39 protein-coding genes and 5 pseudogenes are annotated in these 57,671 nt (G+C 43.0%); 14 read left to right on the top strand and 30 right to left on the bottom strand.

The annotated features are described in order from the left end of the window. Positions 1–34: 34 nt before the first annotated feature. Together HWQ58_RS00220 and HWQ58_RS00215 are read right to left on the bottom strand one after the other, a co-directional pair. Positions 35–841, bottom strand: coding sequence for a pentapeptide repeat-containing protein (locus HWQ58_RS00220; RefSeq protein ID WP_292856421.1), 807 nt, complete (start codon positions 839–841; stop codon positions 35–37). A 10-nt stretch (positions 842–851) separates the two neighbouring features. Next, a complete protein-coding gene (locus HWQ58_RS00215) occupies positions 852–1,493 on the bottom strand; it encodes a hypothetical protein (protein ID WP_292856419.1) in 642 nt (213 codons plus the stop codon). A gap of 113 nt (positions 1,494–1,606) precedes the next feature. Between HWQ58_RS00215 and HWQ58_RS00210 the strand changes: the two genes are divergently transcribed. The 3 genes and pseudogenes from HWQ58_RS00210 to HWQ58_RS00200 all read left to right on the top strand — a co-directional run bounded on the left by HWQ58_RS00210 (position 1,607) and on the right by HWQ58_RS00200 (position 3,898). Further along, positions 1,607–1,828: a hypothetical protein gene (locus HWQ58_RS00210; RefSeq protein ID WP_292856417.1), complete on the top strand. Its 222-nt coding sequence runs from the start codon at positions 1,607–1,609 to the stop codon at positions 1,826–1,828. Between the two features lie 313 nt (positions 1,829–2,141). After that, positions 2,142–2,567: pseudogene (locus HWQ58_RS00205) on the top strand (nitrogenase component 1); the annotation flags it as partial. A 71-nt stretch (positions 2,568–2,638) separates the two neighbouring features. Continuing rightward, complete coding sequence (locus HWQ58_RS00200) at positions 2,639–3,898, top strand: glycoside hydrolase family 10 protein (RefSeq protein ID WP_292856429.1); 1,260 nt, start codon at positions 2,639–2,641, stop codon at positions 3,896–3,898. Between the two features lie 296 nt (positions 3,899–4,194). On the opposite strand, the pseudogene HWQ58_RS00195 reads toward HWQ58_RS00200, so the two are convergent. The 5 genes and pseudogenes from HWQ58_RS00195 to HWQ58_RS00175 form a co-directional block, all read right to left on the bottom strand. Next, positions 4,195–4,323 (bottom strand): annotated as a pseudogene (locus HWQ58_RS00195) (ParA family protein); the annotation flags it as partial. Positions 4,324–4,362: 39 nt separating this feature from the next. Continuing rightward, positions 4,363–6,294 carry a S9 family peptidase gene (locus tag HWQ58_RS00190; protein ID WP_292856415.1) on the bottom strand — a complete coding sequence of 644 codons (1,932 nt, stop codon included), beginning with the start codon at positions 6,292–6,294 and terminating at the stop codon, positions 4,363–4,365. A gap of 337 nt (positions 6,295–6,631) precedes the next feature. Next, positions 6,632–9,259, bottom strand: a complete 2,628-nt coding sequence (locus tag HWQ58_RS00185) for a TonB-dependent siderophore receptor (protein ID WP_292856413.1) — start codon at positions 9,257–9,259, stop codon at positions 6,632–6,634. A 98-nt stretch (positions 9,260–9,357) separates the two neighbouring features. Next, positions 9,358–10,362, bottom strand: a complete 1,005-nt coding sequence (locus HWQ58_RS00180) for an AraC family transcriptional regulator (protein ID WP_292856411.1) — start codon at positions 10,360–10,362, stop codon at positions 9,358–9,360. Positions 10,363–10,460: 98 nt separating this feature from the next. Further along, a complete protein-coding gene (locus HWQ58_RS00175) occupies positions 10,461–11,942 on the bottom strand; it encodes a site-2 protease family protein (protein ID WP_292856409.1) in 1,482 nt (493 codons plus the stop codon). A 270-nt stretch (positions 11,943–12,212) separates the two neighbouring features. Here HWQ58_RS00175 and HWQ58_RS00170 point away from each other — a divergent pair, with 270 nt between their 5' ends. From HWQ58_RS00170 to HWQ58_RS00155, 4 genes are read left to right on the top strand one after another with little or no spacing between them, the layout of a single operon-like run. Further along, positions 12,213–12,851 carry a sigma-70 family RNA polymerase sigma factor gene (locus HWQ58_RS00170; RefSeq protein WP_292856407.1) on the top strand — a complete coding sequence of 213 codons (639 nt, stop codon included), beginning with the start codon at positions 12,213–12,215 and terminating at the stop codon, positions 12,849–12,851. Between the two features lie 33 nt (positions 12,852–12,884). Beyond that, entirely contained in the window at positions 12,885–13,850 is a 966-nt protein-coding gene (locus HWQ58_RS00165; RefSeq protein WP_292856405.1) for a DUF1822 family protein, read from the top strand. A gap of 22 nt (positions 13,851–13,872) precedes the next feature. Beyond that, positions 13,873–16,251, top strand: a complete 2,379-nt coding sequence (locus HWQ58_RS00160; RefSeq protein ID WP_292856403.1) for a CHASE2 domain-containing protein — start codon at positions 13,873–13,875, stop codon at positions 16,249–16,251. A gap of 12 nt (positions 16,252–16,263) precedes the next feature. After that, a complete protein-coding gene (locus HWQ58_RS00155) occupies positions 16,264–17,037 on the top strand; it encodes a DUF928 domain-containing protein (RefSeq protein ID WP_292856401.1) in 774 nt (257 codons plus the stop codon). A 438-nt stretch (positions 17,038–17,475) separates the two neighbouring features. On the opposite strand, the gene HWQ58_RS00150 is transcribed toward HWQ58_RS00155, so the two are convergent. Then, positions 17,476–20,919, bottom strand: a complete 3,444-nt coding sequence (locus HWQ58_RS00150; protein ID WP_292856399.1) for a filamentous hemagglutinin N-terminal domain-containing protein — start codon at positions 20,917–20,919, stop codon at positions 17,476–17,478. A 118-nt stretch (positions 20,920–21,037) separates the two neighbouring features. Between HWQ58_RS00150 and HWQ58_RS00145 the strand changes: the two genes are divergently transcribed. Further along, positions 21,038–21,244, top strand: a complete 207-nt coding sequence (locus HWQ58_RS00145; protein WP_292856397.1) for a hypothetical protein — start codon at positions 21,038–21,040, stop codon at positions 21,242–21,244. 47 nt (positions 21,245–21,291) lie between these two features. Here the strand turns inward: HWQ58_RS00145 and HWQ58_RS00140 are convergent, their stop codons facing one another. Next, on the bottom strand, positions 21,292–25,152 hold the full coding sequence (locus tag HWQ58_RS00140; protein ID WP_292856396.1) for a filamentous hemagglutinin N-terminal domain-containing protein: 3,861 nt from the start codon (positions 25,150–25,152) through the stop codon (positions 21,292–21,294). Between the two features lie 228 nt (positions 25,153–25,380). Here HWQ58_RS00140 and HWQ58_RS00135 point away from each other — a divergent pair, with 228 nt between their 5' ends. Then, positions 25,381–25,707, top strand: a complete 327-nt coding sequence (locus tag HWQ58_RS00135) for a hypothetical protein (protein WP_366837081.1) — start codon at positions 25,381–25,383, stop codon at positions 25,705–25,707. A gap of 39 nt (positions 25,708–25,746) precedes the next feature. Here HWQ58_RS00135 and HWQ58_RS00130 read toward each other — a convergent pair whose 3' ends face one another. The 9 genes from HWQ58_RS00130 to HWQ58_RS00090 form a co-directional block, all read right to left on the bottom strand. Continuing rightward, a complete protein-coding gene (locus HWQ58_RS00130) occupies positions 25,747–27,573 on the bottom strand; it encodes a filamentous hemagglutinin N-terminal domain-containing protein (protein ID WP_292856393.1) in 1,827 nt (608 codons plus the stop codon). Positions 27,574–27,714: 141 nt separating this feature from the next. Then, complete coding sequence (locus HWQ58_RS00125; RefSeq protein ID WP_292856391.1) at positions 27,715–28,044, bottom strand: hypothetical protein; 330 nt, start codon at positions 28,042–28,044, stop codon at positions 27,715–27,717. Positions 28,045–28,085: 41 nt separating this feature from the next. Next, positions 28,086–30,581, bottom strand: a complete 2,496-nt coding sequence (locus HWQ58_RS00120; protein ID WP_292856389.1) for a CHAT domain-containing protein — start codon at positions 30,579–30,581, stop codon at positions 28,086–28,088. Between the two features lie 356 nt (positions 30,582–30,937). Beyond that, the gene (locus tag HWQ58_RS38265; RefSeq protein ID WP_366837072.1) at positions 30,938–31,522 is read right to left on the bottom strand and encodes a hypothetical protein; all 585 of its coding nucleotides are present in this window, start codon (positions 31,520–31,522) and stop codon (positions 30,938–30,940) included. Between the two features lie 235 nt (positions 31,523–31,757). After that, on the bottom strand, positions 31,758–33,140 hold the full coding sequence (locus tag HWQ58_RS00110) for an HlyD family efflux transporter periplasmic adaptor subunit (protein ID WP_292856387.1): 1,383 nt from the start codon (positions 33,138–33,140) through the stop codon (positions 31,758–31,760). A gap of 299 nt (positions 33,141–33,439) precedes the next feature. Continuing rightward, positions 33,440–34,780: a polysaccharide lyase family 7 protein gene (locus tag HWQ58_RS00105; RefSeq protein ID WP_292856385.1), complete on the bottom strand. Its 1,341-nt coding sequence runs from the start codon at positions 34,778–34,780 to the stop codon at positions 33,440–33,442. 179 nt (positions 34,781–34,959) lie between these two features. After that, a complete protein-coding gene (locus tag HWQ58_RS00100) occupies positions 34,960–37,179 on the bottom strand; it encodes a peptidase domain-containing ABC transporter (RefSeq protein WP_292856383.1) in 2,220 nt (739 codons plus the stop codon). A 278-nt stretch (positions 37,180–37,457) separates the two neighbouring features. After that, a complete protein-coding gene (locus HWQ58_RS00095; protein WP_292856381.1) occupies positions 37,458–37,769 on the bottom strand; it encodes a beta/gamma crystallin-related protein in 312 nt (103 codons plus the stop codon). A 434-nt stretch (positions 37,770–38,203) separates the two neighbouring features. Beyond that, positions 38,204–38,962, bottom strand: a complete 759-nt coding sequence (locus HWQ58_RS00090; RefSeq protein WP_292856379.1) for an AraC family transcriptional regulator — start codon at positions 38,960–38,962, stop codon at positions 38,204–38,206. Positions 38,963–39,132: 170 nt separating this feature from the next. On the opposite strand from HWQ58_RS00090, the gene HWQ58_RS00085 reads away from it, so the two are divergent. After that, positions 39,133–39,390: a hypothetical protein gene (locus tag HWQ58_RS00085; protein WP_366837068.1), complete on the top strand. Its 258-nt coding sequence runs from the start codon at positions 39,133–39,135 to the stop codon at positions 39,388–39,390. A 15-nt stretch (positions 39,391–39,405) separates the two neighbouring features. Here HWQ58_RS00085 and HWQ58_RS00080 read toward each other — a convergent pair whose 3' ends face one another. From HWQ58_RS00080 to HWQ58_RS00055, 6 genes and pseudogenes are all read right to left on the bottom strand, one after another. Next, on the bottom strand, positions 39,406–40,176 hold the full coding sequence (locus HWQ58_RS00080) for a lipoate--protein ligase family protein (protein ID WP_292856377.1): 771 nt from the start codon (positions 40,174–40,176) through the stop codon (positions 39,406–39,408). A gap of 317 nt (positions 40,177–40,493) precedes the next feature. Further along, positions 40,494–41,705 carry a bifunctional phosphopantothenoylcysteine decarboxylase/phosphopantothenate--cysteine ligase CoaBC gene (gene coaBC / locus HWQ58_RS00075; RefSeq protein WP_292856375.1) on the bottom strand — a complete coding sequence of 404 codons (1,212 nt, stop codon included), beginning with the start codon at positions 41,703–41,705 and terminating at the stop codon, positions 40,494–40,496. A 117-nt stretch (positions 41,706–41,822) separates the two neighbouring features. Continuing rightward, positions 41,823–42,035: a DUF2555 domain-containing protein gene (locus HWQ58_RS00070; protein ID WP_094351471.1), complete on the bottom strand. Its 213-nt coding sequence runs from the start codon at positions 42,033–42,035 to the stop codon at positions 41,823–41,825. A gap of 155 nt (positions 42,036–42,190) precedes the next feature. Beyond that, a complete protein-coding gene (locus HWQ58_RS00065; RefSeq protein WP_292856427.1) occupies positions 42,191–42,811 on the bottom strand; it encodes an alpha/beta hydrolase in 621 nt (206 codons plus the stop codon). Positions 42,812–42,930: 119 nt separating this feature from the next. After that, positions 42,931–43,680, bottom strand: a pseudogene (locus tag HWQ58_RS00060) (SDR family oxidoreductase). Positions 43,681–44,154: 474 nt separating this feature from the next. Next, entirely contained in the window at positions 44,155–44,406 is a 252-nt protein-coding gene (locus HWQ58_RS00055; RefSeq protein ID WP_292856373.1) for a hypothetical protein, read from the bottom strand. A 166-nt stretch (positions 44,407–44,572) separates the two neighbouring features. On the opposite strand from HWQ58_RS00055, the pseudogene HWQ58_RS00050 reads away from it, so the two are divergent. Further along, positions 44,573–45,856: pseudogene (locus HWQ58_RS00050) on the top strand (MFS transporter). Positions 45,857–45,903: 47 nt separating this feature from the next. Here HWQ58_RS00050 and HWQ58_RS00045 read toward each other — a convergent pair. Continuing rightward, positions 45,904–46,068, bottom strand: a pseudogene (locus HWQ58_RS00045) (Uma2 family endonuclease); the annotation flags it as partial. A gap of 2 nt (positions 46,069–46,070) precedes the next feature. Beyond that, a complete protein-coding gene (locus HWQ58_RS00040) occupies positions 46,071–47,810 on the bottom strand; it encodes a helicase-related protein (RefSeq protein ID WP_292856371.1) in 1,740 nt (579 codons plus the stop codon). A gap of 37 nt (positions 47,811–47,847) precedes the next feature. On the opposite strand from HWQ58_RS00040, the gene HWQ58_RS00035 reads away from it, so the two are divergent. Both HWQ58_RS00035 and HWQ58_RS00030 read left to right on the top strand, forming a co-directional pair. Further along, on the top strand, positions 47,848–48,357 hold the full coding sequence (locus tag HWQ58_RS00035) for a helix-turn-helix domain-containing protein (RefSeq protein WP_292856369.1): 510 nt from the start codon (positions 47,848–47,850) through the stop codon (positions 48,355–48,357). Then, complete coding sequence (locus HWQ58_RS00030) at positions 48,339–48,908, top strand: IS630 family transposase (RefSeq protein ID WP_366837079.1); 570 nt, start codon at positions 48,339–48,341, stop codon at positions 48,906–48,908. The genes HWQ58_RS00035 and HWQ58_RS00030 overlap by 19 nt, the downstream gene beginning before the upstream one ends. Here the strand turns inward: HWQ58_RS00030 and HWQ58_RS00025 are convergent. The 3 genes from HWQ58_RS00025 to HWQ58_RS00015 all read right to left on the bottom strand — a co-directional run bounded on the left by HWQ58_RS00025 (position 48,871) and on the right by HWQ58_RS00015 (position 55,404). Beyond that, positions 48,871–51,168: a DEAD/DEAH box helicase family protein gene (locus HWQ58_RS00025; protein ID WP_292856367.1), complete on the bottom strand. Its 2,298-nt coding sequence runs from the start codon at positions 51,166–51,168 to the stop codon at positions 48,871–48,873. The genes HWQ58_RS00030 and HWQ58_RS00025 overlap by 38 nt on opposite strands. Then, a complete protein-coding gene (locus HWQ58_RS00020; RefSeq protein WP_292856365.1) occupies positions 51,168–54,362 on the bottom strand; it encodes a hypothetical protein in 3,195 nt (1,064 codons plus the stop codon). The genes HWQ58_RS00025 and HWQ58_RS00020 overlap by 1 nt, the downstream gene beginning before the upstream one ends. Positions 54,363–54,828: 466 nt before the next feature. Beyond that, positions 54,829–55,404: a Uma2 family endonuclease gene (locus HWQ58_RS00015; RefSeq protein WP_292856363.1), complete on the bottom strand. Its 576-nt coding sequence runs from the start codon at positions 55,402–55,404 to the stop codon at positions 54,829–54,831. A gap of 84 nt (positions 55,405–55,488) precedes the next feature. Here HWQ58_RS00015 and HWQ58_RS00010 point away from each other — a divergent pair, with 84 nt between their 5' ends. Further along, a complete protein-coding gene (locus HWQ58_RS00010; protein ID WP_292856431.1) occupies positions 55,489–55,743 on the top strand; it encodes a hypothetical protein in 255 nt (84 codons plus the stop codon). 98 nt (positions 55,744–55,841) lie between these two features. Here HWQ58_RS00010 and HWQ58_RS00005 read toward each other — a convergent pair whose 3' ends face one another. Next, complete coding sequence (locus tag HWQ58_RS00005; protein WP_292856361.1) at positions 55,842–57,356, bottom strand: calcium-binding protein; 1,515 nt, start codon at positions 57,354–57,356, stop codon at positions 55,842–55,844. Positions 57,357–57,671 lie beyond the last annotated feature (315 nt).

Here is a 57,671-nt window from a genome sequence, read left to right as displayed (position 1 = left end):
AATGAATCTAAACGTCAATTTCTTTTTTTATAAACTAATCGTGTCTTGAAGCGTTAGGCATTATTGTTTCTTGAAGATTTACGCCGCTGAAGTTAGCTCCTTGAATGTCGGCTCCTCTAAGGTTAGTTCCTCTGAGATTTGCCCCTGCCAAATTCGCGTTTCTCAGGTTAGTCCAACTTAAATCAGCTTGACTCAAATCAGCTTCACTTAGGTTAGCCCGCAACAGGTATGCACCACTTAGGTGAGCCTTGGTCAGATTAGCTTTGTATAGGTCAGCTTTGTAAAGATAAGCCCCTAAAACTTCTGCTTCGTATAAACTCGCCTCGCTGAGATCGGCCGCAATCAAGTTAGCTTCAATGAGGTTGGCAAAAGTGAGGTTAGCCCGAATCAACTTTGCTGCACCTAAATCGGCATTTCTCAAGTTAGCGTCTTTTAAGTCAGTGCCAATTAGATTAGCAGATGCGATCGCAGCGCCTCTAAGATCCACCTGACTCAAGTCAGCTCCAATCAAATTGGCATGACTCAAATCTGCCTGCGTAAGTATAGCACCACTCAAGTTAGCAACACTGAAGTTAGCTGCACTCAGGTTAGCTTCATTCAGGAAGGCTTTGGAGAGGTTGGCACTACTGAGGTCAGCACCACTAAGGTTTGCTCGCACAAGTAAAGCATTACCCAAATCGACTCTTCTCAAGTTTACCCCTTGGAGGTTTGCGCCTCTGAGGTTATCGCCTTGCAGATTCGCAGCGCTGAGGTCTGGTTCAATCTGGGGATTTTTCTTTCTCCACTCAATCCATTTAACTGCACCTGCTTTGAGTAAAGTTAGATGCTCTCGATTTGCCATTTTCTCTCCTTTACTCCTGACGCCCACCCAGAGAATTTACCCGACCAGCGACACTTTCAATGGCCGTTAATGCTCCCGCTGCTCCTGCTAGAATATCCTGTTCTTGCCCACCTAAGTAAAGCCGTCCAAAACTACCTACAGCTTGAACTTCAAGAATGTTAATCCTTGCTGCTTTCTCTGCTTCATTAGCAGCCAGTGCAGCGTAAGCAGCAGGCTCCACTTCTAATACATATAGCGTTTGTCCTGCTAGTAGTAGCTGTCCCCGGCGCGTGCGATTAATGAGTTGTGTTTGATAAGCATCGATGTTGCGGATAATCTGACTAGAAATAACACGCGGTTTCAGACATTCCTCTCTTCGGACTCCCAGTGCCGCCAAAATAGCTTGACCAGCAGCTCTGGTTTCGCCTTGGGAGCTAGAATGAACTTCTAATAGTCCGTATAGTCGTTCAACTACCTGTACTCCCGGACGGACAGAGGCAGATTTTAGGGCTATATCCGTAATTTTATTAATTTCGATACCAGGAGAGATTTCAATCCACAGTGATGTATCTCCTGGTAATGGTAAGAAGCCTTGGGCTACTGTTCCCATATATGCTGCATGTTGAGGTTGCAGGCTGTCGAGAAATACGAAACTGCGTAATTCTATGCCCAAGATTTTGCTCTCCAGTCGTGAGGGTAAAAGTTATCTATATGCAAGATATAAGCGCCTAACTTGACAATATAGGGTATAAAGGAGCGCAAAATCCGTTAAACGGATCTACACCCGTGTGTCAAATCGCAATTATAGAAGCTAATGCTTATTTAGAAGACCATCGTCGTCTTGGGATAAAATCTACTTCGATCGGACGACATAATTTTTGTTTAACACAGCTGCTTTGTAAACATTTTGACCCTTTTACATTACCCCAGTTTTACCCCAAATATTTCCCCAACATCTCCCAACCGCAACCACAAGGATTAGATACCAATGAATATGGCTCTTTCTAGCTCAACTTGTTTTTCCTAAAGTATTTTCATCCCTATCCTCTTAATCAGGCAAATAAGCGGATACAAAGCGCTTAAACACCTTGTCGTGGTTTGGGATTTCGGCGCGATCGCCAATGTTCGGGAAAAGAGGCGATCGCGATTTTCCTGGTTGATTTATCAGGTACTGGGCAATACTACAACACTAAGTAGTCTATCAGGGCAATAAATACTGAAGATGGGGGAGATGAGGGAGTAGGGGGAGAGGCAGAGGGGCACAAAGCTTTGAGCACAAGGGAAAGTCTTTCCTCCTCATCCCCCTCATCGCCGTCAACGCCGTCAACGCCGTCAACGCCGTCAGTTACAACATGTGATGTTGGAGAATCACTTTTACTTTGGTTACAAGCGAGTTTCTTTGGCGCTAGAACCAGATTTACTTTGGTCAACAGTTGCTTTTTTGCGATCGCTAGGAGTTGAGATTCACTCAGCAGTGACAACAACACGCTTTCCTCTGCTCGAAAAACTGCCGATTAAGAGCGTCACTATCGGCGATTTGGAAGACTTTGAGCAATTGGCGGTTGGGTCTGATTTACTAATTACCAACTCTCATGGAGTAGCGATCGCCCAACGCTTAAAAATTCCTCTCTATCGTCAAGGGATTCCCATTTTTGACCGCTTAGATTATGGTCAGTTCACCAAGGTTGGCTATCGAGGTACTATGCAACTTTTATTTGATATTGGCAATCTCTTTTTAGAGCAGTAAATAAAGGTTAAGCATTAATATTAGTTATCATGCCGATGTTTCCTTCAGTGACACAGACATTTTAAATAATGATGAAAAGGTTTGTAAAGTGGTGTGTTGAGTTTTCTTCTTGGTGGAATATTCGCCAAAGTAGAAAGTCTCTTTTGTTTGTCGTTATGCTGACCTTAAGTGCAATCGCTACGTTGATATTGTCGTTTCCATTGAACGCTCAAATAAATCTGCCGCGAGCGTCAGCATCTGAGTTAAGGGGAGTGTGGTTAACAAATATTGATAGTGATGTGTTATTTGAGCGCGATCGCCTCAAGGGATCTTTGCAACGCCTTGATGAACTCAATTTTAACACGATATATCTGGCGGTTTGGAATTGGGGGTATACATTGTATCCTAGCAAAGTTGCCCAAAAAGTTATCGGGCGATCGCTCGATCCCACACCCGGACTCAAAGGGCGAGATATCCTCAAAGAAATTGTTGATGTGGGACATCAAAAAGGGTTAACAGTGATTCCCTGGTTTGAATTTGGCTTCATGGCACCAGCAGATTCTCTATTAGCTAAAAATCGTCCCCAATGGCTCACAAGTCGCAGTGATGGGACTCGGATTCTCAAAGAAGGCAGACATAATCGCGTTTGGCTAAATCCCTTTCGCCCAGAAGTACAACGGTTTATCCAAAATTTAATCGTTGAAATTGTTAGAAACTACAAGATCGATGGTATTCAATTTGACGATCATTTTGGTTTACCATCAGAATTAGGCTACGATGCTTATACAGTAGCACTTTACAAAAAAGAACACCGGGGAAAAGCTCCTTCTAAAAACTCCCAAGATCCAGAATGGGTACGTTGGAGAGCTAATAAAATCACTGAGTTTATGAAGCAGGTATTTACAGCCATCAAAGCTACTAAAAAAGATTGCCTGGTTTCCGTTGCTCCTAATCCTCAACGTTTTTCTTATGACTTCTTTTTAGCAGACTGGCAGAAGTGGGAACGCCTGGGAATCATTGAAGATTTAGTTTTACAGATATATCGGGATGATTTGAATGTCTTTATCAGCGAATTAGAGTATCCAGAAGTGAAAGCGGCCAAGAGCCATATTCCCGTGAGTGTGGGCATTTTGGCTGGGTTGAAAAATAAATCTGTACCGATACAGCAGATTCAGACACAAGTGCAAAAAGTACGCGGTCGCAACTTTGCTGGAGTCTCCTTCTTTTTCTATGAAACCCTATGGAACCTAAGCCAAGAAAAGCCCCAAGAACGCCAGATTGGCTTACAGAAACTCTTCCCGACACCAGTAGCTTACCCCAATTTACTAGCAGGCTGGAAACCCTCCAGTTGATTTTTCTAACAACTTGAACTTACGCACAGCGATCAAATCGCGCCATTGCGATTGAAATCAAAGCCGATCAAAAGTTGATGCGAAATCGAGCCTGTATTAAATTTGCCAAGCAAGTCGGCCTGTCCAGAATAGTTGTCTGTTGCGTAATCACGATTTAGACCTACTATGTTTATGAAGCGATCGTTCACTAGACCAGGAGTGAATGCTGCTGGTGAAGTATTTTCGTCTATAACTCTACTAAAAACCACAGAAAGATTGTTACGAATCTGCCAATTGTCGCTAAACTGTTGTTTAAAGGCTTGGGGGTCTATGTCGATGAGCAGGACGCGATGACCTAGTTGTGCTATGTGGTAGCCCAGGTTTTGGGTAAGGGTGGTTTTGGCAACACCTCCCGCCTGATTAAAAACTGCGATGATTCGGCTCATAACTGACTTTGTTTACCTGCCCCATTACAACTTAAGATATTAGAATCGAGTATTTTCAATAATTACCGATTCGATTAATTCAGTCAGTTGAAAGCCGAAAATACGTGAATAAAAGTAGAGTTCCGCTTCTAGTGATTTTTTGATGTTTTCGGCTTTGCGGAAGCCATGTTGTTCACCTTCAAAGGGAACATAAGCCACTGGCAGACCTTTAGCCTGCAAGGCTGTAACCATTGCTTGTGTTTGGTTTGGTGGAACAACTTGATCTTCTAGTCCCTGAAAAAAAATTACAGGGCAGGCAAGACGGTCAGTAAAATTGATTGGCGAGCGTTGTTGATAAATCTGACGCTGTTGTGGGTAAGCACCAATTAAACGCTCCAAGTATCGCGATTCAAATTTGTGTGTATCCCGTGCTAAAGCTTCTAGGTCACTGACTCCGTAGTAGCTGGCACCAGCTTTGAAGGTATTACGGAAAGTCAAGGCACAAAGCGTTGTATAACCACCAGCACTGCCACCGGAAATTGCCAAACGCTCGCCGTCAACTATCCCTTGTTCTACTAGGTAACGCGCACCAAAGACGCAATCATCTACATCAACAATTCCCCACTGACCATCTAATCTTTGACGATACTCTCGTCCATAACCTGTGCTACCACCATAATTTACATCTAGAACCGCTATACCCCGGCTAGTCCAGTACTGAATACTAAAGCTCAGGTTACTAGAAGCAGCTGCGGTTGGCCCACCGTGGCTTTTGACAATCAGAGGAGGTTTCTCAGTTTCAGGAGCAGTGTAATCAAGGTTTTGAGGTGGGTAAAATATAGCATAGGCGGTTTGACCGTTAGCTGTCAGGTACTCAATTGGCTGAGGGAGGGAAAGATAACCAGGATCAATTGTTACATCATTAGAACGGCGTAACACTTCCAGTTTTTCGGTAGCCAAATCAAGTTGCACAATAGCGGATAACTCAGTCGGAGAACTTGCTCGGAAAACAACTCGTCCTAAGGTTGCCTGAATACCACTAATTTCCGTATATGGTGTCGGCAGCGGTTTCAATTGAGTTGTTGTTGTGTCAAGACTCGCTAAGTGCCAAGTACCTTGTTGGGTATATGTGCAGATAATGCGGTTAGCTGACTCGAAAGCATAAGTTGACATACCTAAAAGCCACTGGGGACGACCAAACTCTGCCTTCATTTGTATCAAAGCTTGTATTTCTCCATCTTGCCAACGGTAGAGATTCCACCAACCAGTACGGTCACTGATAAAGTACAATTTGCCCTCACTAGACCACTCCGGCTGAAATATGGATTCATTGAAACCACCAGCAATTTGTTGAGTATTACCTAAACAGCCATCTGCTAGAAGTTCCCCCACCCATAGTTGAGTACCATCCCAAGGCATATTTGGATGGTTCCAAACCAGCCAAGCCAAGCGAGAGCCATCAGGGCTAAGACGGGGTGAGGCGTAAAAGTCGTTTCCAGATACTAACGGTTTGCTATCTCCTTCTAATCCCAGACTCACCAGTGTGTTGATTGGCTCACGGTCAGGAATGGTGTGATCCTCAGATACACAAATAATTCGGTGGCGTTGACGGTCAAAAATTCCGTCTGCATAGCGCACAGCAACTAGGGGTGTGATGGCTTGCGGTTCAGTATTAATCTCCTGACGATAGAGGCGTTGGTCGGCAAAGTTGCTAAAGTAGACAGTGCTATCAACAACGAAAAAAGAGTTACCGCCATATTCATGAACACGGGTACGCACATTGAAGGGCGCAGGAGTGACATCCTGAATTTGATTATTGGCACTCCGTCTTACTACCACAGTTCTGCCTTGCTCGGACGGTCGTAACTCACTCCAATAAATGTCTTCGCCATCAATAGCAATTTGCCCCAATCCAATTGTACGTGCAGTAATTAAGTCTGTTGTGATGGGTGATCTCCAAGAACCGTAAGATGCTACCTCTGGTTGAATCACACGCTATAAACTCCCTAATTTCAATAATTAATATCATTATCGAACTTCTCATTCCCCATTATTTGACTTAAATAGCTTAGATAAGAAAGAGTTGCACCTTTATCGAATCACTAATTGGGTATGAAAAGCAAGCGCGATCACACCTGATGCTCGCCCTCCATTCCCCTCACTTACCTTAAAACAGTGAACAGTGACCAGTGACCAGTGACCAAGCGTATGGTGGGGGATTTAAACCCGCCACCAACGCTTTCCACTCTTCCTTTTGTGTGGGACTTAAACCCAATTGATTTAACTGATAACTGATAACTGATAACTGATAACTGGTAACTGGTAACTGTTAAAACTCCCACGAAATCGTACCCTGCACGGTGAATGGCTGGCCGGGGAAAACACGGAGGTCGTCACGGACAGCCTCAAAGTAGTCCACATTAAACAGATTTTTAAAATTGATCTGTGTGCGTAACTGCCCTCGTTTATAGAAAATAGCAGCATCATTAGTGACATAGCTGGGCACCTTAAAGGTATTTTCCAAATCGCCCTGCCTGTCTCCTACAAAGAAAAATCCCACACCAAACCCTAAGCCTTGCAAAGAACCTTTTTGAATTTCATAGCTTGTCCACAGGTTAAAGGCATTCTCCGGCGTATTGTACAATTGATTACCCACAGTTGGGGTGTTGTCCTCTGTAACTCGGGCATCGGTGTAGGCATAGCCCGCATAGATGTTCCATCCCGGCAATATCTCACCTGCCATATTGAGTTCAATGCCCCGGCTACGCTGTTCCCCAATCTGAATAAATTGACCTGGTGGTACACCGGGTCTAGTGTCCTCCGTTGAAATATTGGTACGGGTCAGGTCATAAAAGGCAAGGGTTACTGAAAGTCGGTCATTCAAATCTGCCTTGACTCCATCTTCATACTGAGTACCGCGTTCGGGTTGGAATAGATTGCCATCAAAATCCGTTCCACCTACAGGGGTAAAGGAGCGGCTGTAGCTAGCATACAGTGAAATTGGTGGGATGGGCTGATAGACAATGCCAAAACGAGGGCTAAAGGCATCATCCGATTGGCTGCTTTCGGTGTTGGCAAGCTGATCTCGATTTGTGGAGGTGGAGGTGTCAAACCGTCCACCCAGCAGCAACTTCAGACTAGGAGCCAACGTGACCTGATCCTGAACATAAACCCCTAGTGTATCGCTTACAGAGTCAGCACTATATTCAAATTCAACCGGACTGAACGGCAGACCATACACCGGATTGTATAGGTTAAGCGACGATGCCGTACCCCCAGCCCCACTCTGTCTAATGACATCGAATCGACTTAGATCGACTCCGACTAATAATTGATGTTGAATCGAGCCAGTTAAGAATTTACCAATTATGTCTGTTGTCAAGTTATAGGCATTGTAATAATATTTGTTGTTGATACCATAACCACGATCCAAGGTTTGATTATCAGACTCAAGACCACTAGCAGACGCACCTTGAGCATCGTCTCGAACAAAGCCTACTTGAAAGGCGTTTCGGAATGACCAGTTGTCACTAAACTGATGTTCGAGCCTGTATCCTACTCTAGCCGTCCTCGTTTCTTGATAAGCGTCAGGCTCATTAATATTGCGGTTGCGCGGTATTTCACCGTTGGGATTGGGAAGTACCGTGCCAAAAGCAGGTAGACCGTACAAAGGTAAGCTTTTTGCATCAGTGTAATCTGCCTCTAAAGTCAAATTGGTTTTCTTGTTAATGTCCCAACGGATGACAGGCGCAATCAAAAACACTCTCTTATTGAAGAAATCAGTGAACCCCTGTTTATCCAGGTAAGATGCATTAAATCGATACGAAACTGTCTTTTCGTCATTCAAGGGGCCAGATAGATCCACAGCACCTCGGTAGAAATCATAACTGCCAACGGTTGCTTCAATCGTGTAAAAAGGATCGCGTAGAGGTTGTTTGGTAATGAAATTAATCGTGCCACCTGGACTGCCCTGACCAAACAGAACTGAAGCTGGACCACTGAGGAATTCAATTCGCTCCAGATTGGAAAACTCACTCGAATTAGAGCCTGATGGATCTGGTAATCCATTTCTGAGGGTTGTGGCACTACTAAACCCTCGAACCGTAAAATCGAAATTGTTGCGGTCAGATTGTTGGGTCGGACTCACACCAGTAATGTTTCTGAGCGCCTCATTTACAGTGTTAACTTGTTGATCTTTGAGTACCTGTTGAGGAATTACCTGAATTGATTGGGGAATGTCACGCAGGGGCGTATCGGTTCTGGTGGCGGCAGAGGTATTCGGTACGCGATATCCGTCTTGCTCCCCTGTCACCACCAACTCTATTGGCTCATCCTGCTGCGGTGCAGGGAGTGCTGGCTTTTCTTCGGCTTGCGGTGTTTGGGGTTGCTGTGGTGGCTGCGTTGCCGTTGCCGTAGAAGTTATACCAAAAACCAGCCCGACATTATCATCAAATAACTCAACTGTGGGCAAGGCTTTCTCACCCACCACCGTCACTCGCACAGTCTTCGCATCAATATTAGTAACTGTTATTTCACGAAGATCCGCTATTGGCTTGTCAGAGCGGAATGTGTATGACTTACCATTAGGCAAGCGCAATTGCGCGTTGGGAATATCAACAATAAAATTATTGCCAGTACTGCGATTTACCAGTTGCAACTGTTGCCCAAGGGAAGTTTGTAAAATCACCTCCACACCCTTATTGGTGGGATTTGCCTTGACTCCCGTAACTTGAACTATCTCTGCTGGTTGATTATTTCTAGATCCACTCTGAGACAGCCATTCTTTAACCGTCATCGCCGGACGTTGAAGGTCATGCACACGACGAATCGTAGCAATTGGTAACTCATTGCTTGCTGTTGAAACCTGATTAACGACTTCTGCCAATGTGGGTGGAACACTAAAAACGGAAACCACGCCTACGAGAAAGGATACTGATCGCCGCCACAATTTCAACATCACTCACACCAGAACTGAGAAGAATTCTCAAAAAGATTACAGGATAATCTGGTGTGATTTCAAGGCGTTTTAGCGGCTAGACGGATTTTTTTTGAACGCTAGACGGATTTTTTCTGCTGGATCTGATATTCCTTTGGAGGTAAACCAAATTTTTTTCTAAAGGCTGCGGCAAAGTAACTCTGGTTAACAAACCCAACGGCTTTAGCGACCTCTGATACTTTCATGTTTTTTGTCTTTAAGAGGTGATGTGCTTGTTCTAGGCGATAGTGATGCAAATAGTTAAATGCTGTTGTGCCAAAACAGGCACGAAATCCCTGCTTGAGGAGATAGTCATTTAAACTTACCTGTCGTGCTAATTCTATTAACGAAGGTGGATTATCCAACCGTTGCAATAAAATTTCTCTGGCAAGGTGAATTCTGTCAACCACATCTGGTTTCAGGGGGAGAGGGTTGCTGTTGCTATTTTGGATTTCAACTTCCTGTGCAACCAAGATTCCCATTAACTCCAAAACTTTGCCTTCTAGATACATCCGTTTAGCAATACCTTGATAGGGACATTGCAAGATTTGTCTTGCTACAATCTGCATGGCTTGTGTAGCAATTCCAGAACGGCAGCAATACTCCTGATCAGACTGTCGAATCAACGATTGTAATTCTGGCGGTAATTCCCCGTCTGGGTCGCCAACAAAGGAGCGTAGTAGTTGATTTGATACTTCGGGTTCCATTTCAAAACCCACCCCTAGAGCGGGCTGTATACCACAATTTATTGTCTCTTTAGGAGCTAAACCACTCCCATAAAAAATGTATCGTCCATCACTGATCGCAGCAAGTTTATTCTGGGATTGTCCGGTAAAATTAAAGTTCCACTCAAAACCATGTTCGCGTTCAGGGGCTTGGATGATTAGGCGATCGCTCAGTTGTAAGTTGAGGATACTCAATACCAAGCCCTCTCGCAACTCAATTTGTCGCAAATAACCCTGTCCTAAAGCTTGCGGGTATTTATAAACCACATCTATTGCATCATCAGGATCTGGGTGTTGAGAACGTTCGATAGTCTCCTGAAATAGTTCCCAATAGGCTTGCCATGAAATAGTGATAGTCATGCTGGCACTTCAATTCAGATAAAAAGCTTCAACTGTTAATAAAAAATTATTTCATTAAGCTCTCTTCATCTGATTTTAGTGCCATTCGACTCAGAGTACTATCCTATTCCCAACCGCCCAGCCAAGGCGGGAGTTAGGGGTAAAAGGGTAGTAATCATCAAAAATAGAGCCAAAAGACCCAAAGCGGCTCTGGCATCATCTGGTTCAGTGATTTCATTTAAGCTGGGGCGTTCTTGATCCCGTTGCAAAAAGAAAATGACGATCGCCCAGTACATGGCAATCATATTACCGAGAGATACTACTGCCAGTAAAATTAAAGTTGCGATCGTTGCCCGTCCTGCGGTTTTACGTCCATAAATCGCCTGCACAATGCGCCCACCATCTAGTTGTCCTGCGGGCATCAAGTTCAAAGCGGTGATAATTAACCCCAGCCAACCAATCACTACTAGAGGATGAACACTTACCAGGGATGACTGCAACGCCGAACCAAGGACAACTCGCGCTAAACTTCCCACCAAAATCGACCCTTGGAAAAACTGATTTGGCAATTGAAATAAACTACCTGGGTGCGAAAGCAGCAAGCCCGTTACCAGCATTAACAAAGAGACAATACCACCTGCGGCTGGCCCGGCTAAGGCAATATCAAATAATACCTTGCGGTTGGGCAATAGAGACTCAAAGCGAGTAATTGCACCAAAGGAGCCAATTTGCACTGCGGGTAGAAAAAAGGGCCAGCTAAGACGAATTTGGTGACGCTGGGCAAGTAACCAATGACCAATTTCGTGAGCTACTAAAATCGAAAATATCCCAGCGCCTATGGGCAAAGCTTCTTGAAACCGCTCTGGATTACCAAAAAAATCAAAATTCAGCAGTAATCCCGCAGCTTCTAGATTAGTAGCAATGGTTGCTATCAATAGAATACCTGCAAAAGCTTTTTGCGATAACAACATCGGCCGGGGATCGTTGCGGCTCGGTAGGACAATCACCACTGGTCTACCGTCTGTGTTTTCCACTAAAAACAGGCGATATCGATCGCCTTGGCGTTGCCGTAAACTTGCAGTTAGACAGTTGTGAGTTTCTTCTGGTTCTCCCCGCAAATTGCCTTTGAAAATGGCTCCATCTTGGTAGGCGATGGTTTCTGTAGCAAAAAATGTATCGATACCAAAAATGCCTTTAATTGCATTCAAGTCATCTTCCGGTATTGGTGGGATCTCCGCTTTCAGTTCTGCGACTGCTAATTGTGGGGAATTTGCTTCAAGTGAGTTAGCAGCAGCTAGTCTCTCGGTTGCGCGTTGCTTGAGGATGGCATCTTGCCCAGCTGCGCGTAACTGTCTGCCCAAATAGACGTACAATCCGGCGGATGTCACCACTAAGAACAATATACCCGCTATATTAATGTAAATCCCTGCGGCAAACAATCCGAAAAACAAGAGCCAAGGAGTCATCAACACCACCGACTGTAACCAGGCTAAGATTCCCAGCTTACCAAAAGGTCTGGCGCGATAAAAGCCCCAGCCCAAAATGCCTAAAGCTACCAGTAGGATTGCCGCCAGGATAGAAGTTTCTGATAAAGTGAACATCTCCAAACCTTTGCTATTGAGACTAAGCCAGAACAAGTCCGGTATTGCAGATACACTTATTAATTTATAACGCCGCCTGTCGTCTGCCCAAATTATCTCGCTTGGGGTAGTGATAAAACTTCATAGAGGTTAATGCCAAATCTTCCCAGTCCCTAGTTCATCTAAGCACAAAGTTTTGTAACAATTGTGGCTGGTTTGTGTAAAAGTCGCGATCAATACATGAGATATAGATGAATTCGCAACTTGGTGCGTTCTGATTCGAGGTCTTTTATGAGTAATGACTGGAGAAAACAACTAGATGAACAACTTAAAGACTTAGCGATCGCAGCCCAACAATACACACACCTAACTAAGGAAAAGCGGATAGCCTTAACACGTTTGATTAATGCTATTTGGCAGTCAGGTAAGCTTGTTCGTCCTTATAAAGGTCAATTTCAACTACTTTATCAAGATATCTATGATGAAGCAGTACAAAATTTATTTTTCTATCTTTGTCAAGATAACAATATTAATAAGTATAACCCAGAACGCGGCGAAGTGATGACTTGGATAAATATGCTATTAACTAAACGTTTTTTCCCAGAGGCTATCCCCAAAATTATCGGCAAAGAAAATGAAATAAATCTCGAAAACTCTCATCTGGAAAATCTACCCTCATTTCAACCTATGTCTTTATTTGAGCAAGTAAGAGAATGTATAGAAACTGACCCAGAATTAATTTTTTGCAAGGAACATATCAAAGGTCATCCAGAAGCAAATTTTCAAGCTATAGCTAAAAGAAGATGTTCTGGCATTTCCTGGAAAGAGATTTCGGCAGAATGGGGTATTGGAATCACATCTCTCCATAGTTTTTACCAACGTTGTTTGAAAAAATTTGCTACTAAATTCCATGAATATTTATATGTTTAATGTTTAATATCATCTAATCAGCTAGGCAAAAATATGAGCAAAAGCATCAACGTTTTAACATTTTCAGCCCCGATACCTGTGGATGGAAGACATCGAGCAGAAGAGTTACGCAGACAACAAGCCACGCCAGCAAAAGGCGAACAAGTTTATCTCAATACTTTGTCTGTGTCGTTCGTAAATTATTATCTATGTTGCATGGGATTTGAGACAGACTTGCATAAAAGTGATAGTTGGAATGTCATACAACAGACACTTATGGATATTGCTGATTTGTCGCTCAAAAACTTGGGCTTATTAGAATGTCGCCCAGTATTAGAAGATGCACAATTTGTTTATGTGCCGCCGGAAGTACAGTCAAATCGAATTGGCTATGTAGCTGTGCAAATTGGCAAATCATTTAGAGAAGCAACACTGCTGGGATTTGTCAAGCAAGTACAAACTGATTTATTACCCATTAACCAATTGCAACCTTTAGACAATCTCTTAGAGTATTTAGAAGAACTTTCTCAATTCCATGTTGCTGAAATAGCTGATAATTCGCTGGAGGCTAATCAGAATTTAGTTAATTTGAAGCAATGGTTAGAGAATATTTTTGAAGCTGGGTGGCAAGAGATTGAAACTCTTTTAGGCACTCAAGGTGTCAATCCAGCTTGGAGTCTAAGAAGTGGCAATGGTGCTTTTCTTAGTAGGGGTAAGTTGATTGATTTAGGAAAGCTTTTGAGCGATCGCGCAGTGGTTTTAGTCGTTACCTTACCTCCAGATAACGAGCAAGAAATGGACATTATCGTAGAATTACATCCGACAAATGGACAAGATTATCTGCCACCAAATCTCCATCTAATGGTGCTGGATTTTGAGGGAGCATCTGTGATGGAGGCTCAAACAAGAAACAGCAATAAGAATATTCAATTGGAATTTAGTTGTGAAGTGGGAGAACGTTTCAGCGTTAAACTTGTTCTAGGAGATATCAGCATCACAGAAAATTTTGTCATTTGTTAAGAACAACAGCAGGGTACTGCCAATGAGAAAGTTAGTTGTGCTGAAGCTAGATGGCGATTTGCATTTAGGCGTGCAGGTAACGCTGGAGATTGGAGAAGAGGGCAAACGCCCGACTACAGAAATTACTGGCAAGCTACCCTCTAATCTAGATATGGAAATAGCAATTGACCAATGGCAGTCCACATATCGCAGCTTGTGGAAATTTACCCGCATCAAAGCCAAAAAAATTATTTACGATGGTTCTATTTCCCAGCGACGTCAAGAGTGCAATACAAAAGCTAGTGAGGTGCGGGAGCATCTGAATAACTGGTTGCTATCAGAGTCATTTCGTCCCGTGCGGGAAAAATGGCTCAAACACTTGATGCCAGATGAAGAAGTGCGGGTGTTGATTCGCACTCATTGTTTGCAACTCAAAAAACTTCCCTGGCATTTGTGGGATTTGATCGATCGAGATTACCTCAACGCTGAAGTTGTTCTGAGTGTTCCAGAATCAGAACCAGTAACAGCCGCATTGCAGACATCCATAAGCAGAAATAAAATTAGAATTTTGGCAATTTTAGGCAATAGTGACGGTATTGATGTAGAGCAAGACCGCCAGTTATTAGAGAAATTACCTGGTGTCACTACAACTTTTTTAGTAGAACCTGAATATTCAAACATCGACGACAAATTGTGGAAACAACCTTGGAATATCTTATTTTTCGCAGGTCATAGCACGAGTGAGGGTGAAGCTAGTTGCATCTATATTAATAAAACAGATAAATTAACAATTGATGAACTCAGATATGCCCTGAGAAATGCTGTTGCCAATGGGTTACAATTGGCGATTTTCAACTCTTGCGATGGATTAGGATTAGCGCGAGAACTACAAGATTTACAGATTCCGCAAATTATTGTCATGCGGGAACCAGTGCCAGATAAAGTAGCCCAAAAATTTTTAAAGCATTTTCTAGAGGTTTTTTCAGCAGGACAATCTATATATGCTGCGGTTCGTACTGCTAGACAAAGGCTTAAAGGAATAGAAAAGGAATATCCAGGTGCAAGTTGGTTGCCAGTAATTAGCGAACATCATGCTGTAGTGCCAATGACTTGGGCAAAGCCCCGAATTCCCAACATTCGCCGCCTTGGAACCTTGCTACTGTTGAGCTTGCTGATAACTGTTGGTGTACTGGGGGTAAGACATCAAGGAGGATTGCAAACATGGGAGTTGCTGTTATATGACAAATTTATGCGATCGCGTCCACAGGAAAAGCAAGATTCGCGCCTATTGATCGTCACTGTAACTGAAGACGATCTTTACCTCCCACAGCAGAAGCAAAGAAGTGGCTCACTGTCAAATCTTGCACTGGCGCGACTGTTAGATAAACTTGCACAGTTCCAAGCGCGAACCATTGGCTTGGATATTTATCGGGCTGAACCAGTACAACCCAATCAGGCCGCTTTAACCACTCGTTGGAAAACCGATGACAATTTCTTTGCAATTTGCAAAGTTAGCGATCGCACCCAAAACTATCCCGGAGTTTCACCTCCAAAAGGAGTTCCACCAGAACGCCAAGGATTTAGTGATATTGTTCCCGACTCAGACAATGTTTTGCGTCGTCATTTATTAGCAATGCAGCCAGCTAACCCAACATCTCCTTGTACTGCACGCTACGCCCTTAATGCCCAACTGGCATTCCACTATTTGGAGAAAAAAGGGATTTTTGCGAAATACACCCCCCAAGGAGATTTACAGCTAGGTAACATCGTTTTCAAACGGTTGCGATCGCGAAATGGCTCCAAAACAGAAGCGCAGATGGGCGGCTATCAAAAAGTGGATATCGGGGGCTATCAAATATTGCTTAATTACCGCTCTTTCCAAGGTTCTCCTTTAGAAATTGCACCTATTGTCACACTCACAGATGTTCTTAGAGGAAAGGTCAACCCCGATCAAGTCAAAGACCGAATTGTCCTCATTGGTACCACTGCCCAAAGCTTCCGTGATTATAGTCTTACCCCCTACATGACTGAACAGGGTTTTTCTCAGGAAGTACCAGGAGTGATTCTGCAAGCGCAAATGGTGAGTCAGCTGGTGAGTGCTGCGATCGATGGCCGACCTTTGATATCAGTTTTGCCTGTTTGGGTTGAAGTCTTATGGGTTTGGAGTTGGTCTGTGGTTGGAGGTGCGATCGGCTACGCTGTGTCGCAGACACTCACTTGGCGCTATCGTTCGAGACTATATCTATTGCTAACGGCAGGAGGCGTACTTGGAGGCTTATACATTCTTTGCTTAATTCTCTTTTACCACGGTATTTGGGTTCCCCTAGTTCCGTCAACCTTAGTTTTAGTGCTTACTGGTGGCACAGTAGCGATTTACCTATCTACACAACAAGGTCAGCGACAACTGATTTCTACAACTTGAGGTATAAAACAAATGAAATTATTTGTGCAAAAGATTCAACTTTTCCTCGCCATTAGTTTAACACTCCTGAGCTGTATCCAAGTGCAGGCACAGCCTGAAAACCCCAAAGGACAATTAAATCAATCACTGATTTTCGCTGCGCCGCCCCCACCATCAGACATCGGGGAACCAGGTAAGCGAGGGGAAGCAGGTAGCCGTGGCTGTAGTCAAAATGTGACCAAGCCTCTAAGTTCTTCTCAAAAGCGGCTCACAGCTTTAGTACCTATTTATTCAAACTCAGAATTGGTGTTTGGAACAACGATCGCAGAGCATCCTAGTTTCTTATTTTATGTTCCTTACGCATCGGACTTTGCATTTGGAGAGTTTGTGCTAGAAGATGAGGCACAAAATCAGACTATTTATAAAACTTCTTTAACGGGGACACCAGGAGTAGTAAACCTTCGCTTACCATCAAAAACAACACCTTTGGAGATAGGCAAGCAATACCGATGGTATTTTAACATCTATTGTCAGAAGGATAACCAAATTATTGCTAATGTTGAAGGCTATGTAAAACGAGAGCAACTAAAGCCTGCTTTAAAAACTCAATTGGAAAAAGCAACACCGCGCCAGCAAGTAAACCTTTATGCGGCTAATGGTATTTGGTATGAAGCGCTGAGTGCTGCTAGTGAATTGCGTCGCCCCAAATTGGAAGATCCTTCTTGGACGGCGCTGTTGCAAGCTGTGGGTTTGAGTGATTTTGCAACTGAACCAAGGGTGGAGTGCTGCAACTTAGAGAGTGAGTAGTGAAGAAGGGATATGTAGGAAAGCAGGGGGCAGGGGGCAGGGAGCAGGGGGAGAGATGAGGTAAGCTCTATTTATACAGGTTGATGCAATGGGGTTGTAAGTTGATGCGATCGCATTGTCAGCCGAAACAATCGTATTGTTAGTCGATACAATCGTATTGTCAGCCAAAACAATCGCATTGTTAGTCGATACAATCGTATTGTCAGCCAAAACAATCGCATTGTCAGTCGATGCAATCGCATTGCAGCTCGATGAAAAAACCAGATTGCAATCTGACAAATCTGAAATTACGAATTATATGATGTCCGGGTAATTAACCATAATAACCGGAACTCGACCCCGCAAAAGCTGCGCTTTAGCTCCCCTCCCAAAAAGCGGGGAGGGGTTGGGGGTGGGGTTCTTTTATTATGGGTGATTTGGCGGACATGATATTACGAATTACAAATTACGAATTGCTCTGCAAGATGCAGGCTTCAACCAAGGACTATGAGGCGTAGTGGTGGGAAGATTTGCTGTCAGAACGACTTCCCCTTTTTCGTTTAGTGCCAAACCAGTAGCTTCTATGATCGGTTCTGGTGCGGGGGTAGTTATTTTGCTGGGAACAAAGGAGCGATTGGGGCGATCGCCATTTGGATTGAGAGTCACCAAATCTACCTGCACTGCATCAGTGTTAAGAGCTTCACCTGGATTAGGGGGCAAGCCGCCGCGTCCAGTGATTGTAAAACTGCTTTTAGCTAAATTTCCACCAGCTTGACAAGTCTGTGCTACTTCGGTATCAACTGGTACGGTTGGCAAATTGACTAAGCCACTGTTAGGGTCAATATCCGGCGTGTTAAGTTCTACAGTACCGTTTACACCAAACTCAGAACTAGCGGTGATATCCGAAAGAGAAGTTGGGTTAGAGCGGGGTTGAATGCCATAGATACCAAAGGCTTGAATATCTACTCTCCCACCGTTGCCTCTAAAAGCATCGGCAGTAATGTCGCTATTTTCGTTTGGGACAGCAACAATGAAGCCCGACGGGGCATTGATGGTGATGTTGCCACCATTACCACCAGCTTCTGCTGTGCCTGCGGAGGTGGAAATGGAAGCGCCACGACGCAGAAGGAGTAAATCAGTTTGTATGTTGATGTCGCCACCGTTACCCGATGCAGATTGGGCGTTGAGTCTACCACCATTGTCTAAGGTAACTTTGGGTGAGGTGACGAGAATATCTTCAGCACTACCGGTCGTACTTTGGGAGTTTACGAACAAACCAGTGCTAATGTTTGAACTCTTGCTAGAAATGGTGAAAAAATCAGCAGCATTCACTTTAATTGTGCCTGCATTCCCTTGTCCAAATGTTGAGGCAGCAAGTTGAGCGCCATCTTGTAACGAGAAGGAACCAGAATCGATAGTAATGTTACCCCCATTGCCAACTGTCCCCGTATCCACAAAGCTGAAAATCCTACTTTTCTCTCCAGCAATATTAACAGCACCAGCAACATTAACATTGACATTCCCTGCATCGCCCCGTCCTGCTGGCTGGCTATTAGATGCTTCATTAGTAGAGGTTAGCAGTTGAGCGCCATCAATTAGTGATAGTGTTGTAGCATTGATGTCAATATTGCCACCTTTACCTACACCCCCTGACTCCACCGTGCTGAGGATGCCAGCACCTGCAAGGTCAATAGTATCTTTTGCACTCACTGTCACATTCCCTGCATTCCCTTGTCCAAATGTTGAGGCAGAAAGTAGAGCGCCATCAATTAGTGACACTTTTGCAGCATTGATGTCGATATTACCTCCCTTACCTACACCTTCTGCTTCCACCGTGCTGAAGATGTAAGCATTACCAGCGAAGGAAACAGCATTTTTTGCACTCACTGTCACATTCCCCGCATTCCCTTGTCCAAATGTTGAGGCAGTAAGTTGAGCGCGATCGCGTAATGAGAATGAACCAGAATTGATAGTAATGTTACCCCCATTGCCAACTGTCCCCGTATTCACCAGGCTGCTAATCCCACTAAAAAAACGATTTTTCTGTCCAGCAATATCAACTGACCCAGTAACATTAATATTGACATTCCCTCCATCCCCCTGTCCTGGTGGTTGGGTATCAAATGCAGCACGAGTTAGGGTTAGCAGTTGAGCGCCATCTTTTAGCGAGAGGGTTGCAGCATTGATGTTGATATTGCCACCTTTACCTACACCTCCTGCTTCTACGGTACTGAGGATGGCAGCATCTGCAAGGTCAACAGCATTTTTTGCACTCACTGTTACATTCCCCGCATTGCCTTGTCCAGCAGTTGAGGCAGTAAGTTGAGCGCCGTCTCGTAACGACAAGGAACCAGAATCGATAGTAATGTTACCCCCATTGCCAACTGTCCCGGTTTCCACCGCGCTGCCAATCCCACTGCCTAAACCTAAACCCTTTTTCCTCCCAGCAATATCAACTGACCCAGTAACATTAATATTAACATTCCCCGCATCCCCCCGTCCTGCTGGTTGGGTATTAAATGCACCACTAGTAATAGTTAGCAATTGAGCACCATCAGTAAGTGATAAAGAAGCAGCATTGATGTTGATATTGCCACCTTTACCTACACCCCCTGCTGACACCGTGCTGAAGATGTCACTACCTGCAAGAGAAATAGTATCTTTTGCACTCACTGTCACATTCCCCGCATTCCCTTGTCCAGAGGTTGAGGTTTGAAGTTGAGCGTCACCAGTTAGTGATAGTGTTGCAGCATTGATGTCGATATTGCCACCTTTACCTATAGCTCTTGCTGACACTGTGCTGAAGATATTAGCATCTGCAAGAGAAACAGCATCTTTTGCATTCACTGTCACATTCCCGGCATTCCCTCGTCCAGCAGTTGAGGCAGCAAGTTCAGCGCGATCGCGTAATGAGAAAGAACCAGAATCGATAGTAATGTTACCCCCATTGCCAAGTGATCCTAAATACACAAGATTAAAAACTATGCTCCCAGCAGCAACTTTGATTTCCTCGGTAGCATTCAGCGTAATATCTCCCGCGACAGTTTCAGGTGTCCCCAAACCTTGCCCAATACCACCGCTTAAAATACTTCCTCCCAATATCTCTAGATTCTTAGCATTGACTGCAATATTACCGCCACCAGCAGCTTCTACAAAAACACCAGCCCTATTAGTAAAAGATATATCTACTCGCGTCACATTCTCAGGAAATCTCAAGCTGAGATTATCGCCATCTACACCAAGCAAGACAGTCCCAGGTTCGCTCAATCCTCCTAACTCAACTCGTCCACCATTAGCATTTAATCCTCCTTTATCCATGTTGATATTCCCACCTACCAGTAGTAAACTCTTACCATTTGGTACTCGTAAACCAAATCCGTCAAAGCCTGCTGGATCTTTTCCTGCGGGTGCAATTGAGTTATTTTGAATCGCTGCGTTTTGATTAATCTGATTAAACAGCAATGCTGAAGGATTAATAGTCAACAACGGTGAAGGGATATTTTTCGCAGTAGCGCTAAAAAATCCGATATTTCCAAATTGCAGTGCATTCGCACTAGTCGCAACAAAGGAACCACCAATATTTAATTGAGCATTTTGACCAAATACAATTCCATTAGGATTTATCAAAAATAAATTAGCTGTGCCATTAGCGTAAATTAAGCCATCAATCTCAGATACTGATCCACCCGTTACCCGACTGATAATATTTTGAATATCCACTCTATTATTAAACAAAGCAGCGCCGTTAGTCGGAACAGAAAACTCCCGAAAGCTGTGGAACAAGTTGCCACCTGCTTGGGTTCCTCCTTCAATGATGCTGTTGTTCCCCTCTAATTTGACACTAGAGTTATTAGGCAAAGTGCCATCGGGGATAATTTGGGCAAAAGCGCAATTTGTACTCAAAATGCTTGAACTAGATATTGCAATTCCGATAAACCAGCCCCAACGAATATTTATCTTGAACATTGCACCCCTTTAAGCAAACAGCAGTTGCTAAACTTCTGGTTATCTCACACCACTAATGTGGGTTTACGGTGGTTGCAGTCACCTCTGGATAATTCTCAGTTGCGATCGCCTTAGTTTTACGCAAAACTTGCTAATTTCTTTACATAAATTTATACAACATAATTCATCAGTCGATAACAATGGCATTGTCAGCCGATACAATCGCATTGTCAGCCGATACAATCGCATTGTCAGTCGATACAATCGCATTGCAGATCGATGAAAAAAACCAGATTGCAATCTGACGAATCTGAAATTACGAATTACGAATTACGAATTATGAATTGCTCTACAAGATGCAGGCTTCAACCAAGGACTATGAGGCGTAGTGGTGGGAAGATTTGCTGTCAGAACGACTTCCCCTTTTTCGTTTAGTGCCAAACCAGTAGCTTCTATGATCGGTTCTGGTGCGGGGGTAGTTATTTTGCTGGGAACAAAGGAGCGATTGGGGCGATCGCCATTTGGATTGAGAGTCACCAAATCTACCTGCACTGCATCAGTGTTAAGAGCTTCACCTGGATTAGGTGGTAAGCCGCCGCGTCCAGTGATTGTAAAACTGCTCTTAGCTAAACTTCTACCAGCTTCACAAGTCTGTGCTACTTCAGTGTCAGCGGCTATTGTTGGCAAGTTGACTAAGCCACTGCTGGGGTCAACATCAGGTGTGTTAAGTTCTACAGTGCCGTTTACACCAAACTCAGAACTAGCCCTGATATCCGAAAGAGAAGTTGGGTTAGAGCGGGGTTGAATGCCATAGATACCAAAGGCTTGAATATCTACTCTCCCACCGTTGCCTCTAAAAGCATCGGCAGTAATGTCGCTATTTTCGTTTGGGACAGCAACAATGAAGCCCGACGGGGCATTGATGGTGATGTTGCCACCATTACCACCAGCTTCTGCTGTGCCTGCGGAGGTGGAAATGGAAGCGCCACGACGCAGAAGCAGTAAATCAGTTTGTAAGTTGATGTTGCCACCGTTACCCGATGCAGATTGGGCGTTGAGTCTGCCACCATTGTCTAAGGTAACTCTAGGTGAGGTGACGATAATATCTCCACTAGTACCCGTGGTACTTTGGGAGTTAACGAACAAGCCACTGTTAAAATCAGAATTATTGCTAGAAATAGTGAAAAAATCAGCAGCATTCACTTTAATTGTACCTGCATTTGCTTGTCCACGGGTTTCAGCAGTAAGTCGAGCGCCATCACTTAGAGAGAAAGAACCAGAATCGATAGTAATGTTACCTCCATTGCCTTCTGTCCCCGTTTCCACCAAGCTACGAATCTCACTGGCAGAACCGTTTTTCTCCCCAGCAATCTCAACAGCGCCAGTAACTTTAACATTGACATTCCCCGCATCGCCCTGTCCTGCTGGTGCTGTTGCAGATGCTTTACGAGTAAAGGTTTGCAGTTGAGCGCCATCTTTTAGCGAGAGGGTTGCAGCATTAATATCGATATTGCCACCCTTACCTATACCTCCTGCTGACACTGTGCTGTCGATGTTACTGTTTGCAAGGGAAACAGCATCAAGTGCCCGCACTGTCACATTCCCCGCATCCCCTTGTCCACGGGTTGAGGCAGTAAGTCGAGCGCCATCACTTAGAGAGAAAGAACCAGAATCGATAGTAATGTTACCTCCATTGCCAACTGTTTCAGTTTCCACTGAGGTGCGAATCCCACTGGCAGAATTGTTTTTCACCCCAGCAATATCAACAATACCTGTAACATTCACATTCACATTCCCCGCATCCCCCTGTCCACGGGTTGAGGCAGTAAGTAGAGCGCCATCGCGTAATGACAAGGAACCAGAATCGATAGTAATGTTACCCCCATTGCCAGTCCCAGCTTCCACCAAGGTGCGAATCCCACTGGCAAAATCGTTTTTCTCCCCAGCAATATCAACAATACCTGTAACATTCACATTCACATTTCCTGCATCCCCCTGTCCACGGGTTGAGGCAGTAAGTTGAGCGCCATCTTGTAACGACAAGGAACCAGAATCGATAGTAATATTACCCGCATTGCCAACTGTCCCAGCTTCCACCAAAGTGCGAATTCCACTGGCAGAATCGTTTTTCTCCCCAGCAATATCAACAATACCTGTAACTTTCACATTCACATTCCCCGCATCCCCCTGTCCTGCTGGCTGGGTATCAGACTGGGTATCAGATGCATCACGAGTACTGGTTGCTAATTGAGCGCCATCTTTTAGCGAGAGGGTTGCAGCATTAATATCGATATTGCCACCTTTACCTACACCCCCAGCTGACACCGTGCTGTCGATGTTACCGTTTGCAAGGGAAACAGCATCAAGTGCCTGCACTGTCACATTTCCTGCATTCCCTCGTCCACGGGTTTCAGCAGTAAGTCGAGCGCCATCTTGTAACGACAAGGAACCAGAATCGATAGTAATATTACCCGCATTGCCAACTGTCTCAGCTTCCACCAAGGTGCGAATCCCACCGCCAGCACCAATATCAACAATACCTGTAACTTTCATATTCACATTCCCCGCATCCCCCTGTCCTGCTGGCTGGGTACCAAATGCTTTACGAGTACTGGTTGCTAATTGAGCGCCATCTTTTAGCGAGAGGGTTGCAGCTAAGATATCGATATTGCCACCTTTACCTACACCTCCTGGTGACACCGTGCTGTCGATGTCACCGTTTGCAAGGGAAACAGCATCAAGTGCCCGCACTGTAACATTCCCTGCATTCCCTCGTCCACGGGTTTCGGCAGTAAGTCGAGCGCCATCTTGTAATGACAAGGAACCAGAATTGATAGTAATATTACCTGCATTGCCAACTGTCTCAGTTTCCACCAAAGTGCGAATTCCACTGCCAGCACCAATATCAACAGCGCCAGTAACATTCACATTCACATTCCCCGCATCCCCTTGTCCTGCTAGCTGGTGGGTATCAGGTGCTTTACGAGTAAAGGTTTGCAGTTGAGCGCCATCTTTTAGCGAGAGGGTTGCAGCTAAGATATCGATATTGCCACCCTTACCTACACCTCCTGGTGACACCGTGCTGTCGATATCACCGTTTGCAAGGGAAACAGCATTAAGTGCCCGCACTGTAACATTCCCTGCATTCCCTCGTCCACGGGTTTCAGCAGTAAGTCGAGCGCCATCTTGTAATGACAAGGAACCAGAATCGATAGTAATATTACCCGCATTGCCTTTTGACCTCAAACCCACAATATTGCGAACACTACTCCCAATGCCTGCAACTTTGATTGACCCGGTAGCATTAAGCGTAATATCTCCTGCAACAGTTTCAGATGTCCCCAAATCTTGCCCAATACCGCCGCTTAAAATACTTCCTCCCAAAATCTCTAGATTCTTAGCATTGACTGCAATATTACCGCCACCAGCCTTAGTTACAAGTATACGAGAACCATTAGTAAGGGATACCGAAGTTCGCCCAACATTCTCAGGAAATTTCAAGCTGAGATTATCGCCATTTACACCCAGCAAGACAGTACCAGGTTCCGCCAACCCTCCTAATTCAACTCGTCCACCATAAGCATTTAATTTTCCCCCATCCATGCTGACATTCCCACCTACCAGCAGTAAACTCTTACCATCTGGTACTCGTAAACCAAATGCATCAAAAAAGCCTGTTGGATCTTTTCCTACAAATGCAACTGAGTTATTTTGAATTGCTGCGTTTTGATTAATCTGATTAAACAGCAATGCTGAAGGATTAATAGTTAACAACGGTGAAGGGATATTTTTCGCAGTAGCGCTAAAAAATCCGATATTTCCAAATTGCAGTGCATTCGCTGTACTTGCCACAAAGGAACCATTAACATTTAATTGAGCATTCTGACCAAATATAATTCCATTGGGATTAATCAAAAATAAATTAGCTGTGCCCTTAGTGCCAATTAACCCATCAATCTTAGAGACTGATCCACCCGTTACGCGACTGATAATATTTTGAATATCCACTTTATTATTAAACAAAGCAGCGCCGTTAGTCGGAACAGAAAACTCCCGAAAGCTGTGGAACAAGTTGCCACCTGCTTGGGTTCCTCCTTCAATGATGCTGTTGTTCCCCTCTAATTTGACACTAGAGTTATTAGGCAAAGTGCCATCGGGGATAATTTGGGCAAAAGCGCAATTTGTACTCAAAATGCTTGAACTAGATATTGCAATTCCGATAAACCAGCCCCAACGAATATTTATCTTGAACATTGCACCCCTTTAAGCAAACAGCAGTTGCTAAACTTCTGGTTATCTCACACCACTAATGTGGGTTTACGGTGGTTGCAGTCACCTCTGGATAATTCTCAGTTGCGATCGCCTTAGTTTTACGCAAAACTTGCTAATTTCTTTACATAAGTTTATACACCATAATTCATTAGTCGATGCAATGGCGTTGTCAATCGATGCAATGGCGTTGTCACCCAATACAATGGCATTGTCAGTCGATGCAATGGCATTGTCAGTCGAAACAATGGCATTGTCAGTCGATGCGATCACATTGTTAGTCGAAACAATGGCATTGTCAGTCGATGTAATAGCATTGTTAGTCGAAACAATCGCATTGTTAGTCGAAACAATCGCATTGTCAGCCGAAACAATCGCATTGTCAGCCGATACAATCGCATTGTCAGTCGATACAATCGCATTGTCAGTCGATACAATCGAATTGTGAGTCGATACAATCGCATTGCACATCCATGAAAAAAACCAGATTGCAATCAGACTTTCTGAAATTACGAATTACGAATTACGAATTGCTCTGCAAGATGCAGGCTTCAACCAAGGACTATGGGGCGTAGTGGTGGGAAGATTTGCTGTCAGGACGACTTCCCCTTTTTCGTTTAGCGCCAAACCAGTAGCTTCTATGATGGGTTCTGGTGCGGGGGTAGTTATTTTGCTGGGAACAAAAGAGCGATTGGGGCGATTGCCATTTGGATTGAGAGTCACCAAATCTACCTGCACTGCATCAGTGTTAAGAGCATCACCTGGGTTAGGTGGTAAGCCGCCGCGTCCAGTGATTGTAAAACTGCTTTTAGCTAAAGTTCCACCAGCTTGACAGGTCTGTGCTACTTCAGTTTCAGCTGCTAGTGTTGGCAGGTTGACCAATCCAATGTTAGGGTCTACATCAGGCGTGACACCAAATTCAGAACTAGCGGTGATATCCGAAAGAGAAGTTGGGTTAGAGCGGGGTTGAATGCCATAGATACCAAAGGCTTGAATATCTACTCTCCCACCGTTGCCTCTAAAAGCATCGGCAGTAATGTCGCTATTTTCGTTTGGGACAGCAACAATGAAGCCCGACGGGGCATTGATGGTGATGTTGCCACCATTACCACCAGCTTCTGCTGTGCCTGCGGAGGTGGAAATGGAAGCGCCACGACGCAGAAGCAGTAAATCAGTTTGTAAGTTGATGTTGCCACCGTTACCTGATGCAGATTGGGCGCTGAGTACGCCACTGTTGTCTAGAGTAACTCTAGGTGAGGTGACGATAATATCTCCAGCGGTACCCGTCGTACTTTGGGAGTTAACGAATAAGCCACTGTTAATATTTGAACTGCTACCAGAAATAGTGACTTGAGTAACAGAATCGATAATAATATTGCCGCCATTACCTTGTGACCCCAAGCACACAAGGTTGCGAACTATGCTCCCAGTGCCTGCAACTTTGATTGACCCGGTAGCATTAAGTGTAATATCTCCTGCAACAGTTTCAGGTGTCCCCAAACCTGGCCCAATACCACCGCTTAAAATACTTCCTCCTAAAATTTCTAGATTCTTAGCATTAACTGCAATATTACCTCCACCAGCCCCAGTTACAAATACACCTGAACTATTAGTGAGGGATATATCTGTTCGCGCAACATTAGAAGGAAATCTCAAGCTGAGATTATCGCCATCTACACCCAACGCTACAGTACCAGGTTCACCCAACCCTCCTAACTCAACTCGTCCACCATAAGCATTTAATTTTCCCCCATCCATGCTGACATTACCACCCACCAGCAGTAAACTTCTTCCATCTGGTACTCGTAAACCAAATGCATCTATGCCTGCTGGATCTTGTCCTGCAAATGCAACTGAATTATTTTGAATCACTGCGTTTTGATTAATCTGATTAAACAGCAATGCTGAAGGATTAATAGTCAACAACGGTGAAGGGATATTTTTCGCAGTAGCGCTAAAAAATCCGATATTTCCAAATTGCAGTGCATTCGCACTAGTCGCCACAAAGGAACCACCAACATTTAATTGAGCATTCTGACCAAATACAATTCCATTAGGATTTATCAAAAACAAATTAGCTGTGCCCTTAGTGCCAATTATCCCATCAATATTAGAGACTGAACCACCCGTTACGCGACTGATAATATTTTGAATATCCACTTTATTATTAAACAAAGCAGCGCCGTTAGTCGGAACAGAAAACTCCCGAAAGCTGTGGAACAAGTTGCCACCTGCTTGGGTTCCTCCTTCAATGATGCTGTTGTTCCCCTCTAATTTGACACTAGAGTTATTAGGCAAAGTGCCATCGGGGATAATTTGGGCAAAAGCGCAATTTGTACTCAAAATGCTTGAACTAGATATTGCAATTCCGATAAACCAGCCCCAACGAATATTTATCTTGAACATTGCACCCCTTTAAGCAAACAGCAGTTGCTAAACTTCTGGTTATCTCACACCACTAATGTGGGTTTACGGTGGTTGCAGTCACCTCTGGATAATTCTCAGTTGCGATCGCCTTAGTTTTACGCAAAACTTGCTAATTTCTTTACATAAGTTTATACACCATAATTCATCAGTCGATGCAATGGCATTGTCAATCGAAACAATGGCATTGTCACCCAATACAATCGCATTGTCAGTCAAAACAATGGCATTGTCAGCCGAAACAATCGCATTGTCACCCAATACAATCGCATTGTCACCCAATACAATCGCATTGTCACCCAATACAATCGAATTGTCAGGCGAAACAATGGCATTGTCAGTTGATGCGATCGCATCTGCATAACTAAATGGACAAAAAGTTAACTCCAACTTTTAGCTTGAATCCCACCACTTCAAGTGGTGAGAGTGGCTTAAAGCCAATTGCCTAGCAGAACATAAGGGGCCCAAAACATGGGACGTTTGTATTTGGGATTTTGCAAAAGAGCGAGCTGGGCGTGACGAAGTACTTCAGCTTTAGTCAGGTTTTTGTTGGCTAACTCTTGGTAAAATTTACTCATCAACACAGCAGTAGACTCATCATCTAAGTTCCACAAAGAAGCGATGGTACTGCGTGCTCCTGCCTGAAAAGCGACACCAGCAATTCCTAGTGCAGCTTGTTCGTCCCCGGCAGCTGTTTGACAGGCACTAAGAATGAGCAATTCAATTGCTTCGGGTCTATTTTGCTCTAGTGTTCGCACTAACTCATTTAACTTTTTGACATAAATACGCTCATCCCAAGCAACAATAAATGTCTCCTCAGCCTTGGAGCTAAACTGACCATGAGTTGCAAGATGAACAATCGGGAAAGATAGAGAATTAATCCGGTTTTGCAAAGTTTTGCTGGTAAATTCTTGATTCAAAAGGATGCTGCTAGGGACTTGAGAGCGGATTTGTTCTAATTCAAGTTTGACGTTAGGTAGTGCAGAAAATCCCGAACTTGCTTCACTCAATCCTGCGGCTATTGCTTTTAATTCCTTCTTTGATGATTTGGGTTCAATCAGTTGCAGACTGGGGGTGAGTGCAATGTTATACTTCTCAACTAAATACTGGTTGCCATCGTAAAGAGCTGCCATCGGAATATTTCGCAACCAACCATCCAGCACAAACACCAAGGTAGGAATCTTGCTTTCAGCCAAGGCAGCTTCAGCAGGTTGAATCAGCCATTTGTAAACCTTCTGGGATAAAGACTGAACCTGTCGCAGCGTGTGTGGTTTAAGTAGATTTTCCTGTAGTTGCGCTAAAGTAGTTTCTAATTCTGTTTCAACTATAGGGGTAGTGTAGTGCAACCAAGGGTGTTGAGGCAACTCGATGATCACCTCTAGTCGGTCTGGCAAAATAAATGGATAAATAATTGCTGCCGTTGGATCTTTTTTTGGATTACGGATTTGAGCATTCAAACAGTTGTTGCGAAAGAAGTTTTCTAGTTCTCCTATTTGGAGTAATTCGATTGTATTGCTGGCTTTTACAAGATTTTCGGAGCTAAGTTGGGATTTACCCTGAGATTGCAAAATTAAATCAACCAACTGCCGATAAACTGGTTCAACTTCTTCTCGAAAGGAAAATTTCACCGCAGAATTGACAGCAACTAAATCACTGCGGAGGGCTTGGAGGTTATTAACTGCTTCTGTATAAGCTGCTACTGCTCCTTTGATATCTCCCTTAGCTTTAAGTAAACGTCCCAGTTGCCATTGCCATTGATAGCCAATGTCTTTAGCATCGATAGCTTGAGCGATGAGCAAGGCTTGTTGGGTGAGGTTTTGGGCATCAGACCACTGTTGAGTTTGTTCATACACTTGACCTAAAACACCAAGAGCATAAGATTGTGTGCGTTTATCTTGCAAACTTTTTGCTTGCTCAATAGCAGTTGCTAGTAATTGGGCAATGTCCAACCATGAGGGAGTGTCTGCGGCGGTTTTTTTTCGGAATTGCATTAGACTTTGGGCAAAGTTAATCCGGGCAGAGATTGCTGTGCGACTAATGGGTAAGTCGTTAAGCTGAGTTTTAATTTGGGAGGACAATGTTTGGAAAGCTGCCAATTGGTCAGTTTTCAGCAGCAGTCTTAGTTGATTAGCTTGAGCTTGGATGCGTGTAGTAGGTGAGGTTGCAGTTTTGATAGTTTGTTGATAATATTTTATAGCTGTTTGCGTGTCTTGTTGAACACGGGCTGTATTACCCAGACTGAGGAGAATATCAGCGATCGCTTCTTTATCTTGCAACGATGAAGCTACTTCTAAACTTTGCTGCAATATCTGCCGAGATGTTTCTAAATCACCTGTGACTTGCACGACATTACCGAGACTATGCAGGGCTGCGACTTTAACAGGTGAGTTGGGTTGGCTTTGGAGAATCTGGGTACTTTCTCTTAAGGTCTTCTCGGCTTGACGATAAAACCCTAAAGCTTGCAAAGCTTGCGCTTGATTAATCCGATTTTGAATAACTGCCCTTTCATCACCAATTTTGGCATAAATGTCAAGTGATACTCGCCAAGTATCCAGGGCATCTTCAGCTTTGCTTTGAGCTAATTGCAGGCGACCTTTGATATCTAAAACTTGGGCTAGAATTTGCTCTTTAGTATCTATATTTTGAGCAGTTTGTAATAAGTTGAGACTTTGAGCGATCGCACCTTCTGCCTGTGACCACTGTCCCAATTGCTGATAAGCTAATGAGAGATTACCCAGTGCGATCGCAAGCCTTTGTTCATCCTCATTGCCTTGTAATGCAGAGATAGCCTGTTGCCAAGAAGTAGCAGCTTCAGCAAACCGTTCAGCTTGATAAAATTTACTGCCCTGTTCCAGCAAGTTTTTGGCATCAGGCAAGCTTTGAACACTAGAGTTTTCCGCAGTTACATGTGCGAAAGTGGGGGGCAAAAAAAGAGCGCCTAAGAAGATAGACAAAAGCAGCACTACACTTAAAAAGCGTTTGATTTTCCGTAATCTAGATTTTCTTCTTGCCATGTTTTTGCCCCCACTCGCACTGCGTTTTTACTAAAAATACCGAACGACTGGAAGTCGCACGCCAGTTGCAAGGCTTTCGGCAAAGCCGGACGTTAGACAAGAGCGACAGGAAACCCGTCTGAGCGTGCTAGCTCCCTAACGCACTGGCTTAACTACACAAACGAATGCCGACGCAGACTAAGGTTAAATCAAGGGTTTTAAAGCCTGCGTCGGCAGGCTTTGTTCTCTTAGCCGCGACTTCCAGTCGTTAAGTGCAAGATATCAGTATATTAACCTCCCTGCTGTTGATTTAACGCACGGCAATCGGCTGTCTTTTGCCAGGAAGAATGAGGCGTGAGAGTGGGTGCAGAGCTAGTGAGAATTACATCGCCATTAGCAGCAATTACCCAACCAGTAGCTTCTACTATGCGAGTTGGTGTTGGGCTAGTGGGATTTGTGGAAACAGCTGTAGTATAAGGTTTACCTACTTCTGGGTTGAGAGTCACCAAATCTACCTGCACTGCATCAGTGTTGAGGGCATCACTTGGGTTAGGCGGTAAGCCGCCGCGTCCAGTTATAGTAAAACTGCTTTTAACTACAGCGCTACCTGCGGTACAAGTCTGTGCTAATTTGATATTCTGAATATCCAGAGCATTGTTAAAAAAAGCAGTGCCAACATTTAGAACAGAAAACTGTTGGAAGCTGTGGAACAAGTTACCACCAGCTTGGGTTCCTCCTGTGATATTGAGGGTGCTGCCATTTGGTGTGACGATGGAATTATTCGGGAGAGTGCTATCGGGGGTAATTTGGGCTAAAGCGCAATGGAGAGAGGAAGCGATCGCGATCGCCCCACCCATCCCTATGCAATCTAGCATCCATTTCCAGCCCCAATTCCTGCTAGTACTCATCTGGTAAACTTGCCTTCAGAAACAAACAGTCTTTGAGTAATACAGTCCATCACAAATCAAGATAGAGGAGGAGTAAACCTTAGGTACTTACGACAATGCGATCGCACTCACCTTTGCTCACTTTTTTTTGAAATTGGGCGTTGCCTCTATAAAACATTACAACTAATCGCTACTCTTTCCAAGAGCCTAATTCATCGATAACTTACAAGTCTGCAATCAACCTTGCCTTCCTCAAAAAGAATTGCATCACAGTCTCTTCTCTAGAAATAATATCAACCGTACCTTCCATTCCCAATTGCAGCGCACACAGGTGTTTGTCCCTACCTAGAGAAAGGCTTTCTGGCTCAATTGTTACCCCATAAAAGCTACCAGCGGCTGCCATCTTTTGGTTGGCAGATGTTGTGGCGGTGGCATTAGCAGCATTCCCTTGAGGTGCAATCGCATCCGGGGAAATCGTCTTAACCTGGCCTTTGAGAGTACCATAATCTGGATAAGGACAGGCAGAAACCCGCATTTGTACCTTTTGGCCTTGTTTCAACTTATTTTTATCCTGAAGCGCGATCGCTGCTTTAATCTCTAAGGGAACATCACTGGGGACAATTTGGGCAATCTCCTCTCCAGCAGGCACTGTTTGACCAGAGTTTCGCAGGTTTAATTTAGAAACGATCCCGTCTGCTGTGGCAGTAATCACAGTTTGGCTGAGGTCAATATTTACTTGTTGAAGTTCGCGGGTGTCACGCTCTAGCTGTTTTTGGATTTCAATTCGTTGCTGGATTAGGGCAAGACGTTCTTTATCTAAAGTCGCAATGCTGGCTTGACCTGTAGCCTTTTCTTGGGCAATGCGATTATAAGCGATCGCTACTTGTGCATTACTGGGATTGAGGGCAGTTTGGACATTTTGCAATTTGGCTTTAGCTGCCTGAAAAGCTTGTTCTTGCTGGCGAACAGCTAGTTGTGCTTCCTCAAATTGATCTTGAGACAAGGCTCCGGCTTTGGCTACAGTTTCATAACGATTTCGCTTTGACTGGGCAGCTTTCAGACCAGCATCCGCAGCTTTGACATTGGCATCCGCTTCTTGGACATCAGTAGCGGTAGTAATAAGTTTATCTTGATAGTCCCGGCTGCTGCTGCTTAATTCAGATTCAGCAGCAGCAATAACCCGGTTGATGCGCTCAGTTTCAGCTAAAACCTGGCTATTAATCGCATTAATCTGGGCGTTGAGTTGAAACAGTTGTAAACGACTTTGCCCAATGCTACTTTGCAGTTGGCTCTTTTTGGTTTGCAGCTTCGAGTTGTCAATAGTGGCAATCACATCCCCTTTTTTGACAACTTGATTTTCTGCAACAAAAACCCGCGTCACCTGACCTTCGGTAGCAGCTTGAACGAGCCGCAATTCCCTAGCAGGGCGGACAAGTGCTTGTCCTTTAACTGTTACTTTATATTTGGTAATAGAGGCGAGTGGAACGCCTAACCCCACAGCACAGACAAGCACTAGTCCGCCCCAAGTAGTCCAACGACCAAGTGGCGGGAGAAACTCGTTGTCTTGAATGGGGGGCAAGTAGTCTGAGTTGGAATGGCTAATCATGATGATTGAACTTACGTATTGACAAATTAGATAGAGAATGTTGTGAGATAATGGAAGATTTATAGTCTAAAATCTAGACATTCCAGCATCGGGTTTAATAGTTTATCTGACTGCCCTCTGCCTCTTTTTTAATAAATTTACATACTGGTAAAAAAGCTGAAAGCCTCTGCGAATTAGGGACTTCCAAATAAAAAAATATACAATTATTTCTTGTGGCGTGGGCGTCTCGCCCGCCCTTGACTACGGGTGGGCAAGATGCCCACCCCAGAAGATTGGATAATTTCTTTCTTGGAAATCCCTTAGCGTAGAGTAATTTTGCGTACTTCTATTTCCGCGTAAGCGTAAGGGTCAGTCTCGTATTTATTAGCAGATAAGTTTTTGTTCGCACACACAGTGTTGGTGTTGTTATAAATATCAGTCTTTGAACAAGCTTGAATATACATACCGGCCTTGAAGTAGCAGGAACCGATAATACCCGTCATCTTCACTGTACCAGTACTACTCCTTACACCTGAACGCAGGTTTTTATAGTTGACGGTAACATTGCCACCGGATGTAACAGCAGTGTCGATAGTCATCGGATCGCCGATCTTATAGGTGCTGTCGAGAAGCTTGGTAATATTGTCGTTGTTGAAGCGGGCCTCAAGCTTGCCAATGTCCGTCGAGCCGTTCGCAAAGGACGGGCCGACGTACTTCACCATCACAAGATCGTTTTTTGAGTCATGGATCTGCCCGATGGTGGCTTCCGGCTTCTTCGTGGTGGTGTGCAACAGGGTCTGTTCCAGGTACATGCCATGATCGGTATTCGTACAGCTCCAGGCAGCGGACTCCGTACCATCACCCTGCATTTCACGCAGTTCAGAACGGGGGTAAGCAGTATTTGTGCTGGTACGTGCGCCCCCAGCGATCGCTTTCAAAAGCACACCATTCTTCGCAGCATTTAGACGAAAATATTCTGAATTAGTATAGGTCTTGAGTTGCGGCTGCTTAATTTCCGTTGCCTTGTTTGAGTTGGGCGGGGAATTCAAGCTGATTGGCAAGGTGAGCTTCCACTTGCTTAAGTCAAGCACATCGGCCGGGTACTGAGCGTTACCACCTGAGACCTCACCAGTTGAGGGATTTGAAGTACCACTATTCTCACCATTTGAGGTATTGGAAGTACCACTGCTCGTACAGCCATTGGTTGAACCCAGCGAATTAACCTTCAATTCGTCGATACGCAATCTAGAATCGGTATCACCCACGACCTTGATCGCGTTGGCGGCTTGGTCGGTGACGTTTTGCGCGTTTTTATTACCCTTGCCAGAAGTTTTACTGACCACAGTAGTCCAGGTTGCACCATTGTTCTTGGAAAGCTGTACGCTGTAGGTATACTTGTTCGTGCCGTACCAGTTAAGCACCAGATCATCTACGCGCTGGCAGCTACCGAATCTCGCAGTTATGGAAGCACCATCGGTGTCAGCCTCCCAGTGGGTATTCTTATTTTTGTCAATAGCGTTGTCCGCAACAAACGAACCACTAGTAGATGTAGCAGTTGCATCGCTGAACGACACAACGGTAGGCGACGCTAGAGAAGCGCTAGCTATCATTGCAGTCGAGACAGCTATCGTAAAAGACAGCTTTGAAAATTTTGTATTCATTCTTTAACCTCTGTTGAATGTTCAACAATGAGTTCTTACTTAGAATGCATGGATGATATTTTTTGTCAATGCGTAAGTCACGTCGCTTCGCTCCGAATTCAAAATTCAAAATTTAAAATTAATACCCATAAATAAATTTAGGGGCTTGTATCATGAGTGTTCTTCGGTCATAGATGATTTTATTTGCTGATTGCGCTGAATTTGCCGTTAGAGTGATTGGAGGATTTAGCTACTAAACCTTTTGTGAATGGGTCAACACTGTCTAAGAAGTCTAAGTGTTCACCAGCTTGATGGCGTAGAGCCTCTGGAGTGCCTTGGATTTTTAAACGCCCTTCTTCCAGCAGTACAATCCAATCAGCCCGCCCAATCACTTTGGGGCGATGGCTAATCATAATTGTGGTTTTGCCCTGCCGATGAGACAGGAGTCTATCTAGCAGTTTGGCCTCACTTACTGGGTCGAGAGCGCCAGTGGATTCATCTAAAATTAATATCGGCGGGTCAGTAACTATAGCTCTAGCGATCGCTAATCTCTGTCGTTGTCCACCAGAAAGATTCGCGCCAAATTCGCCTAAAACAGTTTGATATTTATCGGGCAGTTTACTAATAAACTCATCTGCACCAGCAATCTCGCAAGCTTGCACAATTTGTTCAAAGCCTATTTGAGGATAGCTGAAGCGGAAGTTTTCAATAATTGAGCGACTCCAGAAGTGAGGTTCTTGAGGTACTAGCACCACCTGTTGCCGCAGACATTCCATTGAGAGGTCTTGCTGATTATAGATGCCATAGCGGATATTGCCAGATTGGAGGAAATACAAACCTGCAAGCAGTTTGGCGAGGGTGCTTTTACCACAACCGGATTTACCAATCAAGCCAATGACTTGACCGCCAGGGATAATCAGCGAGAAATCTTGCAGCAAGTCAACTCTACCTGCGTGGTGGAAATTAAGGTTAGTGCAAGTAATACCTATATTGCCCTTCAGTTCTGCCCAAGGCTTTTTCTCGTCTTTGTTGTCTTCTGGGGTAGCATCAATCACCTCCGTCAGGCGTTGGATGACAATCTGGGCAGTGATAAACTCATCAACTAAGCCAATGACTGAACCCAAAAAGCCCAGAAAGTTGCCACTCATTCCACTAAACGCCAGCAACTGACCGATGCTTAAGGTGCGATTAATTACTAAATAGGAGCCTAACCACAGTAAGGCAATATTCGTGCAAGTAGAAAAAATATTAGTGATTGTGCCACTGTAAAGCCCCAGCTTCATCGTACTCCAGCCCAAGTTAGCAAGCCGACCATAATTTGCCTGATACTCTTGCCAAGCTTGGGGAGTGGCTTGAGTAGTTTTTAGCACCTGCACACCGCGAAAAGTTTCAACGAGAAAGCCTTGGTTTTCTGTACCCAAGACGATCGCGTTGCGGGTTTTTTGGCGCAGAGCTGGGAGAAAAAGCAGGTTGACGAGGGTGACAATCATAAAGGCAGCCAGGGATGCCAAAGTCAATGCCCAACTGTAAAAGAGCATGAAGCCCAAAGAAACCAAGGCAATAAAAAATTGGCTGGGTAAACCGAGGACAATTTGGGAAACTAGCTTATTGATATGATTCACATCGGCAATCCGGCTGACTACTTCCCCACTGCGTCGTCCTTCAAAGTACGAGAGGGGCAAGCGCAACAGTTGTCGTCCGTATTCTAGAATCAGTCCTAATTGCAAGCGTTGACCAAAGTGACCAATTAGGTGAGATTGTACCAAACCGATCGCACTGCTAAATAGATTCATAGCGATCGCTCCAATTGCCACCACGGTTAACAGTTGGGTATCTCCCCGTACTAACACGTCGTCGGTGAGCAATTGCATCATTAAGGGAGAGACAAGGGAGAGCAGCCCGATGACAATGTTGATTGCGATCGCTTGAATCAGAATAGCGCGATAAGGTAAAACCCGCATCAGATAACGCCCAAAGCCGCCAATTTTATCATCTGATTGCTGATAAAAGCGGCTGTCGTCTGGCGTTAGCAGCAGCATGATGCCATTGCCCCACCCTTCAAGCAACTCCTCGCGGGTGAGATAGCGGATGCCTACACCTGGGTCAGCAATTACATATTTTTTCCCCTTTTGCCCGTATAGAACTACCCAGTGGTAGCCTTTCCAGTGAATGATGGCGGGTAGAGGGGCTTTATGCAATTGGTCAAGCAGTTGCTCTGAGGCTTTAACTTGACGCGTATTAAATCCTAGAGTTTCTGCACCCCGGTTTAACCCTAGCAGACTAGTTCCCCGCGATCCTGTACCAACTGCTTCCCGCATTCGACTAATGGTAAGGTTGCGCCCGTAGTGTTTGGCAACAGTGGCTAGACTTGCAGCACCGCAGTCTTCTTCACTGTGTTGAAGTACAATTTGGTATCGCATCTTCAAGACCTGTACCTATAAATGGTTTGCTATTCGGACAGAGTGTAAATTTTTCTATTACAAGCAAACAAAAAATAGGGGCGAAACATATCTCGCCCCTACCAGTTAAGAGCTTAAAAGTAAGTGTTTAGCCCCGAGTTATCCTATAGAAAGACTGGAAACTAAGATATCCAACTTCCAGTTACTTTGTGAGATCACCCCAACTGGAACCGGAGCGTTCAAAATGGTGACTTAATAGGTTCGTCAGGGATTCTCGTGAGAGATGAGACTTGGTCATTTTAAGATGTATTAGAGTCCAAGGGAAAGTCAGTAAGGTTGTGGATTCCCGGTTTAAGAATCAGGATCTTACCCAAGTAATCAGCGTTCTGCAAAAATGCCCATTCACCTTCGTTAATTTTAACCGAGCTAATCTGGTCGTTTTCCTTCACCTGACGAGTGCCAACGTTGAAACTGCCTATGCGATCTTTAAGATTGATGTCTCTGTAGACTTCCAATGCCCAACCACCTTGAATAGCAGCAGCAGTCTCATTGTCAAGTTCTGTTACTGCAATTGCATCAAGTTGATTAAAATGTTCTTTGGTGTTTAACATTGCCACTTTCCTTCATTTCAGATTGATGTTGATGGGGAATTATAGCAATTTTAAATGAGATTGTGAAAATTTCTGTTATGGTCGTCAAGAGTCATTTGTCCTAAATCATTTGCAATTTACTTAGGACAAATGACTAATGACAGCTAACTCCAAAAATATTTCACAAATGATTTAGGACTGCTATATTTGCCAATCAGATGGCTAAAGCATCTTAATATCGACCTTTTACAAGCTACTTTGTTTGAAAAGTAAGCTGTATTAATAGGAATCAGGTTTGATTAATGAAAGCTTTCCAAGATATGAGCATTGTCGGATAAAGCTCTTAGTCTTAGTCTGCTTTGAACAATCAAGTTGCATTCCTATATTTAGTAGTGTAGGAAATAAAAATTTGAGTGACAATGCACATTTTGTTGTTAAAACTATTAATTATGTTGCTATTGATTGACACTAACATTAGAACGCTGAGTCTTACGCCAAACTTGAGGTGTAGTCCCATGAAACTGGCGAAATTGACGAAAGAAATATCCTTCATATTGATAGCCGATTGTACAAGCAATCTGATTAACTGGTTGGTCGGTTTCCAGAAGCAAAGCACGCGCAGCTAGCATCCGGCGTTCAAAAATCCAATCATTTACTGTTTTTCCCGTTTTGCGTCGCACTAGATTGGTTAGATAAGCTGCAGAATAACCAACTGCAACAGCTACTTTGCTTAAACCAATCGATTGATGATAATTAGCTTCGATATAATCAAAAACTTTTTTTAATTGAGGGCAAGTAGGAAAGAGCCGTTGTGGTTCTGATATCCACTGCTTTGAGCCAACGTGTTTTTCCAGTCGAGGAGCGATCGCTTCCAATAATTCTTCTGTGGAATCTAAAGTTGCCTGAAGCAAAGAAAGGGACTTTTCTAATTCTGTCTGTGTCTGCCGATCGGAAGCTTTCTCACGACAAAATTGCTCTTTAGCAGTGGTTAATTCAGCTAAAAGCTCTTGCACTTTTGACTCTAACGCTCTATTGGTTCTCTGTAAAGCTAAGAAACTCTGCTGGCGTAAGGGTACCCCTACGGGGAAGCAAGCTACACGTAGCGTCTCCAAGAGTTGCTCATCGTAGACATCGCTTAGATCATGATCCCAGATATGCGGCAGTGTGACTTCAAGAAAATTGCGTTGTTCTAAAATCCTATTGCTAGAAACCATACTTCCACAAAATTTATTATTTTGAGTTGCTAGCTATTACTCAGAGAGTTATGTCTGTGTTTTACGCAAGGCATTAGTTTTTGTAAAATTACTTTACAAAACTAATGCCAAAGGTGGGTTACATACTTTCTAGGTGTGATAAATATCAAAACCTTATCAGGTCTATAGGTTTGAGCAAAACCCTCATAGTCAGCATCCGCGTACAATATCCAAGACTCTGTGGTGTTTTCAAGAGACTGCACGCTACTAGATTACGATCGCACAAACAGAGACAGACTCACAAATGGAGCGATCGCTTCAAAGAATTGGTAAGCCATAGTCCGCGCCTTGTTGGCTATTTATTTGAACGCTGGACAGCACAATGGTTAAGCAAGCATTTGGCAAAAGAATTGGGAACTAAAGTACTAAAGTTTTGGAATAGGCGATAACTACGGTGAGCTACGCTAACGCACTTGATAAAGCGATCGCAATTTGAGGATATCTTGCCATTCGAGATTGGTGAATGGTTGGGTAACTAGTTCTATGCCAAAGTACTGTTTTGCCGTTTCTGTCAATGTATCCACAATCTTTGCAATCCATCCGTCCTCTTGGTGTGTGTTGCAAAGTGAGGTATTCCACGGAGCCGATTGTTCAAAGATTTCCTGAAATAAACCTTTGTCTGTAGACAAAATCATCGAGCCGTGTTGAAGAATCGTATTTCTTCCCTTACGTTGGGCGCTACCAATAAATTTACTTCCATCGGCAGTAACTAAGTCAGCTGCTGTTGCTGTGTTGAAGCAACTAGGATTGTGAATATAACCCCGTCCAGCAGAACCATAATTTAACTCAATACCCAAGGTTTGCCAGCCTTGGATCAAAAAGTTACAGATTTTTTCATAAGTACCCCAGCTTTTTTCAGTACTAGCTGAGGTGATTAGAGCGTAGGTTAAGTTCCCTTGGTGCAGAACAGCTCTACCTCCCGTTGGACGACGAACTAGATCGAGTGGCTGTCCCTGGTAAATCAGATTATGCCACTCGACAGGCCATTGTTTTTGCAGATATCCCAAGGAAAGAGCATAGGGATACCAAGTATAAAAACGCAAGGTAGGCGGATGTTGTCCGTTTTCACATTGGTTGAACAACCAAGCATCGATCGCCATTTGCACTGCGCCTGATGTCTGAAGCGTTGGGATGAAACGCCAGGTGGGTGATGATTCGGTTGCTAGTTGTTTCATCAGTTTCGGACTGTGGAAATATATTGATATTCTAATATCAGTATTTAATGATACTTTTGTTTCAGATTATCAGGAAAAAAAAACAATCTTTCAGTACGCGATCCGTTCTGCGTTCGCTCTGTTACTAGCTATGGTTTTGTTTGTTACCAACTTATTCTGACTAGCCGCGAGTGAAGAATCGCTCATTGCAAAGAAAGTAGGATGTTTTGCTAGTTTTTTAGGATGGGCTTTTCGGCCTATCCCTTGTATTTTTGGGCGCTCTGGATGCCCACCCCACAAAAATCATCCCTATTTTATTTCAATCCAAAATTTAAAATCTAAAATTCCGTAATCACAAAATCAAATAATTGATGTGCCATTTCTAATTTAGAACAAGGTGCAATTTCCAATTGATTTCTTTGGCTATCTAAAAATATCGCTTGATTATTATCGCTACCAAAACCACTATCAGCTCGATCGATGGGATTGGCAACAATAGCATCGAGTTTTTTACTGTGTAACTTTTCTAATGCAGGTTTGACAATATCTCCAGTTTGTGCTGCAAAACCAATTAATATTTGATGTGGTTGTTTCTGTTGTGCTAATTGGGCGACTATATCTGGTACGGGTTCTAAAGGTAAAGCTTGGGGGAGCGATCGCTTGGGCAATTTCTCTGTACTATAATCTCGTGGTTTCACATCTGCCACGGCTGCTGACATCACAATTACATCAGCGTTGGGTAAACATTCCACCATGACGTGTTGCATTTCGTCGGCACTAACAACGGGAATTGCTTGTACTCCCAATGGCACATCCCAATTAGCCGGGCCATGTACTAGGGTGACACTTGCACCTCGGTGAAATGCTGCTTGAGATAGCGCCAATCCCATTTTACCTGTGGAAGGATTACCAATAAACCTCACTGGGTCAAGATACTCTCGCGTTCCCCCAGCGCTAATTAAGACTCGTTTACCTACTAAATCTCGTTTGCCTTGAGTGTGTAACAACGATTGGATGTGAGCCAAAATTTCTGGAGGTTCTGCTAATCTACCAGCACCGATGCGATCGCACGCTAATAACCCTGATGCTGTATTCATTCCATGATATCGGCTATCTGTCAATAACTGTTGCCAATTCCGTTGCACCGATCGCTGTTCCCACATATCAGTATTCATTGCCGGTGCTAACAGCACGGGACAAGTAGAAGCCAGCACGGTATTTGTGAGTAAATTATCCGCCATTCCGTAGGCTAACTTTGCTAATGTATTAGCTGTCAAAGGGGCAATTACCATGACATCTGCCCATTCACCCAACTCAATATGCAACGGACGAGAGTGAGTTGGTTGCCAAAAATCATCATCTGTATAGGCGGGATGACGAGATAGAGTGGCTAAAGTCAGAGGCGTGATAAATTCTTGCGCCGAACGGGTGAGGATGACTCGGACTTGCACCCCGGTTTTAAACAGCGTCGAAACTAGTTCGCAGATTTTGTAGGCGGCGATACCGCCACCTACACCAATGAGAACCCTGTTCAATTTTGGATTAGTCATGGTAAAAAGTTAGGAGTAAGTAGTAACTTAGGAGCAAGTAGTTACGAATATTAATTTCCAACTCCTAATTCTTCTACAGACGCGATTAATCGCGTCTTTCCTAACTCTCAACCTCAACTACGCTTCATCGTAGGGTTCCAAGTCTAAGAGGTAGATATAAGGTTCAACTAACTCTGGACGCTGAAATGCGATCGCTCGCAATAGATGCCAATCATTTAAACCCTCAAAAGCATTACTATAATTATCCAGTTCCAGACGTGTAGCTAATTCTTCTACTTCTACTGCACTCATGGCAGCAATTTCTTTTTGGGAAATGCTTAGAGTTGTCATAATACTTGCCCCTCCCTTATCCAGCACTTGCCTTCAGCATGGGTTAAGTTGCGCTCTTTCGCAGCCACCCAATATATATTACTCATTAGAAGTCATTAAGTTCGTGAAAATTGTCAGAATTTGTACCAGAATTTATGAAAAATTCGTAATCCTGACTAAGCAATTGTATTTACAACGAAATTTCGTAGTACCTCTAACGTTTTTGGATCTATTTCATGCCCCATATCAAATTCGTGGTATTCTACTGCCACTCCTAGAGACTTTAGAGTTTCTTGTGCCTTCAAAGCAGCTTGTAAGGGCACAACTTCATCATATCTACCGTGAGTGATTAAAGTCGGTGGAATCCCACTTTTAGCTGCCGTTAGTGCGTCAGGATGTAAATACCCGCTCATGACAACTAAACCTGCTAAGGGCAATTTTGAGCCGACATCTAAAGTCATTGCTCCGCCTTGAGAAAATCCACTCAAAATGGTACGTGACAAAGGTATGCCAGTAGTACTTTCTAAAGATTTCAAGAAATCTGTTAGCAGTTGCCGACTTTCTGCCAACCCTTGATACATATTTTCTACCCGCAGGTCATACCATGCCCTCCCTATAGGGGAATAGGGATAAGGATAAGGTGCGTTGGGTAATACAAACTGGTAATCGGGTAAGTTGAGCAAAGGTAACAAAGATGCTACATCCTCAGCATTAGCACCCCAACCATGTAAAGTGACAATTAAGCCTGCTGGGGGTTGAGAAGTTGCTGTGGGAACAGTAATAAATTGTAAAGACAGAGGTCTACTCCTAAAATCCTACTCTTTTAGTAGATCCTATCTCTTGAAGTAGACTTAGTATTAGGAATAGGAAGCGGATGCCACTTTGATAGAGACACCCACCTTATTGGCTAAACTTTTTACCAAGGTACTGGTTCACCAAGATGAAAAAAGCCACCACTCGGCCCATCGTCAGGGAGGATCGCTAACTCAACGCCCGTTTTCGCCCCTTCTGCAATATCCATCATTGCGCCTTCACCGCCCAATTCAGTTTTCACCCAACCTGGATGAGCGCTATTAATTTTCACAGGAGTATTGCGTAACTCATGGGCTAAATGGATGGTGAATGCGTTGACTGCTGCTTTAGAAGCATTGTAAGCAAATGGTTTAGAGTCATAAATTGGTGAATTAGGAGTAGCATGAAGTGTCAATGAGGCTTCAATACTAGACATATTGACAATTCGACCACTAGGACTGTTTAAAATTAACGGTAGCAGTATTTGAGTCAGTTCAACCAAGCCAAAAAAGTTGGTGTTGAATGTCTGTCAAATAATGTTTATTGAAACAGAAGTGGCATTACTGATTAACCAGTCGCCATCTAGAAACACACCTGCATTATTAATCAAGATATCCAATTTACCAAAAGAGTCACTAATCTCTTGAAAAGCAGACTGAATTTGAGTACTGTCAGTTATGTCAAGAGCGATCGCTACAGCCGAGACTCCTTCATTATGCAAGTTAGTAGCTGCCGTTTTTGCTGCTTCTAAATTTCGGGCTGCGATCAGAATTGTCAATCCATGTTGTCCCAGTTGACGACTCATCTCCAGTCCAAGACCCTTATTTGCGCCAGTAATCAAGGCTACTTTATTTTTCAGTTCGCTATTTACCACTGTTAGCCACTCCTATTGAATTTGGGATCTACGATGTATTTAAAAACAGTATGCTTAAGCTTTGTTTAAATACTGGGTCAATCCTCTCACAAAGTCACAGGCAAGAAAACCTAGAAAAAAGGCTAGTACCGCAAGGCGGAAATCAAAAGCCAAAAGTCAAAAGTCAAAAGTATTATGGAATGGGATTTTTAGAGTTTTTAAATGGTTACTCTATTTACGTTACGCCGTGACTTACTAGGCCTTGTCTATAGCGTACATTAACTATTTGTTATCTGCTTTATCTTCCAGCAGAATGGTGTTCAAAAGATTCAGTTCACTGGATGCCATAAAGTAGCGATCACTAAAAACTGTTTCTAATTCTATAAAAATCCGTCTACCTGCCACAGCTATCCAAGGAACCGTTCAATAGTGAGGTACTACAGGTATAATTAAACCTTGAGGAGTTAGAGAACGTTCTAGCGCGCTTCTCCAAGCTTACGGATCTTCTAATACCTGTTGGCGGATGTCATCTTCTGATTGTTCATTCCAGAAATGGGGATAGTCTAGAGGTAAGGCAATAACTATGTTTTTAGTTTTCAATGCTTGACGTGTGGAAGATTCAATCACAAATCCCTCTTGTTCTCGACTCAATAGTTTATACAGTTCGTTAGCAGAACATTTGAGTTTTGAGGGAAAATTGAAAATGTCCCGACATTCTTCGTTGCGCCCTAGCGTGAAAATGACCACCAGTCTTTGGGTTTCCCCAAAATATAAATGCAAGTGAGCTTCATCTGATGCTGTAATCTGTATTTAGAAGTAGAGCAATCAATATAGACATAACCATACCTTGCTCAAAGGCGATTACTTAAATTTGAACAACAGCAACCGCAAGGGATAATATCGGATAACTAAGATGACCTCAGATAAAACGTTCCAACAAAAGGTATTAAACAAAGTAAGTCGGCGGCTTATTCCCTTATTGTTTGTACTTTATGTCATTGCTTATTTAGATCGGGTTAATGTCGGGTTTGCAGCCTTGCAAATGAATCAGGATTTGGGCTTTAGTTCCACAGTTTATGGTTTAGGCTCAGGGGTCTTTTTTCTGGGCTACTTTTTGTTTGAAATTCCTAGTAACCTGATCTTAGAAAGAATTGGTGCTAGGGTTTGGATTGCCCGGATTGTCATCACTTGGGGAGTAATTGCCGTCGGGATGATGTTTGTCAAAAGCCCTTTGAGCTTTTACTTGTTGCGTTTTTTCTTGGGAATTGCAGAAGCTGGTTTTTTCCCTGGGATTATTCTTTACCTCACATATTGGTTTCCCACAATTCAACGCGCTAAAACCATAGCTTCGTTTATGGCAGCAACTGCTATAGCTGGGGTTGTAGGAGCGCCCCTTTCTGGTCTGCTACTCACTCTACATGGAATTGCCGGATTAAGGGGTTGGCAGTGGTTATTTCTAGTAGAGGGTTTACCCGCCATCGTTATGGGTTTTGTAGTGCTGAGTTATCTATGCGAACGTCCAGAGCAAGCTCAATGGTTGGAACCAGAGGAGCGTTTCTGGCTCTAGGAGAGATTGCGCTTAGAATACGAGCGTAAAACTAGTCACAACAATTACACCTTACTCCAAGCTCTTGTCAATCCTAAAGTTTGGCTACTGAGTCTAATTTATTTCACTCTAGTAATTGGTCTTTATGGTATTAGTTTCTGGCTACCACAAATTATTAAAAGTTTTTCTGGATTAAGCGACCTGTGGGTAGGATTTACCTCAGCTATTCCCTATTTAGTAGGTGCGCTGGGAATGGTCTTTATTAGTAATCACTCAGACCAAACTAAAGAACGCCGCGCTCATGTTGCTATCTGTGCTTTCATTGGGGCATTTGGATTAGTTCTTAGTGCTTACTTTCATCAGCCTGTGACTGCTCTAGCATCCCTTTCGTTGGCAGCATTAGGAATTTGGGGAGCTTTAGGGCCATTTTGGGCTTTACCCACCGCCTTTTTAAGCGGTACTGCTGCTGCTGGCTCCTTAGCTTTGATTAACTCTGTGGGCAATTTGAGAGGATTTGTAGCTCCCTACGTTATCGGCTTAGTTAAAGATGCCACTAATAGTTTTACTGGAGGGTTGCTTGTAATGGCAGCAACACTACTAGTTGGTGGAATTCTCACTCTGTTAGTTCCGAATGACTCTTTTCTAGAGTGACTAGATACTCTGCGAAGCTGAACAATGCAATAGGTATCAACTACCTAAACACGAGAAACATCAGCTTTCAGATAATCAGTCGCTTTTTCGGCAATTTCACCAAAAGTTTGACCAGCTGAAATGATTTCGATGACCAATTCAGGTGCGACAGGACAAGCTTCGTCTAATAGCCAATCAGCAGGAAGACGGTTATGACAAATATAGCTTACATTAACTATTTGTTATCTGCTTCATCTTCAAGCAAGATGGTATTGAGAAGATTTAATTCACTGGATGCCATAAAGTAGCGATCGCTAAAAACTGTTTCTAATTGTGTAAAAATCCGTCTACCTGCCACAGCTACCCAAGGAACTGTTCGATAGTGAGGTACTACAGGTATGATTAAGCCTTGAGGAGTTAAAGAACGTCCTAGCGCACTTCTCCAAGCTTGCGGATCTTCTAATACCTGTTGGCGAATGTCGTCTTCTGATTGCTCATTCCAGAAATGGGGATAGTCTAGAGGTAATCCAATAACTATATTTTTAGTTCTCAATGCTTGACGTGTGGAAGATTCAATCACAAATCCTTCTTGTTCCCGACTCAATAGTTTATATAGTTCGTTGGCAGGACGTTTGAGTTTTGAAGGGAATTTGAATTTCTTGCTTTCAGCAATTTCTTTTAGCGATCCTAAAAGACGACTACTATTTTGTTTAATATCAGCTTTCCATGCTTCAAAGCTAAATATTTCTTCAGTTTGGCGATCGCACCAATCTTCTATCCAGAAAGGGCCTATACAAGTTAGACTATCAGGTATCTCTAGCGCATCATTATCTAAAGATGGCAATAAAGAACTCTGAATCCTAGAGACAGCTTTAACCAAAGCTTGTAAGGTTTGATAATTTGCATACGACTTGGCATTTCTCTTTAATGATTGACCTCTCAAGTCAAAATGTTTAAAAATGTTTGTACTTAACTGCTCCGCCCTTTTCACAATTGCTTTTGCTTCTTGATGGTGACTATCACTGATAAAAACTTTGGCTTCACGCAAGAAATCTAATAAATCATCAGACATCAAACGCAACAATTCTTCATCCCCAACAGAGCCAACGGGTACAAATGCAATTCGGTTTTTATTAAGTCCTGCATCACCTTTAATGCGAGTATAAATTGTAGAGCGCAACATTACCAGCAGAGTCAATAGATCACTTGACTGACGCAACCATAGTCTTTTAGGGTCAATGTCCTCTCTTTCAATGATGAAATCATTGATTAGCATAACTAACCGTCTAGCTTTGTTATCTCCAGAAACTTCCATTCCGGTTTCTGGATGTGTATACATTCCTCGACCCCGATAAATTAATTGTGCGACTTCCATTAAAGCGGCTTCAATATTAAATCGGGGAATTGCAGCTATAATGCAATCTGTTTTCGGGAAAGAAACACCTCTTGCGCCTGAAGAAGTCATCAGGAAAACTCGAACTTCATCTCGTCGTGGCGGTTTGACTAATTTCAATCGCTGATCGGGTGATATACTTTGATCCAAAACTTCCACCTCTCCCCTTTTTAGAAGAGCTTCTTTACCAGTGGTCAATTTTTCCTGTAACTGACGTAGAAAAGCTTTATCCTGAGCAAAGAAAATTAACTGTTCTGCTCCCTTGTGTAACCCATCCTTAATTTCTAAGTAAGCATTTGTTAGAGTTTCTTCTTCTGATTTTTCTCGAATTGCTTGTCTAATTGTCTGCTCTGTGCCGTCACTATTTTGACCTGGTTTAATGGGAGACAGCCGAATACTGTAATCAATGGTTAGTTTACTGGCGGGGTAGCTATTTGTCATGATGTGTAGCGTTGGGTGCTTTTTGGGGCCAATTTTTGTCCAAGTGCCTGTTACCCGAAAAGGTGCTTCACCTTGACTTTGACTAATTAATACTTTATCAGGGGCGCGATCGCCTGATACCAATTTAATATGAAGCTGCATATAATAGAGAGAAGCCAACTCCTAAGTTTAAATAGCCATGAGCCGCCCGTTTAAGATTGAAATTGCAGAGAGCGAAGAGGAACTAAAAAAACGCCTACAAACAGCTAACTTGGGAAACCAGAAAGAAAAACTTATTATGTTGTGGTGGCTCAAAAGCGGACAAGTAAAGGAACAGCAAGAAATCGGAAAACGTTTGGCAAGAGATAGTTCAACGGTCACGAGATGGTTGCACAAGTACAGAACTGATGGGCTGTCAGGCTTATTAGAAATTAAGAAAGCACCAGGAGCAAAACGGAAAATCGATGATGCTGCGATCGCAGCACTCTTAGAGGAGTTAAAAGCAGGAAAAGGCTTTAGTAGCTATGGTGCAATAGTTGAGTGGTTAAAAAAAGAACATGGACAAGGTATAGAGTATGCAACGGTTTATGCCTGGGTTCGATATCGATTAGGGGCAAAACTAAAAGTGCCTCGCCCTCAAAGCCATAACCAAGATGAGAAATTGGTATCTGAATTTAAAAAAAACTCGGAATCATTCTTAATTGTCTAGAAAAACATCTAGCACCCGGCAAGTGTGTTCGCTACCTGTGCCAGGATGAAACTAGGGTTGGACTCAAAACTCTTACAGGAAAAGTGATTACAGCTTCCGGAGTTAAGCCCACTGTTAAGGTGATATGGCCAAGAGATAACTTTTGGATTTATGGTGCAATTGAACCATTAACTGGAGACCACTTTCTTTATGAGTATCCGAAACTGAATGGCGAGTGTTTTCAACAGTTCTTGGACTGGCTATCTGTGCAATTAGGTAGTGATTACGCTATTTTACAGATTGATCAAGCACCTGCTCATACAAGTTCAAATATCTGTTGGCCGGAGAATATTATTCCTCTGTTTCAACCAGCATCAGCCCCTGAACTCAACCCGATTGAGAGACTTTGGCAATTTCTCAAAAAACCCCTTAAAAATCAACTCTTCTCTTCTTTACAGGCTTTACGCGAATGCATCCAAGAGATATTCGACCAACTTACATTTGAGCAAGTAATTTCTGTCTCTTCTTATAACTTTATCCTAGAAGCTCTTTTCTATGCAGCTTCATATTAAATTGGTATGAGTTCAAAAAGCTATCTAAAACAACTTCATTGCTGAGTGAGGCATCAGCCAGAATCAGCACAATTTTAAACGGAGATTGATTTGTATCAAACGGTTTAATAAATTGCTGTTCCAACCATTCTGCTAACTTACGGACAAAGGGCGCACCTGCACCATCACCAGCGAGTTCATCTACCATGACAACTATAGTGGGAATCCGCGCTGCAAATGCTGAACGTTCATTCTTTCCAGCTTGAGTATCGGCTTTTTTTAGAAATAAGTTGTTGAAGGCATTAACTGTGGTTGATTGATTGTTGAGCGTCCGATAACCTTGAATAGCAGCAGTCATCACTAGTTGATTAAGCTGCGGGTTGGCTTCTAGCAATTTGCGGGCTGACTTTGCTATCGTACCCAATACACCAGGACTGTAAAGAGATTCTATGCTGTAATCTCTTTCGTTGAGACGACGTTTAAACCGAGTCGAGCCGACTATATTGCAATCAATGTCAAGTTCTTGCTCTGGGGTTAGGAAGAAGATACTGCCAACAGGACGTGTGAGGTTTCCAATACCATCAACAACAACAGCACTATCGATACTGTGAGATGGAAAATTGTTTTGCTGAACCTGTTTTTTATACCATTCGGGAGCTGCATCAATCAAATTTTTATTGCTGGTGATGGTTAATATTCCAGTGGGATGATCGTTTTCTTTAGCAAGTTTGTCGGTGACATCCCGATTAATTACAACTCGCGGACTGAGATACAAAAATGAGAAACCTTGAGACTGCTGCTTTTGCTGTTTAAGAAATTTCATTACAGCAGTAGTTTTACCAATACCTGGATTTCCTTCCAAAGCTAGGACGTTAATTTTACCGACTTGAGCAGCAGTTATACCAGCAAATACTGCTGCCTCGTGTACTTGTCGCAGAGAAATTGTTGCCTTATCGGGATTAATTTCATTGATACAATCGGCAATTCGTGTAACAGGATTGCCTCCAAAGAACTCAAGTAATGCGTCGTTGTCTTCAATAGATGCGATCGCCTCAGCCTTGCTAATTTCACTCATTGGGTTGTAGAAGTCCGTCACATTCTCCTGAAATAGAAAGTGAGAGTATTGACCTAGAGTTGGTTTTTCAGCTAGATGTTGTGCTTGTTCTTTAAAAGCAGACGGTAGCCCTTTCAAGACCTTCTTGAACACCAACTGGATTTCCGCATCTAGATCGAGTGGCTCATCATTGTCTGAATGTTTAGCTTTGCAATATGCTTGTCCCAATGATTTCATTAACTTGGCTCTAGTATCTGGTTCTGGTTCCACCCCCCAGAATTGAGCAGCAAGACTTTCAATACCATTAGATGTGACAGCGATCGCTCTAGCATGACAACTTCCTTCTAAACGCTTACGTGCGCGTAACACTTTAATCAGCTGATCGGTATAAGATGATGCCTGACAGAGCTTGAATAATGGTTTATCTTGACCGCTAAATGCTGAAAGAAAATTTTCCAGCCTTTTAGAAAGTGAAAACTCTTCACCTTCAACCTCTGCACAAACTCTAGAGAAGACTCCCCGTGATTCAATGTAACGAGCATAGCGACTCATTTCTTCTCTATGAGGCGTTTCATTTTGAAAATCTGCAAATTTGATAGGTGCGTTATACGAAAATTCCAGACAGATAATTAAGTTTTCAACTTTTTTGCGTTTTAGATCTTTTGGCTGGGAGAAGGCACTCTTAAAGTCTTTAAAGAGTATTACTTCCTCCTGCTGTGTGTTTCTGTGGGGGCTAAATTCGTTAGACAGCCATAAAATAAAATCGGCTCTGGCTGGTTGTCCTCGGTTGACTAAGTTCTCGTCTGGTTTTCCTGGTAGGTTGAAAGCTTCTTGAAATGCTTTTGCGGTCTCTTCTTTTTCTTCATCCCGTAGCATTTGCTGTCCTGGCAATGTCAACGGACACCAAATTGCTTCTAGTTTAGGTTGTCTAATTTGACTGTGATTGAGACACTCACGCATTGCTGTCCAACCTAAACCATAGCCGAGTACCAGCAGATGACGCAGCATTGTCTCTACCCATTCTTTGTGATTGGGATCTGTGATTTTGAATGCTTTCACTAGTTGTTGAGAGACATGTGTATTTTTATGAGATTGCCAAAGCTGGAAAACAGTATTCTCTTTCAAGAGTAAGTTTTGGTGAATCAACTGTTGTAAAACACCGCGTTTAACAGCAATTTCAAATACCTGCCCCCAAATAGAGGCTTGTTGTAGAAAAGATAATTCCATTACTTCCTGTGCAGAACTTGAGAAACGTGGGTAAGTACAGCGCGATAATTAAGTAATACCTGTCCTTTGCGACGGGAGTGAAGAACTTTTACTTCACCAGCCTCTTCAACTGTATTTGGCGATATCCAACTAAATGGATCTAGTACTGGGCTAAGTTGACTTTTGTACATACCTCGTTCAGCTTCAATAAAATGCAAGCCCCGTAGTACAGCTAGTAAGCAAGGATGAATACGAGAGTCTGAATCAGGATTAATCAAATGCTGACGAGCGCGTTCAGTCCAGTTAATATTGCTAACTTTTCCATCCGATACCAAGAAATAAATGCAGAAACCAGATTGTAAGCGCTCTTCTGCTTGAATAGCATAAAGTGTAGCAAAAGTATAAACCGGAATTAAATCACGAAAGTAGTCTGCCTTAACAGATCGCGGAAAACCTGAATGGTCTCCTGCTTGCAAAATTTCAAATGCCCCTTCACTGTTACCGCGATCGCGCAAGCGTGTAGCAGGAAATACATCCCGCATCATTGGGTAAATATTGATATCAGGAAAAGTTTGAAAAACTTCTTCTAAAAATTCTGTAGGTATTAAAGAAGAATTGTAATTTGCGGCTCGATTAATGCGCCGATCGCCATAGGCATGAGCTAATAAAATAATGTGTTGACATCCTTGGGCTTTAAGGTAACGAATTTCTTCTTGAACTAGGCGTTGCGTTTTCAGCTGTTCTGGAGAATCAAGCACATCAGACTGCATCCGTTCTCTTTTCAGTTCATAACCTTTAAACGGTTCATTAACGGCTGTAGCAATATAACTTTGAGTGAGAAAAAGATAAGCCTTTTCAGCATCATTAGGAAAATTTCCCTCGTTACAGGGACGGCTGGCGTATGAAATTAAACCAATCTTGGGGGCTGAATGAGAATCTGGGCTACTAATGCAAAGTGGAAACGCACTTAAAAATGCCTTAAAAGTACCGGATTTAATAAAACCTTGCGTTGTTTGGGGTTGTTTCACCAGATTATCTAGAATAAGTCCCTGCATTCGGATAGGGGTATCTTCACCTAGTATGGCTTCTAAGGTTTGGGCGGCTGCGTAAACGTAAGCATCGCCGCTCTTGTCTTTATCTTCATCTATTTGTTTTCCTGTTTCTTGCAGTCGCAGCATTAAGGTTGTAAAATCAACCGATTTTTCCTTCTGGCCACGTTTTTGCAATCGTGTAATAATCCGCCACAAACAACAGTAAATTAGCACAGCAAAGGCGGTAACTGCCGCTGCATGATACTGCTTATTTTCCTCAGATTCTCTTGTATTTGCTCGCCGCCTCACAGTTTCAACATCGTATTCCACTATAATTGCAGCTGATAATGCCCACCCAGCAAATTGAGAAGCATTTGTAGATAGCTCATAAGTCCATTGACGATCTTCTCCTCTGTGCCAAGAACGAGGAACCCAACAAACTTGGAGGAGTTTCTGCGGCAATAAACGCTTTGCCCGTAATTGACTAAGTGTATCTTTAGTTTTTAAGTCATATTCCGAAAGCTCGGCAACAACCTTAACCGAGAAAAGAAGTCCTGATGTTGCTGGTTGCTCACAAATTTCAATATGTTTGAACCATTCAACCTTTTCGCTGGAATTTTCTTGTGGCTCTACAAGCAGCTTTCTCACACCTAATGTTGCCCCTTCTAGCCGATCCCAATTAATGATGCTGCTTTTTACACAGATGAATTGTTCTGAGGAGCGATCTTGAACTTGAGATATGACTTTTTGGCTCTTGTCGCGTAGTACTTTCATCAGAGCCTTGGCAATGGACTTCATTGACTCGGAGCGTTCCTGTAATTCTTCTAAAGTCTGGCGAATAGCTTCTGTACCCTGCGATTTAAAATTTGCTAGGAGTTGATTTACCACATCTGTTAGTGATTCTTTAGTTAGCGATTCCTCGTCCTTTTTGGGAACGACGACTGCCAAAAAGATTAGTTGGGCTAAACGACGACAAATTTCCCAAGGTTTTTGTAAGGAAGATTCATCATTACTCAGTAAATATTCTCTAATTTGATCGAGTCGTACTTCAAAAGCAGGTTTGCCTAATTCTGGATTTTGTCCATTGACTCGAAAACGATAACTTACTTCACGCTCTATTTGATTTTTAGTCTTTTGCTCAAAAATTTGAGTTTTCCATTCAGGCCAAACAGCTAGACAATAATAAAAGGTCGCTTTGCTAAGTTCATCTGCCAAGTCGAACTCAGCTGCACTACCGAAATGAGCCGTTAAATCAACCGTATAGCCTTCTTCTTGAGCAGATTCAACTAAAGTGAGTATTCGATTGACATACTCTACTAAAAGTTTATAATCTGAGTCGTGACTCGATCCGGCATTTTCTGCGATCGCCTCCATAATCCGAAAGCTAATTGTTAATCGGACTCGTGATAATGCTTCATCGTCTATAAAGTTTAAAAAACGCTGGATTTGGCTATCGTGTCGATTTTTTTCCTCTTCTAAAGTTGCAATCGATGAATTAACATCATCTTCATCGTTGTCAAGTTCGTTTTCTAAATATTCTGTGGCAGCACTGCACATTTGCTCAAAATAATCAGTATTTTCAACTCGTTCGCGTGCACAAATAACCGTCGCCACAGACTTGTTATCTTTAGTATCTCCAGCTTGAAATGCTATATGTACAAGGTTGGCAGTATTGGGTATATTCTGGAAAGTCGTACCTGCTTTTTTAGCAAGATGTTTGAGTTGCTTTTCAGCTTCATCTAACAGCAATGTTGATAATAAGCTGTCGGAAGGCACAGCAGTATTGAGTGCTTGGTCAATAGCAGCCATTAATCTGTCTATCGCACCAGGTAACTTTGTAGCATTACCATCACTCAAACAGCCGCCAACGCGCGACTTATTACCTTTTGCTGGCATCGATAAGTTTTGAATAAATCCACCGCTTGGAGCAGGGTTAAAAGCCTCTCTAAATTTAGGTTGTGCAAATAGCCGATACATAACGGCTGAAGTACTTATTCTCAGGCGTTTATTTTGCTTCTCATCAAATTCAAACAGCTGCATCCCTCTAGGGTTTAGCTGGTCAGTATTTGCCTGATTACTGCTGGGAAGAATAGCTTCAGTAAGCAACTCTATGACTGTAGCGAGGTCAGTAGAAGGCTTAAGTGAACGCGGGTCAACGTGAGCGCCAGTACCTTGTGAAGGCATAATTATTTCCTTTGTAATTTTCAGTTTTACGACTGCTTCATTTGCCTGAACTTTACAGTCTCAGCAAATGGACTCAATATTTTTAATATCTTAAATGTGTCTAATCTGTCAAGATACTTGTATTTTACGTTTATAATATTTTTTTTAATAACTATTACACAAGCAACTCAGTCTTATGTTTATGTATTTTCTTGAATAAGAAAATTGATCTATATTAATTATTCCAAAAATCTTAATTTATACAGTTAATTGAATTTTCCATTTTTCTGTAAACTAAAATAGATAAGAAAAATTTTGAAGCATCAATTAACTTAACCTGCGTTGAATATGATATCTACTCAGAAATACCGATCAAATTTATTCTTAAAAAATTAAGATTCTATACTTTATTTATTGCCAATAGATTCGGCTTATCAATTGTTTTTCATTAGCAAAACTTTAGATTCTTCTGATTACTAATGAAACTTTAGGGTAATCCAGCTTGTTGAAAGATTGCGTGAGGGGTAATTTCCAATTCTGGTAGTAAATTATCAGTAATTATTTGATCAGATCGATAAGTAATCGGTAAAGAAGATGGCGCAAATACAGTTACAGTTCTAGCTTTTGTATCAACCACCCAAACACGAGAAACGCCAGCTTTCAGATAATCAGTCGCTTTTTCGGCAATTTCACCAAAAGTTTGACCAGGTGAAATGATTTCGATGACTAATTCAGGTGCGACAGGACAACCTTCGTCTAATAGCCAATCAGCAGGAAGACGGTTATGAGAAATATAGGTCAGATCGGCTACAGGCATCCAATCTTGTTGATTTCGTGTTAGTTTAATTGCCCATTCAATCACAACCCGACCTTTTACTTGTGCCCATGCAGACAATAATATAAATAAAGCACCAGTAGTCGAGCCATGAAAAAATTTTGGTGAGATTTCATTATCTTTATATTTGGGTACAGCTTCACCGTTAACAAACTCGTATGTAATGTCTCCTTCGGGAAGTGCGAGAAATTCTTCTAGGGTTAGGCGTTGATTAGAAGACTGAACCATAGGGGTTATGTGCGTAAAAGATGCTTACTTTTAGTTTAGGCGATCGCCCACTTCGCTTTGAGCCTACTTTTAAGGAATTGCCCAATGGTACATATAGCCCTGCTGAGTGTATCTAAGAAAACTGGTTTAATTAACCTCTCCCGTAGCTTGGTTGAAGAATTTAACTTTGATTTATTAATCAGCAGTGGGGGAACAGCCCAAGCACTTAAAGATGCAGGACTCTTTGTGACCAAATTTGATACCTTTACACGAGCAATTTTTTTGCAATATAAAACTAGTTTAAATCGTAACTCAGCCGCAGCTTTATTTTTGATATTGGTGACAGATCACTCGCTATAATTGCATTGATGAATCGAATGCGAGTTGCTATTTCAGACACCTCGCAATCCGACTATTTTCGATTTTCTTTATTTAGAGTGATAAAGCGTTAATCACAATTAAACAACCACAAAATTGTTTTTGGTGAGTGACAACCCACTCAAAAGTTGTCCAAATTGTACCTGAGTAAAAGCATTTGCACTGCCATCTCGATCAAAGAACAATGCACCTGTAACATCGTTGTAAATAAATTGCTGAGTGCGAGTAGTTGCAGATGCTCCAATCGTAAACTGATTTTTCTGAAGTGAACCTGCTGATAATCCGCCACCAAAACCAGTAACCGATACCCGAATCAGTTCATTAGTAGTGTTGAAATCATAAAGTCTATCAATGCCTTCATTGAAACTATTGAAAGCAAAGGTATCAGTACCCGATCCTCCATAGAGGCTATCATTACCCTTGCCACCTATGAGGATATCATTCCCATCACCACCATTAAGAGTATCATCTCCATTGCCCCCCACAATCAAGTCATCGTAGTTTGTACCTATGATATCTAATCGTTCGATATTCTTGTAGATAACCCCATTTGTCCCCGCCGTAATTGAGCCAGTATTAGTGGTGGCATTGAAAGTCGAAGTGATTCCCTCGCTACCACCGCCGTCATGGACGATCAACAAATCGTCACCTTTGCCTCCATCTATTGTGTCATTGCCACTAATAACCTCAATCGTATAATATTCACGGTACCCGACAATGAAACTATAGTTTCCTGTTATCGTATCATTGCCATTACTCCCCACAATATTGTCATCGTACTCTGTACCTGAAATATTTAATCGTTCAATATTCTTGTAGCTAACCCGATCGCTGCCCTCTGTAATCAAGCCAGTATTAGTGGTAGCATCGAAAGTTGAAGTGATTCCCTCGCTACCATTGTAGGACAACAAATCATCACCTGTGCCCCCATCTATCGTATCATTTTCACCACCACTGAAGGAGAACGTATCATTGCCATTGCTCCCCACAATATTGTCATCGTAGCCTGTACCTGAGATATCTAATCGCTCGATATTCTTGTAGCTAACCCGATTCGTTGTGCCCGCCGTAATTATTCCAATATTAGTAGTAGTATCGAAAGTAGAACCAAAAAGGGTGTCATTGTCTGTACCACCAAAGAGGTTATCATTGCCTGCATCACCCCACAACAGGTCATCCCCTTCACCACCCTGAAGTGAGTCATCCCCTTCACCACCTTGAAGTAAGTCATCCTCTTCACCACCGTTGAGAGTATCATTGCCTTTACCACCGATGAGAGTATCATTGCCTGTACTACCGCGTAGCAGGTCGTTACCACTCAAGCCGTCAATTTTGTCATTACCCCCCTGACCATTCACCACATCATTTGAGTTGTCTAAACCTGTAATATTGTTGGATAGGTCATTGAGGAATGTCACTGTGTTTTTGCTGAACAGGTTAGTTTTAGTGGAGTTGGCATCAAACACATCAAAACTGTCGGTAATGCTGGTTTGTCCATCAAACAGGATATTGCCAATAGCAGGTCGTGAAGAAGTTGCAGGCAGATTATTCAGGTTTTCTAATTTGAAGTTTTCAAGGATGATTGCATTAGTCACCTCTTCAAAGGTAATTTCCAGATTGCTGCCGTTCTGAGTAAGCAGCAGATTTTGAGCAGTAAGATTATAGCCTTGGAATTGGATGGTATCTACTTCGGCAATGACTGCTGCTGAGGGAGTTACGCTCTTACCTACCCCACCGAAATCAGTAATAGTATCGGTGTTGGGACTAGAGGAATAATAGTTTAAGTTGTAGACAAATTTATCCTTGCCACCGCCACCAGTCAGAATATCGTTGTCCTGATCACCTGAGGTAGTAGCCCTGACTATCTAATTAGTATTTAAGAGCTTGAGACTCAAGCACAGCGAGAAGTT

Source organism: Nostoc sp. LPT (assembly GCF_017115165.1).
In the GTDB taxonomy this organism is placed as follows: Bacteria; Cyanobacteriota; Cyanobacteriia; order Cyanobacteriales; family Nostocaceae; genus Nostoc.
Note: the sequence above shows the minus strand (reverse complement) of the source record. Positions and strands in the feature narration are given on the sequence as shown.

Excerpts from the sequence above, each read along its gene's own strand:
- HWQ58_RS00220 (WP_292856421.1), bottom strand. The coding sequence starts at position 841 with ATGGCAAATCGAGAGCATCTAACTTTACTCAAAGCAGGTGCAGTTAAA.
- HWQ58_RS00200 (WP_292856429.1), top strand. The coding sequence starts at position 2,639 with ATGAAAAGGTTTGTAAAGTGGTGTGTTGAGTTTTCTTCTTGGTGGAAT.
- HWQ58_RS00185 (WP_292856413.1), bottom strand. The coding sequence starts at position 9,259 with ATGTTGAAATTGTGGCGGCGATCAGTATCCTTTCTCGTAGGCGTGGTT.
- HWQ58_RS00180 (WP_292856411.1), bottom strand. The coding sequence starts at position 10,362 with ATGACTATCACTATTTCATGGCAAGCCTATTGGGAACTATTTCAGGAG.
- HWQ58_RS00175 (WP_292856409.1), bottom strand. The coding sequence starts at position 11,942 with ATGTTCACTTTATCAGAAACTTCTATCCTGGCGGCAATCCTACTGGTA.
- HWQ58_RS00170 (WP_292856407.1), top strand. The coding sequence starts at position 12,213 with ATGAGTAATGACTGGAGAAAACAACTAGATGAACAACTTAAAGACTTA.
- HWQ58_RS00165 (WP_292856405.1), top strand. The coding sequence starts at position 12,885 with ATGAGCAAAAGCATCAACGTTTTAACATTTTCAGCCCCGATACCTGTG.
- HWQ58_RS00160 (WP_292856403.1), top strand. The coding sequence starts at position 13,873 with ATGAGAAAGTTAGTTGTGCTGAAGCTAGATGGCGATTTGCATTTAGGC.
- HWQ58_RS00155 (WP_292856401.1), top strand. The coding sequence starts at position 16,264 with ATGAAATTATTTGTGCAAAAGATTCAACTTTTCCTCGCCATTAGTTTA.
- HWQ58_RS00145 (WP_292856397.1), top strand. The coding sequence starts at position 21,038 with ATGTGGGTTTACGGTGGTTGCAGTCACCTCTGGATAATTCTCAGTTGC.
- HWQ58_RS38265 (WP_366837072.1), bottom strand. The coding sequence starts at position 31,522 with ATGCTAGATTGCATAGGGATGGGTGGGGCGATCGCGATCGCTTCCTCT.
- HWQ58_RS00110 (WP_292856387.1), bottom strand. The coding sequence starts at position 33,140 with ATGATTAGCCATTCCAACTCAGACTACTTGCCCCCCATTCAAGACAAC.
- HWQ58_RS00105 (WP_292856385.1), bottom strand. The coding sequence starts at position 34,780 with ATGAATACAAAATTTTCAAAGCTGTCTTTTACGATAGCTGTCTCGACT.
- HWQ58_RS00100 (WP_292856383.1), bottom strand. The coding sequence starts at position 37,179 with ATGCGATACCAAATTGTACTTCAACACAGTGAAGAAGACTGCGGTGCT.
- HWQ58_RS00095 (WP_292856381.1), bottom strand. The coding sequence starts at position 37,769 with ATGTTAAACACCAAAGAACATTTTAATCAACTTGATGCAATTGCAGTA.
- HWQ58_RS00090 (WP_292856379.1), bottom strand. The coding sequence starts at position 38,962 with ATGGTTTCTAGCAATAGGATTTTAGAACAACGCAATTTTCTTGAAGTC.
- HWQ58_RS00080 (WP_292856377.1), bottom strand. The coding sequence starts at position 40,176 with ATGAAACAACTAGCAACCGAATCATCACCCACCTGGCGTTTCATCCCA.
- coaBC (WP_292856375.1), bottom strand. The coding sequence starts at position 41,705 with ATGACTAATCCAAAATTGAACAGGGTTCTCATTGGTGTAGGTGGCGGT.
- HWQ58_RS00070 (WP_094351471.1), bottom strand. The coding sequence starts at position 42,035 with ATGACAACTCTAAGCATTTCCCAAAAAGAAATTGCTGCCATGAGTGCA.
- HWQ58_RS00040 (WP_292856371.1), bottom strand. The coding sequence starts at position 47,810 with ATGCAGCTTCATATTAAATTGGTATCAGGCGATCGCGCCCCTGATAAA.
- HWQ58_RS00035 (WP_292856369.1), top strand. The coding sequence starts at position 47,848 with ATGAGCCGCCCGTTTAAGATTGAAATTGCAGAGAGCGAAGAGGAACTA.
- HWQ58_RS00025 (WP_292856367.1), bottom strand. The coding sequence starts at position 51,168 with ATGGAATTATCTTTTCTACAACAAGCCTCTATTTGGGGGCAGGTATTT.
- HWQ58_RS00020 (WP_292856365.1), bottom strand. The coding sequence starts at position 54,362 with ATGCCTTCACAAGGTACTGGCGCTCACGTTGACCCGCGTTCACTTAAG.
- HWQ58_RS00015 (WP_292856363.1), bottom strand. The coding sequence starts at position 55,404 with ATGGTTCAGTCTTCTAATCAACGCCTAACCCTAGAAGAATTTCTCGCA.
- HWQ58_RS00010 (WP_292856431.1), top strand. The coding sequence starts at position 55,489 with ATGGTACATATAGCCCTGCTGAGTGTATCTAAGAAAACTGGTTTAATT.